This window comes from Elusimicrobiota bacterium (assembly GCA_026388095.1).
Classification (GTDB): Bacteria; Elusimicrobiota; Elusimicrobia; order UBA1565; family UBA9628; genus UBA9628.
The window spans coordinates 1-55,692 of sequence record JAPLKL010000044.1 but is presented as its reverse complement, the minus strand read 5'-3'; the positions used below and the strand labels follow the sequence as shown (position 1 = coordinate 55,692).

Here is a 55,692-nt window from a genome sequence, read left to right as displayed (position 1 = left end):
CGGAAGATAAAGGGAAAGACGACGGGCGCCCGTGGCGCATTGTCGGCCAGATCGACGCCCCTCCAAAAAAGTAGGCCGCTCATAAGCGCGGCTCCTCTTCCTGAGATAGCTGACGCTCGTCATGGTGCCGCGCAGCGACTATGTCGTACAGTGCCTCCTCGTTATTCTCGCGGGGAGGAGTGGACATGAGCAAGGTCATCAGAGGCATCGTCGGAGCCGTATTCTGCGCGGCTGTTCTCGTCCAGCCGGGGTTCGCCGGGCCAGGCAAGACCACGGGTGGGACTCTCAAGTACGACCCCGCGGTCCACTCCAAGCTCCAGGGGGAGGAGCGGGCCAAGGCCGCGGAGCAGATCATCGAGGTCACGAACATGTCGAAAGGGTACTACCCGCCCACCGACGACATGCTCGTCGCTCCGGGCGGCGCGCTCAAGAATATCGGCCTGGTCATCTTCGACACGAACATCATGCGGTCCGGCGGGGCGAAGACGCCGGGGTGCTGCGCCAATCTGTTCCCGATGGAGGCCGTACAGCAGACGATCTCGGAGCGGATGCTCGCGTCATGGAACAAGGCGCTCGAGAAATATGCGACGTCGGACGTCACCCTGGTCCCTATCGAGAAGATAACCCAGTCCGCCGCCTATCAGAAGGAAGGCAAGGCGGTGAAAGACTGGCCGAACAACACGGAGACCTCCATCTTCCAGAAGATGGACAAGATCCTGGGCTTCGAGGGGGTCAAGGCCGCCTTCATCGCGGCGCCCGGAGGCAGCAAGCCCCGCGACACCGTTTACGCGATCCCGAGAGGCCTGCGGGACTTCGGGACCTTCGGCGCCCCGGGCGGGGTCGCCCAGCAGAACTGGGGCGGGCCCCTCGACAAGATCGGCCCCGAGGCCGGGCTTGATGCGGGCATCATCACCCATTCGACGTTCCACTGGGAGACCGACCGCAAGCAGGCCATCAGCGAAAACTTGAAGGGGACGGCGAAGATGACGATCTCGGCAAGCGTGAACGTGCCGTTCCCGCGGTGGGAGGAGATCGTCAAGGCCGCGAACAAGAGGCGCATCGGCCCCAAGGTGAGCCCGATATACCGGATGTATAAGATGGAGTTCGAGGACAAGGTCGGCGTCCCCTACGACGTGGCCGCGCAGCATGATTACATGAAATGCTGCCGCAACGGCATGGGAACGGAGGCGGAGCGGGACCTGTTCGCCCCGATGCTGGCGGATTACGACCAAGCGGTAGACATGCTGGTCGGGAAGATGGTCGCCGACCTTCGCTTGACGCAGAAGGCGAGCGGCAAATAACGTTTCGGCGTCCGTTGGACGAGGGACCCTCGGCCTGCGTCGGCTCGGGGGTCCTTCGCTTTTCCGCCCGCGAGCCGCGGCTGGCTGGATCGCAGCGGGGCGATATCTCCTACGACCTCAGAGGTTCGTGTACTTGCGGATGCTCTCCAGCGCGAAGGCCGCGGGCCCCTGGTCGTCCTTGGGATGGCTGAAGACATAGAGATAGACCGGGACCCCGGGTTTCAGCCAGGAGAACCTGCCCTCCAGCTTCATGCCCGCCGAGGTTTCCACGCGCAGCATGCCGGGAGAGACGCTCAAAGTGACAGTCACGGGCGCGGCGGCCGGGCCTTTGACCGAGCCGTAGTTCTCCCCCCCGTTCTGGGTGTTGACGAGGTACGCGGAAGTCTCGGTCGGCGAGACCGTGATGAAGTGGAACCACGCGTTCTGCTGGCGCCACATGTCCGCGTCCTTGACCTCGGAGATGCCGATGACGTAGCCCGTGGTCTTGGCCGGGTCGAAGCCCAGGTCGATCTTGAGGGGGGACAACGCCATGTAGGGGGCCACGGTGAAGAAGGGCGCCTTGGACATGATCCCGGTCTTGGTCCAGTGGTTGCCCTCCGGCACGGCGACCTCCAGGCGGCCGGGGATCAGCTTGGCGAACCGGTCGAAGTCCCCGCCCACCACGGCGACTGGCTCCCAGGCGTCACCGAGCCCAGAGCGGAAGGACTCCTCAAAGAGGGTCTTACCGGCCGCCGCCCGCCGCGCGGAGGATTCGGAGAAGGTCACCGATTCAATGCGGGCCGTGTCGTAGCTCGTCGAGGTGCCGTCCTTGAGGCGGACGGTCATGGTCGAGGCCAGGGCCCAGGAGGCGGCTCCGAGCAGGGACAGGGCGAGGGCGGCGGTGCGGGTCGGGCGCGGGACTCTCATGTTCGTTCTCCTTCCATCATGTTTCCGGCTGCTGGACAGGCGCGCCCGACCGGCCGCTGCCTAGAGGCGCATCCCATCCGCCGCGCATGAATTCAACCGCAGTATATCAAGAAAAAGCCCTCCTTTCGGAGGGCTTCAGAGAATGGCTGTCCTACTTAGACGACTTTAGGACTTTCTTGGCGGAAACCGCTTAACTGCGGCTATCAATGAGATTGGCCCAGTCTTCGGGGGAAAGGTCGGGTCGACACAGCAACGGCCCAAGTGGACATACTCCCTGCGGATGGTTGACGCTCCCCCGGCGCAAGCGGTATAACTGAGGACAGGCAGACCCGCGTCGCCGGAGGGGTTACCGAAGCTGCTTCCCGTCCTCGGGCTTGAGGCAGACTTTCGGTGCCCCTTGGCGCTGGAGGAGAGTTGATGACGCTGCAAGAACTAGGCCGGATGCTGGGTGTCGAGGTCAAGGGGGAAGCGGATTATGCAATCCTCGGGATTCGGGATGTCGAGTGCCTATCTTCCGATCAACTCCCCGAAGAAAACCGCCTCTACTTCGTTGAGTCCAAGGCGGTATTGAAGCGCCATCCCCTCATGGCGGAGCACGGCGCGGTGTTGACGACCAAGCAGTTGTCCGGTCAATTCCGTCGGGCTCTCATCTCCGCAGAGGATGTCCGTCTGGTCTTCATTAAGGTTCTGAAAATCTTCGATAAGGCACCAGCATTCGAGCCGGGGATTTCGAGTGCGGCCAAAGTGGATTCATCGGCCCGTATCGCGGAGAGCTCCGCCATCCTTCCGGGCGCCGTCGTGATGGCGAACGCCGTCATCGAACCCGGGTGCGTCCTCTATCCGGGCTCGGTCGTCGAGCCGTATGCCGAGGTCGGGGAAGGCACCGTCCTCTATCCCCGCGCCGTCGTCGGCCATCACTGCGTCGTGGGCAAGCGCTGCATCATCTACGGAGGCGCCGTGATCGGAGCGGACGGGTTCGGATACTATGACCGGCCTGGCCAAAGGCACAAGATCCCCCAGATCGGCAACGTCGTCATCAGCGATCACGTCGAAATCGGCGCCGGATGCACCATCGACCGGGCGACCATCGAGAGCACCACGATAGGGACATACACGAAGATCGACGACCAGGTCCACATCGGGCACAACTGCCGGATCGGCCGATTCATCTACATCATAGGGAACACGGCTATCGGCGGCTCCGTGGTCATCGAGGACGGGGCGATGATATCCGGGATGGTCATCGTCAAGGACCATGTGCGGGTCGCCAAGGGGTCGGGCGTCATGGGCATGTCCGGGTTGGCACAGGATACGGAGCCCGGACAAGCCTATTTCGGGACTCCGGCCCTGCCTGCCCGGGAGGCTCACAAGATGCACGCCGCCTTGAGGAGGCTCCCCGACTTGATCGCCAAGGTCCGGAGATTGGAGGCACAGTTGCTTGCGGACCGCGCTGAAGGGCCGCGCCACTGATCAATGACGCGGCGCGAGCCCAGGTGCGCTTAGACTGCGAGCGCATCACGGACCTCGCCATACCAGACACCCCGTAGTTGTAAGCCGAAAAAAACGAGGCCCTCAGCTTCACGCCAAGGGCCTCGTTCGTCGGAGAGTTCTGCCCTGCTTAGACGACTTTCGAACTTTTCTCACCGAAAACGCATTCAATTGCATCTAATGCTCCGGGCTTGACTTGTTTGTCCCACAACGCCAGCGCTTTTTTCTACAATCATCACGGATGCCGGTGCATCTCTCTGATCAGTGGGCTCCGGAGATGTCCCCATGAAGAATCTCATCCTGACGACGGCAGGCGCCGCACTCTGTCTGTCCTTGGCCGCCTGCTTCACCATCCAGGTCCGGCCCATCCCTTTCCGCGGACCCACACCCGACCTCGGACTGACTCCGGAGCAGAAGCTTCCCTTGCACCTGGCCGTGGTCATCCCAGACCCCATGGGCTTCCGGTATTATCTCTCCTTGCAGGGAGGCCGCGGCCACAGCGTGCGGCAGGACCAGACCGAGCACTTCGGCGGGGAGAAGTACCTGCCCATCCCCGAGGAGCTGGCGCGCCAGGCGGCCGAGGCCTTCCCCGGCGCGTTCCAGAGCGTCTCGGTCCTGCGCCAACTACCGCCCCCCGGCGAATACGACGCCGTCGTGGTGCTGGCCGTGGCCGCCATCGAAGAGAATTTCCAATGGGGCGACCCCCTGTTCGGCGGCGGCGGCACCTTCGTCGAACTCTCCCTGGACTGGAAGCTCTCGGTGCTGGGCAAGGGCAATGTCGAGCTCCTGTCCATAGAGGACAGCACGGGCACCCGGCGGTTCCACACCACGAGCCACACCTTCACCGACGAGGTCATGGCCGCGGACGTGGGCCGGGAGGGCGGACTCCTCCTGTCGTCGATCACGCGCCGAGCGGTCCGCATGTCGCGCGACATGCTCGTCAAGGTGGCGCGATGAGGCGGCTGGCCCTCCTTGCCGTCATCGGCATGGCCGGCCTGTCCGGCTGCATGACGGTGGCTACGCCCCGCGTACTGCCCGTGGACGCCCTCATGCCGCAGCCGCGCCCCGCGCAGGCGCGCGAGCCCCTTTTCGCCGTCGTCGTCGAACGCTTCCACGACGAAAGGCGCGACCCCTCGCTCTTCGGCTACGGCGGATTCAGCGTGGCGGGGCAAACGGCCATCTCCGCCGGAGGAGACCTGGGCGCCAGCGTGGAGCGCAATGTCGCCGCAGCCCTGGAGCGCAAGGGCGTCCTGGGCGGCCCCTCACCCTTGGCCCTGCGCGGGACCATCCAGCGCGCGGAGGTGGGCGCCCTGCAGTTCACCAAGGACTACCGGGCCGACGCCGCCTTCGAACTGACCATCGTCGATAGCCGCCGGCGCGCCCGACTCTGGGCCCGCGGCTACGCCGGTAGCGGCCGGGCCAACGACCCGCAGACCGCCCTGACCATGGCCTTCGGAGAAGCCTTCGCGACGCTGGAGTCGGACGAGTCGATGCTCAACCTGAGCGAGGCGTTCCTGCAGGCTGGCGGCCAGCCTCCCGCCGCGCCCGCAGCGCCTTCCCCTGTCGCGCAGGCGCGCCGGTCCGACGTGGAGGAGCCTGGCGCCCAGACCGTTCCCCAGCCGGACGATTACGCCCTCATCATGGGCGTAGAGCGCTACCAGTCCATCCCCGAAGCCGAATTCGGCGAGCGCGACGCCGCAGCGTTCGGGCGCTACGCGGTGGAGCGCCTGGGCGTTCCAAAGGAGAATGCGATTGCGCTCTTGGGCTCGCGGGCCACGCGCGCCGGCCTCGCCCGCTACATCGAGGAGTGGCTGCCGAAGAATGTCACCGAGAAATCGCGCCTGTGGGTCTATTACTCCGGACATGGCGCCCCGGACCCGGTCAAAGGCAGCGCCTATCTGGTGCCCTGGGACGGCGACCCGGCCTTCCTGGAATCGAGCGCGTACCCGTTGTCCCGCCTCTACGAGCGCTTGGCGGCACTCAAAGCCCGCCAAATCGTCGTCATCATTGACGCCTGCTTTTCGGGCGCGGGCGGCCGCTCCGTCCTGGCCAAAGGCGCCCGCCCCCTCGTCACGGTCCGGCAAACCGACGCGCCGAGCGACCCGCGCTTCTCCATCCTGACAGCGTCGGCCGGCGACCAGATTGCCGGCGGCCTGCAGGATGAGGGGCACGGGGTGTTCACGTATTTCCTGCTCAAGGGACTCCAGGGAGCGGCGGACGCTAACAAGGACGGGCACGTGACCATGGCGGAACTCGGCGATTATCTCGCGCGCGAGGTGCCGCGCGCCGCGCGCCGTCAGAACCGAGAACAAACGCCCCGGCTGAGCGCCGCTGACCCGGCGCTCAAGTTCTACTAAGCCTTCGCTTAGTCAAACAGACACCGCCGGCGCGACTTCCCGAACCCCGCCGCCGCCCGGATGACGAGTTCCATCTCTTCATCCCGCAGTAACCGGTGCCCGCAGCGGTGTCCGCCCGCCTCGCAAGGCTCAAAATGAAGCGACCCGCAGGTTGCCCTACGGGTCGTCGGTCGTCGAGAAAGTTCTGCCCTACTTGGACGAGTTTAGAACTTTCTTGGCCGAAGGCGCGTTTAATTGCGCTTATTGATCCACTTGGCCTGGTTTTCGGGGGGAACGTCATCTGCACCATGCATCGACAGTCAACTGATATACTGTGAATATGGACGCGGCTAAAACCGTCTACCTAAAGCGAGCCATCCAGCTTTCCTGGTTCACGATTGGATACAACGTTCTGGAGGGCTTGGTCTCGGTCTACTTCGGCCTGGAGAAGGAATCGCTCGCGTTGGCTGGCTTTGGATTAGACAGCTTCATCGAAGTGGCGTCCGCCGTAGTAGTGCTTTGGCGATTCCAAAGCGAGATGGGCAAGCGGGAGGCAATCTCCCTCGACGCCGAGCGACGCGCCGTGTTCGTGATAGGACTCCTCTTTGTCGCCTTGGGCATCCTGACGACGGCTGGGTGTTTGGTCAAGCTCGCCCAGCGAGCGCAGCCGGAGACGGTTATACCCGGAATCCTGGTATCGGTCATCAGTCTGACTTTTATGTTCTATCTTTGGCGTTCCAAGAAGAACGTCGCCGCAGGTCTCGACAGCGCGACCATGATGAAGGACGCCGACTGCTCGCTGGTCTGCATCAAGCTCTCGACCGTGCTCCTGGGAGGAAGCCTGGTATTCTTCCTGCTGCCGTCTCTTTGGTGGGCTGACTCTGTTGCGGGACTCGTCCTAGCCATCCTGATCGGCAAGGAGGGCGTCGAAGCGGTCCAGGCATCCCGCCACGAGAATTTCAGCGGCGGGTGCGGCTGCTCCCACTGCGAGTAAGCCAGAAACACGGAAGCCCTCCTTTTCGGAGGGCTTCATTTTTTTTGCCGCTAAAGTTCTGCCGGACTAGGATTCGAACCTAGAATAAGTGGTTCAGAGCCACCCGTGATACCATTTCACCATCCGGCAATAAATCGGTGAACGGACATATTCTACCAAAATTTGCCGGGCCGGGGTGGCAGCCTACAGGCTCAGGGCCAGCACCGGCGACTTCTCGATGCCGTTGCGCAGCAGCGCCTGAGCCCGGCCCCTTTCGGACGGGGCCAGCGGCCGCTCGTTGACGATGTGCCGGACCGCGGCGGCCGGCGCCTGGATCCGGTAGGTTCCGTCCGCCTGGCGCATGAAGACCTGCATGTCCGTCTGGCCGAACACGATCACCTGCTCCAAAACAATCTGGTCCTTAGACCCCGCCTGCCAGGAGTCCAGGATGCCCTGGACCTCGGCCACCGGGACCCGCGACTGGCGCGTCAAATCCAAAGCCATAGCGCCGCGCCCCAAGCCGTGGCGCTGGCCGTGCTCCAAGATCTGCATGTTGGCCTTCGCGATGAGCGACTCCAAAGCCATAGCCTCCCCGAGGGAACTCTTGATCTCCACCAGCTTGTCGCCTATCACCAGGTCCGGGGTCTTTCCGTCCTCGCGCACCAGGACCCGGATGTCGCTGTTGACCAGCATCAGCTTCTTGATGAGCTTCACCTCGTGCTGCTGCAGCTCCGGGATCTGGTCGATCAAGCCGGGTCTGGCGGAAAGATCGATGCCCGCGAAGCGCCCGCCCTTCCGGTCGTAATAGGTATAGATCTGGTAAGGCGCCATCTGCGAGACCATGCGCTTGAGCTTGGCCTTGAGGCTCTTTGAGTTCCCGCTGTCCGGGATGAGGCGCTGCACGTCCGCGGCGCTGCGCACCGTGTCCACCGCCACCTTGGTTACGCCCTGAGGCAGCTTGGGCGCCGCGACGTCGGAGACCGAGGCCTCGGCCGGAACCGCGAGCGGCGGGCCCCGCGTGCCGGACTGGTCGAAGAAACGGTTGGAGAGCTCGTTGGAGATGTTCCGGCCCGAGACCCGGCTGGACTCCATCTGCGCCACGAAGCCGTGCAAAGTGTTCACCGCGGCCGCCGGCGCGCTCTTCTGCTCCGCGGACTGCTGCAGCAGCGAGGCGCCGCCCGTCGGAGCCAGCGCCGCGGGAGCGGAGAGCGGGATTGCGGAGACCGTCTGGGGGGCCGCGCTGGGAGCGGAGTAGGACTGGACTCCCGGCGCCACGGGGATCACCGTCGGGACCAAGGTCGGGACGGCCAGCTTCGAGGTCAAAGACAGCGCGCCCGCGCCCGACAGGGACGGGTTGGCCAGCGGGCCGATCTGGGAGCGCGCGCCCACGGCCGAGGCGCCCGTGATGAAGGAGTTGACCGGCGCGGCCACCTGCACGCGCGCCACCTCCACGCCGTGGACCGGCGCGGCGGCCAGCGCGAGCAAGGCGAGTGCCAGGGCCTTCATACACTCAGATTATAGACCCGGCCCGCCCGGCTAGGCTGGGCCATAGGGGAAAGGCGCCCCGCGCAGATGGCCCAGAGGCAGCTGGGCCGTCGGGCCTACTGCCAGCGGCCGAGCAAGGTCTGGAGCTCGCCGACCGGATGCAGCGGCAGCGGCGGCGGGCCGCCCGCGGGCACGAGCTGCACGTTCTTGCCCGTCATCTGGATCCAGCCCTGCCAGTTGGGAACCGGCTTGCCGTCCGGCCCGACGCGCTCCCCGGCCAGCGTGGCCGTAGCCACCACCGCCCGCTTGAGCTCCAGGCCGTCGTCGTGGCGGAACTTCATGAACAGCTCCACCAGCTGCTCCGGGTTGTCGGAGCGCTGCATGTCGCCGACCAGGTTGGCGTAGTCGCTCGCGTCGGTGTAGGCCCAGGCGTCGCCCATCAGATAGCGGCCCGGAGCCACGCTCCGGTAGCGGGCCTCCAGCGCGGCCAACTGGCCGCGGTTGCTCTTGTCGGCGCCCTGCAGGCGGCGGGCCTCGGAGGCGTGGTCGTGCAGGAAATCCAGAACGGGCTTGAGCGCCTCGGGGTCGATGGTCTCGGCCCAGGCCGGAGGCTTGGAGGACATGGCCCAGAAGTTCCGGCCCGGCTCCCAGCTCTCCTTCTCGTAGATCCAGTCCGCGTGCAGGTAGGCGGCGACGAGCTGCTCCCGGCTGGCGCCGCGCAGAGCCTGCACGCCCTCGTCCGACAGATAGAAGCTCCCCGTCTCCTCGCTGCGCCCGATGTTGCCCAGTCCAAAGAGTTGGAGGTACGGCTTGGGCTCGTCGTACTTGCCGCTGACCGGCACGCCCATGGCCTTCTGCGTGGCGATGACGTCGTTGACCTTCTCGCGCGTCGTGGTCATGAGCCGGTTCTGCGGACCCAGGGCAACCGTGACCGCGGTCTTCTTGGTGTCGAGGTCGTACCACAGCGCCATCTGCTCGGAGCGGTTGGTCTTGGTGACGTCGCCGTGGTAGTTGAAGTTCGTCAGGCCCACCACGTAGTGCTTGAGCGCGCCGTCCTGCCGCCAGCGCACCTCGTAGAAGGCGGTGCCGTCGGCCAGCGCGATCTTGAGCTTGGAGATGTGCGCCTGGAAAGCCGCGTTGGTCGTGATGTCGCGCACATCCGCCTTGAAGCGGCCGGCGTTGAGTTCCTGGGCGAAGGTCCCCTCCGCGGGCAGGCCCCGCAGGGCCTCAGGGCGGAATTTGAAGAAGGAATCGAGCGCCGCGCCGACCTTCGGATCGGAGAGCGGCACCGAGGCCCAGCCCTCGGCCTCCAGGTCGTCCTTGCCCTGGCTCCAGGAGCCGGAGAGCGAGGCGGAGGCCAGCTGCTCGATCTGGTGCATGATCCCCTTCTCTCCGCTGAGCACGGCTTTCCCCACCAGCCCCTGCTCCAAGGAGGTCGGCGTCACCTGCGGGATCAGCAGGTCGTTGTAGATCTGCAGGCCGGCCGAGGCGGCCACGTTGGTGCTGAAGGTCTCGCCGTCGGCCTTCTGCAGCAGGATGCGCACATGGTCGTCGTCGATCTTCTTGAGGTGCAGAGAGACCCACTGGTCCGCGGCCTTGCCCACGCTGGCGCCCGCGTTGACGCCCACGTGCGCGTACTTGGGCAGGCCCAGGCTCGAGCCGAAGCCCAAAGATTGGGCCGCGCCCTCGTCCAGGCGGCCCGTGATGGTCAGGTCCTCGCCAGGGCGCATGACCTCCTTGAGGTGCTTGGCCGTCAGCGGCCAGAGGAAGACCCGCTGCTCCGCGTGCAGCCAAGCGCCGGCCTTGTCCTCCGGGATGGCCCGGGTCTCCACGATCTCGATGATGCCGTTGATCCGCAGGCCCACGCCCAAGGACACCCCCGGCACGCCGGTCGGGTTCTCGATCGGGATGGAAGCGCTGGCTCCCATCTGCACCTTGGTGTCGGTGCGCACGAACACGATCTTCTCGCCCTTCTTGGCCGCTTCGTCGCGCACCGCCTGCTTGACCGGGTCGGCCCTCACCTCGTCGGGGTTGAGGATCTTCACCTTGAAGAACCCTCCGCCGTCTACGCCCACGCCCTGGGTGATGCCGAGGGCCTTGTCGAGCCCCGCCTGGCGCTCCGAATAGACCTGCTTGCGCGCCAGGTCCTGGAGCTTGTCCACGGACACGGCCACGACCTTGATGGTCCCCGGAGGCGTGGGCTTGGTGAGCAGATCGGGCAGGTTCTGGTAGGGGGAGAGCTCGGGGGGGTGCGTCCCGCCCGGGACCCCGGGCACGGGGATCGCCCCGCCCTCGGAGCGGGCCTTGTCCCCGTCGAAAGCCAGTCGCGAGCCGGCCGCGTCCCATGAAACCTTCCGAACAGAGTCCGCGGCCGCGGAGGCGAGGTTCCCGGGGACCTGGGCCGCCTTGGCATCGGGCGGGAGCGCCAGCGGGGCCGCGGCCAAAGATATGAGCTTGGACTTCGCGGCCGCCCCGTCCGGGCCCAGCGTATCCAGGAGCTCGCAGACCTGCTGGCGCGGCTCGGGGCTCTGGACGGCCTGCTTCACCCAATAGACGGCCGGAGACTTGTCGTCGCCCGGCTGAGCCGGGTCGAAGCGCTGGATCTCGGCGACCAGGGTCCTGGCGAAAGCCGGGTCCTTGGGCATAGACGAACTCGTCTGGCCCGAGGCCGAGGCGGCTAGCGCGGCGACGGCGAGGATGATGAAGGATGATTTCTTTATGGTTTCATCTCCAGAACGGCATAATGGAGCGACCCGACCAGTATAGCTCAGGAACGAAGCTTGCGCCAGAGGCTATAGTCCCACGGCTTCCTAGGACGTTGGTCCCCCGCAGGAGAAAGGGCTATAATGTGACCCCATGAAGGCCAGCGACACCAGCACCTGGCGAGACATCCACGAGATACCGGCGCTCTTGGCGGCCTTTTCGGAGAAGGCCCCGCAGCGGCTGCGCGGCTGCCTGCTCAAGGCCGCGGACCGCTCGGTCCACCTCGTGGGCCGCGGCTCCTCGGACAACGCCACGCTCTTCGCCAAGTACATCTGGGAGGCTTACGCCGGGGTGCGCGCCGACTTCGTCCACCCCCACTCCGTCTTCGAGGCCCGCCGGCCCCTCGATTTCCGGGGACGCGTGGTCTGGGCCTTCTCACAGTCCGGACGCAGCCCGGACGTGGTCGCCGCCCTCAAGAAGCTCATGGGCTGGGGCGCCCAGGGCGTGGCCGTGACCAACGAGCCGGACCCGGCCCGCAACCCTCTGGCCCGGCAGGCCGGGCGCCACATCCTGCTCTCCAGCTCCCCCGAGCTCTCCGTGGCCGCGACCAAGACCTTCTCTTTGCAGCTCTGGCTGGCCTTATGGACCTCGCGCCTCTGGTGCGGCTGGCCCGCCGAGGCTGAGCTCCGCGAGACCCAGGCGGCCTTGGCGCGCTACCTCTCCCGGCCCCGGGACTTCCCCCCCGCCGGCCGCTTCGCCGCGGCCTGGAAGCGCCTGCGCCGCGCCCCCGTCCTGAGCCTCGTGGCGCGCGGCCCCTTCTACGCCGTGGCCAAGGACGCGGCGCTCAAGTTCCGCGAACTGGCGGGCCTGCACGCCACCGCCCATTCCGCCGCCTCCTTCCTGCACGGCCCGGTGGGCGCCTGCGGACCGCGGGACCTGGTCCTGCTCCTCTCGCCCTCGGGCCGCAAGCTCCCGGACGACCTGGCCCGGGTGCGCAAGGCCCTGCGCGGCCGCGGCACGCCTCATGAGGTGCTCTGGCCCGCGGGCGGCCAGGCGCCCTTGAGCGCCCTGCTGCTCGACGTGGAGCTCAAGCTGGCCGCCCTGGACCTGGCCGCGTCCCGGGGCCTTGACCCGGACCGGCCCAAGGGCCTGCACAAGGTCACCCGCACGATATGAGACTCCTGCGCAAGATCATGCTGTTCGCCTGCGGCGTCCTCGCGCTGATCAACCTGGTCGGGTTGGTCCTGGACCTGGTGACGCTGCATTGGTTGGGGGCCGGCTGGGCCCTGCTGCGCGCGGCCGGCTGGGCCGCGGTCTGCGTCTACCTGATCCGGCTGGATCGCCGCGTCTCCGCGCCCCCACCCGAAGAGCCTTGAACGAGCGCCTGTTTTCCACGGGCCGGGTCGCCTGCGCCGGGATCTTCACCGCGGCGCTGCTGGGGACCGTCTCTTTGGTCCCCCTGCTCATACCCCGGGCGGAGCGCTTCACACCCAAAGTCCAACCGGTGCCCATCGCGGGAGCCCGCGCGCCTGTGGCGCCGCGCCTGATCTTCATCATGGTCGACGGGCTGGGCTCCGACATGGCCCTGTCCTCGGGCTTCATGCCGCGCCTGCAGGCCCAGTTGCGGCAAGCGGCCTGGGGGACCGCCCTGGCGTCTTTCCCGACCTTGACCCCCAACGGGCTGCGGGCCCTCTTGAGCGGCCGGACCGGAGTGCCGGAGCCCGTGTTCCTGGGCGGGATGCCGGCGCACTGGGAGCGCGACTCGGTGATGGCCCGGGCCAGCGCGGCCGGCCGCCGGGTGTTCACCATAGGCCAGCAGGATTGGCCCGCCCTGTTCAAGGACCACGCCGCCCACATGGAGCTCGTCGCCTACACGGGCCGCCCGGAAGACCCGGAGGTCTTGCGCCGGGCCATGCGCATCCTCCGGGGGGACGGCTGGGATTTCCTGGCCATCCACCTCTTCGACCTCGACGGCATCGGGCATCGCGAAGGCACCCGCTCGGCCGACTACCGCCGCAAGCTGCTTTGGCTGGACGGACGGATCATGGAGCTGGCCGCGGCCGCCGGCCCGCAGGCCGCCGTCCTGGTGACGGCGGATCACGGACAAGCCGCGGACGGCAGCCATGGCGGCATGGAGATGGTCGTCCGCCGGGTGCCCTACGTCCTCTGGGGGCGCGGCATCCATCCCGGCCGGCTGGGGACGTTCGCTCAGAACGATTCGGCTTCCACTTTGGCCGCGTTCATGGGCCTGCCGCCGCCGATCCAAGCCAGAGGGCTGCCGCACCTCGAAGCTTTTGAGATCTCCGCGCGCGACAAGGCCTCGGTCATGCTCGACCTGCTGGAGCAGCGCCGCAGGCGCTGGTTCGCGGCGCGCACCGATTGGCCCTGGCTGACGAGCGATCCGGATTCAGCGCTCCAGCAGGCCCGGACCCGCTGGCAGGCCGGCGCCTATAGCGGCAGCGCCGCAACCGCGGAGCGCGCCGTGGCGGCCGTGGACCATGAGCTCGATGCGCACTCGCCGAGCCAGTGGGTCGGGCGCTTGACTTGGCTGCTGTGGCTGATGGTGCTGGCCGCTTCCTTCAGCGCGGCTTGGCCCATGGCCCGGCCCAGGACCCGGATCGCTGCCGGGGTCCTGGTGGCCTTATGCCTGGGACTTCTGGTCCTCCCCCTGCGGATCGACGGTCTTTGGCCGCCGGCCATGGCTTGGGGGCTGGCCGCCTCGGCTGGACTGCTCCTATTGAGCATGTCCTCCGGGCTGGATGCCCCGGCCCTGAGCTGGCGGGGCTGGTTTCTGTGGTGGGCGGCGCTGGCTACCATCGCCTTCCCGAGCCTGGTGGACGTCTCCCTCTGGTCGTGGGCCGTCCTGGTCTTTCTGCTCGCGCTGCGGCTGGCCCGGTGGGAGCGGCCCGGACTGCCGCCCCTGGCTTGGGCCGCGGCGACTTTGGCGGCCTGCGCCGTCATGAGCGCCTGGGCCAGCGGGACGGAGATGTCCACGCTGCGCTATTGCCTGCCTCATTTCGACCTGCGCCGTTTCGGCGCCGCTCCTTGGCGCGCCGTAGAGCTCGGCGCCGCGCTGGCCCTGGCGGCCGTGCTCTACCGGCGCCTGGTCGCGGAGCTGGGCCGCAAGCCGGCCATGATCTCATGCGCCGTCGCGGTCGCTCCCGTGGTTTTAGCTCTTCTGCCCTGGCCGCAGGCCCTGCGTCATTGGACGTGGGGGCTCTGCCTGCTCTCGCTGGGCGCGGCCTGGCTCTCGCCCCTGCCGCCTCAGGCCAAGGCCTTCTGGGCCAGCCTGGCCGGCCTGGCCTTCTGCCGCACGCAATCCTCCGGCAGCGAAGCGTGCCTGCTCGCTTTGGCGACGCTGGCCGGCTGGCGCTGGGCCTTGCTGACCGTGGTGCCGGTGCCGCTCTGGGAAGGGCTGGGCTTGGTCGGGCTGTGCTTGTGGGCCTACGTCCTGCCCGGGGGACGGCTGGATTTCTCGCACATCTCCGTTGCTGCCGCCTACTCCGGCATGGGCAAGGTCTGGAATCCTCGTCTTCTGGCCGCGCTGGCGGCGCTCAAGCCCATAGGATTCCTCCTCACCCCCATCCTGGGACTGCTCGTGGACCTCCCCGCCGTGGCCCTGCCGTCAGGCATGACCGTGCTCGGCGCCTTGTCGGCCGGCAGCATGACCTTGCTATGGTTCGACAAGTTCTATTTCAAGCTGCCGATGTCGAGCCTAGTGGACACCTCGTGGTATGAGCGCCTGCTCTGGGGCGGGGTCACGGCGTGGCTCCTGATCCTGGCCTGGGCGGGGCTCCAGGCGTTCACGTACCGGAGACCTTGCGCCGAAAACGCACCCGCAGGCTCGCGATGAGCCCCACCGCTGCGTTGGCCAGGAAGTCGATGATCCGGGTCCGGGAGCGGTAGTAGCTCACGGGCTGGACGAGGGTGTTGTCCACTTTGAAGCCCAGCAGGACCGAGATGATCCCGATCTCCTGCGAGCAGCTGTAGCGCAAGCCCATGAAGTACTCCAACAGGCTCGGGATCATCCCGGCCTTCATGACCCGCATGCCGGCTTCGATGTCGTAGAAGCGCTGTCCGCACAAGAGGCCGGCCCAGAGGCTGAGCAGGCTGTTGCCCAAGCGCTTGTAGAAGGGGTAGAGGGAGAAATCGCGGCGCACCGAGGCCACGTCGCAGCCGCGGCTCTCCACATGGGCGCAGAGCCTCAGGGGGGCGGCGTCCTGGTACTGCCCGTCGGCGTCCACGAACACGACCAGGTCCTGGGGCCGCCAATGTCCGGCTTCGAGGCCGCGCGCGATATGGATGAAGCCCGCCTTGAGCGCCGCGCCCATACCCTGGTTCTCGGGCAAGGCGATGAAGGCGCCCTTGGCCCCGCGCTTGAGGCACCAATCGCGGGCGATGCGGGCGGAGCCGTCCAAGGAGCCGTCGTCGACCAGGACCAGGTAGTCCGCCCAGCGGCTGGCGGACTGCAGGACCCCGGAGAGCGTGGTCTCCTCGTTGTAGATGGGGATGAGCGCGATCCTCACGGCGTCCTCCAAGAATAGATCCAGACGCCGTTGATGTCGACGGGGGGTGCGGCGTAGCGCTGCAGCACGGTCCTCAGCAAGGCTTCGGCGCGCATGAAGCCCGGCACGCGCGTGCTGAAGGTCTCCAGATGGGGATCGACGAGAACCGCGGTCAGGCCGAGCTCGCGCAGCCGCCGGTAGAGCTCTTCGGGCGTGTCGCGCTCTTCATAGCGGATGAGCATCTCGTTCTGGGGGTCGCCGATGAGGACATAGCGGTCGAGGTAGAAGGGCCGGACCTCCCGGTAGAGGAGGATGCGGGCATCCGCCGGGAACGTTTGGTTGATATAGGCCATGGCCGGATAGGAATCGATGTTGCGGCTCAGATACGCGTCCTGCGGGCTTTGCCGGGGGTCTTGGGGCCTCAGTCCGAGCACCGGGAAAAGGGCGTTGTTGGCGGACAGGGCCGGGACCGCGATGAAACCGACTGCGAGCACGCAGGCCGCGCCCGCGCGCCAGCCTGCCTGCCGCCAGGTCCGCTCGGCCCAGCCGCAGGTGAGCAGGCAGAGCCACGGCATGAGCGGGATGAAGTAGCGCCAGTTCTGCACGGCTTGGAACCACAGGAGCGTGAAGAGGCCCAGATAGGCGAAAGACCACTTGGCGAAAGGGTCTTTGCAGGCGCTGCGCCAGTTGAGGGCGCCCAACGCGAGGAAGGGGATGAGCAGCTCCCGGCTGGAATGGTGGAAGGTGTCCGGGTCCTCGAAGATGAGGTGCAGGGGCAGCAGAAGCAGCTGGCGCCAGCCGGTGCCGAGGCCTTCCAAGGTGGCGTCCTTGAGCCGTGCGAATATGTAGAGATCCCTGGGACTGCCGCCGAAGAGCTGGGGCAAATAGGGCCAGATGGGATTGTGCATATAGATGAATGTCCGCAGGAACCAGGGCAAAGCGAAGAGGGCCGCGGCCGCGGCCCAGGCGAGCGTCCATTTGCGCAAAGCGCGCTCTTGGCGCAGCGCGACGAAGGCGAGCATGGCCGCCAGGGCCGCCGCCAGGAATACGCCGGTGGTCTTGGACACGGCGGCCAGACCGCTGAGCGCGCCGGAGAGGATGAGCCAGCGGCCTTGCCTGGTCTCGACGGCGCGCCAGGCGGTCCAGAAGGCGAGCATGGCGAACAGGCCGACGCCGAAGTCGGTTCCGGGCGTGCCGCTGACGCTGACGACGGCGGGCTGGCAAAGGAATAGGGCGACGGCTGCAAGAGCTGCGGGTCGGGAGCTTATGCGGCTGCCCAAGGCCCAGAGGGCGGCGGCCATGAGGCCTTCGAAAAGAAGAGCGACCAGCGCGGGCAGCTCGGCGGACTTGAAGACGAGGGCCGGGACGTAGAACATCTCGACGGCCATGGGGTCGAAGCCGTGGGAGAGCCAGCGCAGGGGCAGGAGGTGTCCGAGTTGGGCGTAGAGCTTGGGGAGCTCGAGGTGGACGGCCAAAGAGTCCCATTCCGTGGGCGGGGCATTGGCCGAGATGAGGCCGTAGAGGGCGGCCAGGAAGATGGGCGCGGCGAAGAGAGCTTGGGGCCAGGTCAGTCGTGTCGGGATGGAGAGCTTGTTCCACAGGGGCCGCGCGGCTGTCCATGCGGTCATGGTCATCAGGACGAATAGGACGGCCAAGGGCGCGGGCTTCCAGAGGTGCAGGAGTCCGAACATGAAGAGGGTGTGGCTGAGGAGGCCGAGGCCGAGGCCGGCTTCGAGGATGGAGCGCTCGGCTTGGTCCGCGTAGGGCAAAGCGAGGGGCTTTAGGAGGATGCGGCCGAGGCCCATGGAGGCGGCGAGCAGCCAGGCTATGACGGCCAGGCGGGCCAGGACTTTGAGGGTTTGGGTGAAGATCGAGAGACTGATCGAGGCAGGATGGAGGAAGATGTAGGCGAGGACGCCGTAATGGAGCGCGGCCCAGACTGCGGGTACGGCGAGGAAGAGAGCCAGCCGGGGCTTCATCGAATGGAGTGCATTATATCAATCTGACCGCGGCCGCAGCGGCGGGATCAGCCCCAGGTACGCTATAATCACTTCTCCAGCATCCGGGAGGCGGCTCATGATCCGTTGTCCAAAATGCGGCAAAGACAATAACGACGGCTGCCAGGTCTGCTATCACTGCCTAGAGTCCCTGAAAAAAGCCCCACGAGAGAGCCCTGCGCCGGAGCCGTCCCAGACGGTCAAGGCCCCAGCCTCAGCCTGCCCGGCCTGCGGCGCGGACAATGACGCGGACGCGGCCTTCTGCGATCAGTGCGGCCTGCCAATGTCCAACAGTCCCGAGCCCGCAGGCTGCCCCGAATGCGGCGGAAAAGTCGAGGAATCCGGAGACGGAAGAGGAGTCTGCACCGAATGCGGCGTGGAGCTCGCCGAACATCCAAGCCCGGCTGCGGCCGCTCAAGAAGAAACCCCTGCCGCCGAGAGCCCCACCGCCCCCGCCCCGCATGATCTGAGCCAGATCCTGAGCCGCAAGATCCTGGAGAAGCTGGAGGCCGGCATGCCCTTGGAGCTCGCCGTGGAGACCAGCTGCCAAGAATGCCTCCCCGACGCAGCCGGAGCCGCGCCCAAGGAAGACGCCCTCGCGGCCTGCCCGGTCTGCGGAACGGGGAACTCCCCGCAAGCCCCTCGCTGCCAAGACTGCGGAATCTCCTTCGAGCCCGCGCGCCGTCCCATCCCGTGTCCCCGCTGCGCCAAGCCCTGCTCCGAGGACACCTGTCCCTGCGGCGCCATCATGACCCTCTCCAAGCTCGCCGGATTCGTGGACCCATCCGTCATCCGAGTCTGCCCCCGCTGCAAGCAGCTTCTGACGGTCGACAGGAAGGAATGCCCCACTTGCGCCTGCGACGTCATCTCCGCCGACCGGCTTAAAGCCTATGTCTCCGCGCATACGGTTGTCGCGGAGGATGGGAAATGATAGGGTCTGCAAGAACAGCATAAGGAGAAAGCATGAACATCGTGACAGCCTTCGCCGGCATCCTCGGCCTTTCCGTGACGGGCCTGGGCGTGGCCGTGGCCATCATCCTCACCCTCTGGTTCGCCTACAACTCCATCGTCGTCGTCGGCGGAACCCAGGTGGCGGTGCTGGAGCGCCGCTGGCTCGGCCGCTCCATGCCGGACGGCCGCGTCGTGGCCATGGCCGATGAGGTGGGCATCCAGGCGCGCATCCTCGGCCCGGGCCTGCATTTCCTGATCCCCTTCCTCTACCGCACGGAGAAGCACCCCATGTTCGTGGTGGGCGAGAACGAGGTCGGCTTGATCGAGTCCATCGACGGCAGCCCCGTCCCGCCCGGCAGCATCTTCGCCCGGGTCGTCACGGGGCACAACCTCTTCCAGGACGCCCCCGCCTTCCTCACCAACGGCGGCGAGAAAGGCCCCCAACTCCAGGTCCTGCCTCCGGGCTTCTACCGGATCAACCCCTACCTCTTCCGCGTGGACAAGGTGCCGGCCGTCAACATCTCCAACAGCCATATCGGGGTGGTCGTGGCCGCGGACGGCCAGCCCATCGCGCCGGGCCGCCTGCTCGGCCGGAAGGTGGACGGGCACAACAACTTCCAGGACGGCCAGGCCTTCATCGAGAAAGGCGGGCAGAAGGGCCCCCAGATCGACATCCTCCTGCCCGGCACCTACCGCGTCAACACCAAACTCTTCAAGGTCGAGGTTCGGGAAGCCACGGTCGTGCCCACCAAGAAGGTGGGCCTCATCACCGCCCGGGACGGCGACCCCTTGCCCCCGACCGAGTACGTGGGCAAAATCGTGCCCGGACACCGGGACTACCAGGACGCGGCGGGCTTCCTGTCCAACGCCGGCCAGCGCGGCCCTCAGCTGGACTTCCTGCGGCCCGGGACCTATTACATCAACCCGCTGATGTTCGACGCCTCTCTCGACGACGTGGCCGTGGTCCAGCGCGGCGAGGTGGCGGTCATCGTCTCCAACATCGGCAAGGACCCGGCCACGGACGGCTCAGCCGCGAAAACGGACGCGAAGTCCGATGAGGCTCTCAAATACGGCATGGAGCGCTACGTGGTCGACGCGGGCTACCGCGGCATCCAGCGCGAGGTGGCGGGGCCGGGGACCTATTATCTCAACAAGCTGGCCTACACCCCGCACATCATCCCCACGACCAACATCACCATCGACTGGGCCTCGGGCAAGACCGAGGGCAAGGAAGGCCCGCGCGCCTTCGACCCTCTGGCCATCGTGTCCAAGGACGGCTTCGAGATGACGGTCGAGGTCAAGGTCATCATCCGGGTCCTGCCCCAGCAGGCGCCGCACATGGTGGCGCGCATCGGGACCATCGAGAACCTCATCGAGCACGTCATCCATCCGCTCATCGACAGCTCGTACCGCAACCAGGCCTCGGCCACCGAGGCGATGAAGTTCATGCAGGACCGCCACGAGCAGCAGCAGATGGCGGAGCAGCACGTGCAGGAGGAGCTGCGGCGCTACCACGTGGAGTGCGTGAGCGTGCTCATCTGCCAGATCATGCTGCCCGAGCGGCTGATGCAGACCTTGACCAACAAGGTGGTGGCCACCCAGCAGAAATCCATGTTCGACGCCCAGCAGGAGGCGGAGTCGCGCCGGCGCGAGATGGAGAAGACCAAGGCCCAGGCGGATTTGCAGCCGAGCCTGGTGAAGGCTGAGATCGACGTGCAGATCGCGACCCAGCAGAAGGCCGGGCTGATCATCGGGGCCGAGGGCCGCGGCGCGGCCACCAAGCTGGAGCAGGAGGGCGTGGCGGCGGGCATCGAGGCGGTGGGGCGGGCCGAGGGCGAGAAGATCCGGGCCATCGGCCACGCCACGGCCGAGGCCTACACCAAGCAGGCGCTGGCGCTGGGGCAGGCGCCGCTGGCCATGATCGAGGTGATGAAGCAGGTCTCCAGCGGCAAGGTGAAGATCACGCCGGACATCGTGGTGTCGGGGGCGCAGGGAGACGGGGCCAACATGCTCTCGGCGTTCATGGCCAGCCTCATGGCCAGCGGGATGCGGTTGGCGCCGCAGGATTCGGGGAAGATCCCGCCGAAGGCGACGTAGTCTTTCGGCCGCCTGGCCCGTATCCGGGAAAGCCCCGGAGAGCTTCGCTCTCCGGGGCTTTCCACGTCTTGGCCGCCGCCGCTGCCCCGAGCATGGTATATTATCCCCGACGATGCCCATGATCGCCCTCATCAATCCCCCCATCCCCGGCAAGAGCGCCTCTCTTGTCATCCCCAGCCTCGGCCTAGGCTACCTCGCCGCATCCCTGCGCCAAGCCGGCCTGGGAACACAGATCATCGACGCCGTCGCCCTCGGCCTCGATCATGACGCCGTCGCACAAGAAGTCGCAAGACTCAGACCCGAGCTCGTAGGCATCACAGCCACAACCCCCCTCTCCGGCGCCGCCTATCGGCTGGCCAAGAGCCTGCGCCCCCACGCCCGCTGGCTCGCGCTCGGCGGAGCCCACCCCAGCGCCGTCAGCCGCAAGATCTTCGAACAATGCCCGGAGCTCGACTTCGGCTTCCGCGGCGAAGCCGAAGAGAGCTTCCCCCGGTTCGCAAAGGCGCTCTTGGCCGGAGACACCGGCACCGGTTTCCCAGGCGTGATCACCAAAAGCCACGACTCGGCACCCGCCTCGATCAAGGACCCGGACCAGCTCCCCTTCCCAGCCTGGGACCTCATGCCCATGGAGCGCTACCGCCATCCCTTGTTCCCGGGCGAACGTCTCGCCACCATATTCTCCAGCCGCGGCTGCCCCTACCAATGCATCTTCTGCGACAAGACCGTGTGCGGCAGCAAATACCGCCCCCGCAGCCCTGAAAACGTTATAAAGGAAATTGAGGCCCTTCATTCAAAGCACGACGTCACAGCCTTCATGTTCTACGACGACCTCTTCTCCTTGGACCGCGAGCGCGTCATCCGACTCTGCCGCCTCATCATCGACAGCGGCCTCAAGATACGCTGGAAGTGCGAATGCCGCGCCAACACCGTGGACGACGAGCTGCTCTCCTGGATGAAGAAAGCCGGCTGCGTCCAGATCGCCTTCGGCATCGAGACCGCGCACCAGAAAGGACTCGACTGGCTGCGCAAAGGGATCAAGGTCGAGCAAGTCAAGGACGCCGTGGCCAAGACCAAGAAGGCCGGCATCAAGGTCCTCGGCTACTTCATCCTCGGCATCCCCGTCGAGACCCATGAAGAGGAACTCCAGACCGTGGAGTTCGCTGTCGAACTGGGCATAGACTACGCCCAGTTCGGCAGCCTCAGCCCCTTGCCCGGCACAGACCTCTACGACCTGGCGGTAAAAAACGGCTGGTACCGGGAAGGCCCCGGGCCGGCGCCCGAGGAATACGGGCAGACCAGGCCCCTGCTCATCACGGGCCATTGGACCGAGGCGCGGCTCAAACGCATCATGAGCCAGGCCTACCGCAGGTTCTACTTCCGGCCCGGCTATCTCTTGAAAACAGCGCTCAGGCCCCGCGGGTTCCTGGACCTCGCCCGCAGCGGACTGCGGCTATTGCGCTGGCTCTTCGCTCAGACCGGCTTCGACGCGACGAACAAGTGATTCAGCGCCCATTGCGTCGGAAAATATTTTTTCCTGACGCCGCAGAACCCCGCCCGGGCCAGACGTGAGACGATCTCGGCATCCCGCAAGAAGTACTCCTCTCCTTCCGCCATGCCCCGCTCGGTATCCATGTCGAAGTCGGTCCTGAAGACCTTGTCGTAAAGCCAGACCACCTGATGCACCAGGATCTCGGCGACCGGGTTGCCCATGGTCACCACGATGTCGCCGCCCGGCTTTAGACATCGCCACGCCTCCGCCAACTCGATGTCTCTTTTCGAGCGCGGCACGTGGTTCAGATTCGCGATGAACGTGACGGAATCGAAGGAGGCATCCGGGAAGGGGAAGCGACAGAGGTCCGCGACGACTTCGTCCCGAGCCAGTCCTTCATACCTGAAAACGTCGATGCCCTTGCCGTGGCCGCCCAGGAACTCCTGCACGAACCGGTTGCTCCGGCCGCAGCCCACGTCCAGACAGCGACCTCTCACCTCCCGCCCGACATACTCGAACCGCTCGGAGGAAAGCGCGGACAGGCCCCACCGGTCATTGTGGAACAGGGTCAGCGCGCGCAGGGGAAAGGTGACGAAATCCTTCAGGAGTTGGACGCGGCCCCGGGGCTTTCGTCTCAAAACCGGCCTCGCCAGCCTGGCTCGTCTTTCAGCTCAGAGCTTCAGCTTCCCGCCGCCGGGAAGCCCGCCCGGAGGCAAGCCCCCGCCGCCCAGGCCTTCCAGACCCGCGGCGCCGGCCCCCGGGAGGACCAAGCCGGAGCTGGCGCGGCGGCGCAGCTCCTGGAACTCCTCCAGGGCGTCCTCATAGGCCTGCTTGACGCCCTCGCCGTATTTCTGGGCGGCGTCGCCGAGGGACTGCGCCTCGATCTCGAAGCTCAAGGGCAGGGCCCCCGCCGAGGTCAGCAGTTGGGCTTCCCCGATGTATATGGTCCTGCGCACCGCGTCCGCAGCACCGTCGGACTTCACCGGCGAGAGGCGGCGGATGGTGCCCGCCTGGTGGTCGGTGAAGACCTCCTCCCGATAAAGGGCATTCGGGTCCATCTTCGGCTCGGCCTTCTTGGGTTCAGGTGTCATGGGCATCTCACTTGGGCAGCTTGGCGAGGACCGCCTCCACTTCGTTGTAGTCGCGCTCCTTGGTGATGTCCGCCTCGACCTTGACCCAGGCCACCTTGCCGTCACGACCGATGATCACGGTCGCGCGCTGGTTGATGTTGGCCTTGGGGAAGTACAGTCCGTAGGACTTGGACACCGCGCGGTGCATGTCCGAGAGCAGGCGGTGCTTGAGGCCCAACTTGTCCGCCCAGGCCCGGTGGGAATACACCGAATCGCTGGAGATGGCCGCCACCTCGCCGTACTCCTGAAAACGCGCCAGGCTGTGCGTGAAGCACGCGTTCTCCTTCGAGCAGGTCGGACTCCAGTCCAGCGGATAGAAGAAGAGCATGACCGTCTTCTGGCCCAGATGGTCGCCCAGATGGAACTCCTTGCCGTCCTGGTCCTGCAGCCGGAAATCCGGCGCCGCGGTGCCCGCGGCCAGGGGCGTCGTCTCTGGGGTCGCTGTCTGCGTGCTCATATCAGCCTCCTTGCCTCTTCGCTATCGGTATGGCCAGCCGGGCCGCGACGGCGCGCGCCAGGCCGCGCAGGGCCTTGGCCGGGGCGCTCTCCGGATGCGCCACGCACAAGGGCCTCCCATCCTCCCCGGCCGAACACACGGCCGGGTCCAGCGGGATCTCCCCCAAGAGGGGCACCCCGTACATCTGCGAGAACTTCTTGCCCGCGCCGTGCGAGAAGACGCGGCTGGTCTTGCGGCAGTGCGGACAGACGAAATCGCCCATGTTCTCCACCACGCCGAAGATCGGGACCTCCAGCTTGCGGAACATGGCCGCCGCCTTCATCACGTCGCAGAGCGCGATGCTCTGCGGCGTGGTCACGATGACCGCGCCGGCCAGAGGCACGGTCTGGGCCACGGAGAGCTGCACGTCGCCCGTGCCCGGGGGCAGGTCCACCACCAGGACGTCGAGCCCGCCCCAGCGCACGTCGCGCAGGAATTGGTTCATGGCCCCGTGCAGCAGAGGCCCGCGCCAGATGACCGGCGAGTCCGCCTCCAGCAGGAAGCCCATGGACATGAGCTTCACCCCGTGGGCCTCGGCCGGCTCGATCTTGCCGTCCTCGCCCAGCCGGGGCACGTGGTTCAAGACCCCCATCATCTGCGGCAGGTTGGGGCCGTAGACGTCGGCGTCCAGGAGCCCGACCTTGAGCCCTTCCGCGGCCAGGGCCACGGCCAGGTTGACCGCGACCGTGGACTTGCCCACCCCGCCCTTTCCCGCGCCTACTGCCACGATATGCCGGACGCCCTCCGGCAGGGACTTCTCGGGCTGCGGCTCGGGTCCGGGCGCGTGCTTGTTCATCTAAAGGAGGAAGAGCATCTCCCGGTACTTGGGAAGGGGCCAGAGTTCCGCGTCCACCAGGCCCTCGAGCCCATCCACCGCCTCCCGGATGGGGGTGAAGAGCGGCTTGACCTTGTGGCAGTAGAAGCGCGCCCGGGGTGCGCCGTCCTCCTCATCCACGGCCCGCGCCACGGCCAGGCGCAGTTCGGTCACGCCCTTGCTGGCGCGGTCGATGTGGTCCGCGACGTTGCGCAGGAGTCCGATCTGGGTATCCAGAGCCGCTTCGGAGGGCAGCAGTTCGCGCAGTCCGCGCACCGCCTCAGCGACCCGGTTCTGGTACTGCAGGCCGGCCGGCACGATCTGGGTCTCCACCATCTCCATGAGCAGCCGGGCCTCGATCTCGATGTCCTTGGCGTACTTCTCGAGCTTGACGTGCTCGCGGGAGAGGCTCTCCTCCGCGCTCATGATGCCCAGGCGCTCCAGCAGGGCCCCGTTCTCCCGACGGCTGAAACCCTCCAGGGCGTCAGGAGTCGTTTGCACATTGGGCAAGCCGCGCTTGGCCGCTTCCTTCACCCAGGCGGCGGAGTAATTGTTGCCCTCGAAGCAGATGGCCTTGGACTGCTTGATGTAGCCGCGCAGCACCTCCAGGACCGCGTCCTTGAAGGGCTTCTTCTTGAGCTTGGCCTCGATGTCTGTCTTGGCCTGCCGCAGCTGCGCCGCCACGATGGCGTGCAGGATGGTGATGGGCAGGGCGGTGTTGAAGGACGAGCCCACGGCCCGGAACTCGAACTTGTCGCCGGTGAAGGCGAAGGGCGAGGTGCGGTTGCGGTCCGTGTTGTCGCGCAGGATGGGCGGGATGCGGGAGAGGCCGAAGGACATCCACTCCTTGTCCTGGCCCTTGGGGTGCACGCCTTTCTCGATGTCCGCGAAGACCTTGGTCAGGTGCCCGCCCAAAAACACCGACATGATGGCCGGCGGCGCCTCGTTGGCGCCCAGGCGGTGGTCGTTGCCGGCCGAGGCCACGGTGGCGCGCAGGAACAGCGGGTTGTCGTGCACGGCCTTGACGATGCAGGCCAGGAAGACCACGAACTGCAGGTTCTCGTTCGGCGTGTCGCCCGGGGTCAGGAGGTTCTTGCCCGTGTCGGTCGCCAGGGACCAGTTGCAGTGCTTGCCGCTGCCGTTGATGCCCGCGAAGGGCTTCTCGTGCAGGAGCACGGCCAGGCCGTGGCGGATGGCGATGCGGTCCAGGACGTCCATGACCAGCTGGTTGTGGTCCACCGCCACGTTGACTTCCTCGAAGACCGGGGCGCTCTCGAACTGGTTGGGAGCCACCTCGTTGTGCCGGGTCTTGACCGGCACGCCCAGCTTATAAAGCTCGCTCTCCGCCTCGTTCATGAAGGCGAAGACCCGCTCCTTGATGCTGCCGAAGTAGTGGTCCTCGAGCTGCTGGCCCTTGGGCGACGGCGCGCCCACGAGGGTGCGCCCGGCCATGAGCAGGTCGGGCCGGCTCTCATAATAGGAACGGTCGACCAGGAAGTACTCCTGCTCGGCGCCCAAGGTCGCGTGGACCTTGGCCGCGTCGCTCTTGAACAGCTTGAGGATGTCCAGGGCCGCCTTGCTGATGACGTCGCAGGAGCGCAGCAGCGGCGTCTTGTCGTCCAAGGACTGGCCGTTGTAGGAGACGAAGATGGTGGGGATGCACAGGGTGGCGCCGCCCTTCATCTCCATGATGAAGGCCGGGGAAGTGGGGTCCCAGGCCGTGTAGCCGCGGGCCTCGAAGGTGACGCGCAGGCCGCCCGAGGGGAAGGAGGACGCGTCGGGCTCGGCCTGCACCAGGTGGCGGCCGGAGAACTTCTCTATGGCCCGCCCGTCGCCCGTGGGCTCCACGAAGCTGTCGTGCTTCTCCGCGGTGTAGCCGGTCATGGGCTGGAACCAATGGCAGTAGTGGGTGGCGCCCTTGGAGAGGGCCCAGGTCTTCATGGCCGCGGCCACGGCGTTGGCGACCTCCGGCTCGATGCGCTTGCCGAGGTCCACGGCCTCGCGCAGCCGCCGGTAGGTGTCCTTGGGCAGGAGCAGGCGCATGGTCTCCGGGCCGAACACGTTGCAGCCGAAATAGTCCGAAACCTTCTGGGTTTGGGATCCGCGGCGGGGGGTCATCTGGGCGAGGCTCTCCGGGGCGTGGCTGCGATGGGGCATGTTTCCTCCTTCAGGGATATGTGCACGGGACGCATGGGACGTTACGGCTATGATACCAATTTGGAACCGGGGTGCCGAGATGCCGGCGCGGCGGCGGATGCTGGTTTGATATACTTCCGGACGGCAGGAGGACCATGAGAACCTTCATCGCGCTGTCGATCCTGGCCCTGGCCGCCCCGGCCCGGGCCACGCCCTCAGGCCAGATCCTGATCCCTTCCACGGACATCCAGGCCTACAAGGTGCTGCACCTCAACTTCGACGCCTTCCTGCGCACCCAGGACGAGAACAACGGGACGCGCAAGGGGCCGATGTACATGACCGGACCGACCATCGGAGTCATGCCCTACCAGGATATCCGGGCCGAGGCCGGCTTCGATCTGATGTACCAGGGCGACAAGGCCCTCGACAACAACCCGCTCTATTTTCACGGCAAGGTCGGCACGCCGGAGAAGTCGTTGCACGAATGGTCGCCGGCCCTGGCCATCGGCGGCTACAACATCGGGACCAAGAACGGATTCACCAACCAGGACGTCGTCTACGGCCTGGCCGCCAGGACCCTGCCGAAGGTAGGCCGTCTCTCCGCCGGCTACTACGGCGGCAACGGCGCCGTTCTGCGCGACGAGCAGGGGCATACGGCCAACCACGGCGTCCTGGTCTCCTGGGACCGCGCCATGGCCGAGATCTCCAAGAAGCTCTGGTGCGCGGTGGAGTACCAGGGCGGCCAGAATCTGCTGGGCGCGACCAACCTGGGCTTCTCCTGGGCCTTCTCCGAGAAGACCAGCGTGCTCTTCGCCTACGACATCTGGAACGACCGCGCCGTGGCCGGCAAGAACACCTTCACCCTGCAGGTCGACATCAACCTCTAGGCGCGGCCGCGGTCCCCGAAGACGACCGCGGCCAGCTCGCGCGCGGTCTTGCGCATATTCTCGGCATGGGCGTCGAGCTCGTCGCAGGTGATGCGCATCGAGGTGAGGTCCTGCGCCCCCTTATCGGTGAAATCGGCCAGCTTCTGCACGCTGCCGTCGAGCAGGTCGGCGCCCGGGGTCAGCGTGCGGGATATCCGGTTGAGGGGATGGATCAGGCTGGCCGCTATCCGGTAAGCCAACAGGCAGGCCAGCAGCAGGGCCAGGCCGGAGAGCAGCAAAGCCACGACCTTGCGCTTGGTGTAGTAGTCGATGCGGGCCTGGAGCAGCCGGTCCAACTCGGGGACGGCCGCGTCCCAGAGGCGGAAGCTCGCCTCGCGCGCGCTCCGGCCGGCCGCGACGTAGTCCTGCGCCGGCACGACCGGGCGGCCGCCGTCGGCGGCCCGCTTGGCCAGGGCGATGAACCGGTTCACCGCGGACTCGTACTCCTCGTAGGCGATCGGGACGTTCTTTTGGAACGAGTCCAAGGCGCCGTGGAACTCGTTGGAATTCTCGCTGAGTGCGGTGTCCAGATGGGACTTGATCTGTCCGCGCTCCGATTCCAGGAAGGAGGCCTGGACGGCCAGAGCCATCCGGTCCGTATGATCCAGGCGCCCGGCACCCGTGGCCCGCGCCAGGCGCGCCTGCGTCTTGGGCAGCAGCACCAGCGTGTCGGTGATGAGATGGAAGGTGTCGAGCTCCGGGTCCAGGATCAGGTTGGACATGTCGCCCACGTGCGTGATCATGGTCTGGATGATGGCGGTCAGCTTGTCGTACTGGGCGTCGAGCTCGGGAGACCTCCCCCGGGAGCTGAGAGCCTCCAGCCGCTCCCAGCCGCGCTGGAGATTGCCCGCGGTGGCGAGCTGCCGGCCGCGCCTGGCCAGGCCCTCGCCCGTGAACTGCAGCAGGACCCCGTAGCGGCGGTCCACGGCCTGCAGGGCCGCCAGCTCCTGGCGGATGGTGCCTGTCAAGGCCGCGGCCTGCCCGGACAGTTGGTGATCCTGGATGTCCCAGAGCAGGGCCTCCAAGGGGCGCTGGTAGGCGGTCCCGGCCAGCTCGCAGCGCGCGAAGGTGATGTGCTCGTTGATGCTGCGCACCACCAAGAAGGCCAGCACGATGATGGGCAAGGCGAAGCTGGCGGCCACGAAGAACACCTTCCGGGCGATGCTCATAACGAGACGAGCCCCTCCTGGATCGCGTACTTGGTCAGGCCGGCGATGCTGTGGATGTCGAGCTTCCGCATGGTCTGCATGCGGTGGGTCTCGACGGTCTTGACGCTGAGGCGCAGGTGCAGGGCGATCTGCTTGGTCGACCGGCCCTCGGCCAGGAGCTGCAGGACCTCGCGCTCGCGGGCGGAGAGCACGGAGAACGCCGCCCCGTCATCCCGGGAACCGCGGCCCACGCATTCCGCGACCACGATATGGGCGATGGCGGGACTCAGGTAAGTCTTGCCTTCCGCTACAGCGGCGACCGCTGCGCAGAGCTCGTCGCAAGCCGAGTCCTTGAGCAGGTAGGCCGACGCGCCGGCCTTCAAGGCCTCCTTGACGAAGCGGCGGTCCGAGTGCATGGATAAGACGATGACCCGGCAATCCGGGCGCAGTTCCAGGATCTTGCGGGTCGCCTCGATGCCGTTGAGCCTGGGCATGGAGATGTCCATGATGACGACGTCCGGACGGGACTCCAGGCTGGCGGCCACCGCGCCCGGGCCGTCGGCCGCCTCGGCGACGACCCGCAGGCCCGGCCTCTTCTCCAGCAGGGTCTTCAGGCCTTCCCGGAAGAGCTTATGGTCGTCGCAGAGCAGCAGCCGCGTCTCCAAGTCAATGCCCCCGGTCCGCGGCCCGGAGCGGAGCCCTGAGAGTGGCTTCGGTCCCCCGCCCTGCCCGGGGCCGGATCGCGAACTCTCCGCCGCAGTGGCGCAGCCCTTCCCGGATGCTGAAAAGCCCGAAGCCCCCCGACCCGGCCGAAGCCGCGGCCTGTTCGGCGGAGCAGCCCACCCCGTCGTCCGCCACGGAGATCTCGACGGCCCGGTCGACCTTGCGCAGGGCGACCGTGGCCCGGCCGGCGCGGGCGTGCTTGACCACGTTCATGAGCAGCTCCCGCACCGCCTTGAACAGCACGACCCGGACCTCGTCGTCCATGGGCTTGGCGGCCCCGTCATCATGGACCTCGATGCCGAGGCCGTGCTTCTCCTGCATCCGCTCGGCCAGTTGCTCCAGGGCGGGCGCCAAGCCCAACTCGTAAAGGACCGGGGAGCTCAGCTCGAAGGTCAGCGAGCGGGTGTACTGGATGGCCTCATCCAACAGGGCCCGGACCGCCTCGGTCTCGCGAGTCCCGGCCAGGGCGCTCAGCTTGAGCCGGGCCGCGGCCAGAGTCTGGCCGATGTGGTCGTGCAGGTCGGCCGCGAGGGCGCGGCGTTCCCGCTCCTCGGTCAGCGAAAGCTGCGCGGCCAGACAACGGAGCTGCTCCTGGTAGGAGTCGCGGGAAGCCACCAGAGCCTGCCGGGCGATCTTCCTATCCATGAAGCCGCGGAACATCTCGGCCAGGAAATCGATGAGCTTCCTTTCCTCGGCCAAGAAGGGGCCCTCGGCCGCCTGGGGGAACTCCTTGAGATAGACCACCTCGATGAGGCCTCGGCGTCCGTCGCTCGTGACGAAGGCCGCGCTCTGCCGCCATGGGGTGGCCTCGAAATCCGGGGCGCGGAACTCCTGCTGGTCCAGCCGGATCCGGGCCGAGGCCGACGCCGGGTACTGCCAAGCCGAAGGCAGCATGGCGACCACCTCGCGCAGGAGCGCGGCGATGTCCTGCGCGTCATCCTGGAGCATGGTCGCGGCCAGTTCCTTGACCCTCTCCTGGAACAGGTGGAGTATCCGGATGCGCCTCTGCTGGCGCTGCTCGAGACCGCGCGCGGGGCCGCCCACGGCCTTGGGGGATGTCTGCATGCTGGTCTTCGTGATTATAACACATGCGCCGTCTCAGGGATTTGGCGGGCCGTTCTCAGGAAAACCCTGATTCGGCGCCCGCGCCCAGTTAGCTAGTGTTTCCTGGCATGGGGGCCTTCCCGGCCCTAGGGCCGTCATTTCAATAAGGAAGGAGAGAGAACATGTTCGACACCGGCAATACCGGATTCATGCTCGTGGCCACCAGCCTGGTCATGCTCATGACTCCCGGCCTGGCGTTCTTCTACGGCGGACTCGTCGGCCGCAAGAACGTCCTGGCCATCATGATCCAGAGCTTCGTCTCCATGGGCGTCACCACCGTGCTCTGGTACGTCTGCGGCTATTCCCTCTGCTTCAGCGGCGGGGAAGGAGCCATCATCGGCAACCTCGACAACGCCTTCATGCGCGGCATGAGCCTCAACCAGGCCTTCTCCGGCGTGAGCAGCATCCCGGTGTTCGTGTTCTTCGCCTACCAGATGATGTTCGCCCAGATCACCCCGGCGCTCATCACCGGGGCCTTCACGAACCGGGTCAACTTCAAGGCCTACCTGATCTTCCTGGTGGCCTGGCTGCTGTTCGTGTACTTCCCGCTGGCGCACATGGTCTGGGGCAACGGCCTGCTGGCCAAGCACGGCGTGCTCGACTTCGCGGGCGGCATCGTGGTCCACGCCTCCGCCGGCATGGCGGCGCTGGCCTCGGTCTTCTTCGTGGGCAAGCGCAAGGTCTCGGACGCCGCCGCGCACAGCATCCCGCTGGTCGCCCTGGGCACGGGCCTCTTGTGGTTCGGCTGGTACGGCTTCAACGCGGGCAGCGAGCTCAAGGTCGACGCCGTGACCGCGCAGGCCTTCGTCAACACCGACGTGGCCGCCTCCTTCGCGGCCACCACCTGGCTCATCCTGGCCTGGGTCATCGAGAAGAAGCCCAAGTTCGTGGGGCTGCTGACCGGCTCCATCGCGGGGCTGGCCACCATCACGCCCGCGGCCGGCTACGTCACGGTCAAGAGCGCGGTCCTCATCGGCATCGCCTCCAGCGTGGTCTGCTACATCGCGGTCAACATCAAGAACAAGATGAACTGGGACGACGCGCTCGACGTCTGGGGCGTGCACGGCGTGGGCGGGGTTCTGGGAGTGTTCTGCCTGGGGATATTCGCCACCAAGTTCGTCAACCCCAACGGCGCCGACGGCCTCATCCACGGCAACGTGAACTTCTTCCTGAAGGAAGGCATCGCCGTGGTGGGCGCCGCCATCTACGCCTTCATCTTCACCTACGTCATGCTGTTCCTCATCAACATGATCACCCCGGTACGCACCTCGGCTGAGGAACAGGAAATGGGCCTCGACGAGAGCGTGCATGGAGAGACGGCTTACCTGCAGACCTGACGTCCGCGCAACGGCCCAGACAGGCTACGCCGCCTGTCTGGGCCCCGTCGGTCCCTCGCGAACTGATAGGATGAACGCCATGAAGATCTTCATCGCGCTGTTGGCCCTGGGCTTTCCCGCCGCGGCGGGAGCCACGCCCTCGACGCAGATCTGGATCCCTTCCACGGATATCCAGCCCTACAAGGTCCTGCACCTCAACATCGACGCCTACCTGCGCAGCCAGGACGAGAACACCGGGACCAGGAAGGGCCCGGTCTCCATGATCGGCCCCACCATCGGTATATTGCCCACAAAACAGATACAGGCCGAGACCGGATTCGACCTGATGTATCAGGGCGACAAGGTCCTCGACAACAACCCCCTCTATTTCCACGGGAAGTTGGGCACGCCGGAGAACTCCCTGGCCGAGTGGTCCCCCGCCCTGGCGATCGGCGGCTACAACATCGGGACCAAGAACGGGTTCACCAACCAGGACATCGTCTACGGCCTGGCCGCCGGGACCCTGCCGAAGGTGGGCCGTCTCTCCGCCGGCTACTACGGCGGCAACGGCGCCGTTCTGCGCGATGAGCAGGGGCATGTGGCCAACAACGGGGTCCTGCTCTCCTGGGACCGGACCATGAAGGAGATATCGGACAAGCTCTGGCTCGCCGTGGACTATCAGGGCGGGCAGTCGCTGGCGGGCGCCACCAACCTGGGCTTCTCCTGGGCCTTTTCCGAGAAGACCAGCGTGATCCTCGGCTACGACATCTACAACAACCGCGCCGTGGCCGGCAAGAACACCTTCACCCTGCAGGTCGACATCAACCTCTGAGCGGTCCGGAAGCCTGGGAGTACCCCCGGCATCAAGGGATTACTCGTCGATTTGGTATCATCCCCCCTATGATGGGGCGATACGCGCGGCGCCTTTGGGAGCAATGCCTCCGGCGGGATGCTCACCCGCTGGTCCAGTTCGCCAAATACGCCGTTTGCGGCGTCCTCGCCACCGCGGTGGACGTCCTGGTCTTCTACCTCGCCGCCGTCCTGCTTCTGCCCGCCCTCAATCCCGGCGACCCCGCCGCGCGCCTGCTCGGCCTGCACACGGCGGCCATCCCTGAGGGCGTCCGCTCGGCCCATTACGTCTGGGACAAGGTCATCGCCTTCATGTTCTCCAACCTGACGGCCTATGTCGCCAACGTCCTGTGGGTCTTCACCAGAGGCCGGCACAGCAAGGCCATGGAGTTCGCGCTCTTCTACGCGGTCTCCGCGGCCAGCTTCGCCATCGGGACCGCCCTGGGCTGGGCCCTGATCCAATGGACCGGCTTGCCCACCACGTACGCCTACGCCGCCAACGCCGCCGCGTCCCTGGCCATCAACTTCGCCGCGCGCAAATTCATCGTCTTCAAGGGCTAGCAGGCTGCTGATAAAGTCCGTTCTGCGAGCGCCCGGCGGCCGTCTGCCGGGCGCAACCGACCCGCGAAGCGGGGCGGCAGAACCCAGCCGATAGGTTGCACGAAGGATGGCGCCTTCGGCGCGACTGGCGAGCCTTCGGCTCGCCAATTCGGGGACGGACTGTTGCCCGCTACCGAAAGGACTGTGTCCGGACACCGTCCTTTCCGCTGGAGGGTTTATCAGCAGCCTGCTAGTCGACCAGCAAGGTCGCGATCGAGTGCGCAGGGCTGGTGAGCGCCGCGGCCTGGCCCTCGATCCACAGGCGATAAGCGATATCCTTGTCGCCCCGGTTCATCACCACCACGGCCAGCTTGCCGTCGCCGTTGCGGAAGGCCGTGGTCAGCAGCGGGTCCCGGCTGCTCAGGCTGGCCACCCGGCGCGCGCCCGGCCGGATGAACTTGGAGAAATGCCCGATGTAGTAGTAGGCGCTGGTGTAGTGCAGGTCCCCGGTCCTGGTGTCGGCGTGGACCGGAGCGAAGCAGAAGTTTCCCACGTGGTTGGGACCGCCCCGCTCATCGAGGAGCACGTTCCAGTCCGTCCAGGCCACCGCGCCGTTGTTGAAGTCGTTGATCATGGACCGGCCGTAGCTCTCGCCCCAGCCCCAGTCGTCGATGCGCTTCGTGTCGAAAGGTCCGTTGCAGCCCTCGGTGTGGAAGAGGTTGACGCCCGGGAAGGCCTCGGCTACGCGCCGGACGTTCTCGAACTGAGGCTCTCCCCCGGACCAGTTCTCGTACCAATGGAAGGCCAGGCCCCAGGCGTACTTGGCCGCCTCCGGATCGCCGAAGATCGTCTGCGCCCGCTGGTACATCAAGTCCCGGTTGTGGTCCCAGACCAGGACCTTCCGGTCGCCCAGCCCCGCCTTGGCCAAGGTCGGACCCAGGTGGTTCTTGAGGAAGTCCCGCTCCTCCGGCGCCGTGAAGACGCAGGACTCCCAGGTCTGCTTGGCCATGGGCTCGTTCTGGATGGTCATGCCCCAGACCGGGATGCCCTCGGCCTCGTAGGCGCGGATGAAGCGCACGTAGTAGTCGGCCCAGGTCTGGAAGAACTCGGGCTTGAGATGTCCGCCCTGCAGCATGCTGCCGTTGTCCTTCATCCAGGCCGGCGGGCTCCAGGGGCTGGCGAAGAGGGTCAGCGCGCCGCCCGCCGCGGCTATGGCCCTCTTGATCAGCGGGATGCGGAACTTCCGGTCGTGGGCCACGCTGAAGGTCTTGAGGGCGCGGTCGCCGTCCGCGACGTAGGTGTAGCTCTCGCTGGAGAAGTCGCAGCTGTGGATGTTGGTGCGGGCCAAGGTGTAGCCGATGCCGTCCTTGACGTCATAATAGGAGCGCAGGAGCTCGCGCTGCCTGTCCTTGGGCAGCTTCGCGAAGGTCTCGGCCGCCGCGTCGGTCAGGGCTCCGCCGATGCCGAGCACGGTCTGGAAGGCTTTGGAGGGGTCCACGAACACGCAGGGCTGGGACTCCAGCGGCTGGCCGAAGTCGGCGAAGGGCGAAGTCTCCGTCAGGGCCAGGCGCTGGCCGCCGGCCGAGGCCGTAAGGTAGACCCGCACGGTCCTGGGCTTGCTGAAAAACCATTTTTCCGCGCCGGCCCGCGCCAGCGCGGGCCAGGCGCACAGGCCCAGCAGGAAGAATAGCTTCACTTCGCCGCGCTGAAGAACCTCTGGGTCAGGCCCAAGAGGTTATCCATGGAGATCGGCTTGTACATGAAGGCCGCAGCCCCATTCTCCAGAGCCCGCTTCTGCGTCTCAGCGTCGGTGAGGCAGGAGTTGACGATCACCGGGGGGAACTTGCCTGTGTTCATCGCCTTGAACCTATCCAGGACCGAGAAGCCGGACATGCCCAACAGGTCGAGATCCAGGAAGATGAGATCGAAGGTCGCGCCGGCCTCGAGCCAGGCTATGGCGTCCTCTCCGCTGGTGCAGAATTTCACTATATGGGCCGACAGGACCTGGGTGTAGAACTCCTGCAGGGTTATGTCGTCGTCGATCACGAGGACCTTCTTCTGCTCTGGCATACGCGCTCCTTTACCTGCCTGCTTGCGCCGCGGGCTCGGGCTCGGCGGGGAGAGTGAAAGAGAACACGCTGCCGTCCCCGTTGCCGCTCTCCGCCCAGATCTTTCCGCCGTGGCTCTGCACGATCTCCCTGGCGATGGCCAGCCCCAGGCCGGTCCCTACGGTGCGCGCCTTCTTGCGGGTATCGGCGACCTGGAAGAACTGATCGAAGATGCTCTCCAACAGAGCCTTGGGGATGCCCACCCCGCTGTCCCGGACCTGCACCAGCACTTGGGACGCGGCGTCCCGACGGGCGAAGATCTCGACCTTGCCGCCGCTCGGAGTGAATTTGAAGGCATTGAAGACCAGGTTCGTGACCACCCGGGCGATCTGCCCCTTGTCCACGCAGACCTGCGGCAAGGGTTCCTGCGCCTGCATGATGAACTGGATCCCGAATTTCTCGGCGTTGACCTTATGCAGATCGTGCACGGACTGCAGGATCTCCCGCACGCGGACCGGGGCCTTGTGGAACTGCATGAGTCCCGCCCGGATCTTGGCGAAATCCAGGATCTCATCGATGAGGTAGGCCATCTCCTCCGTGCTGGAGCAGATGATGCCCAATTGCCGCTGCTGCGTCTGGGAAAGCGGCCCGGAGGTGCCGCTGCGCATGAGCTGCGCATAGGCCTGCACCGCGTTCAAGGGCGCCTTGAGGTCGTGGGTGACGCTGCGCGCGAACCGGTCCTTGAGTGCGTCGAACTCCTTGAGCGCTACGATCTGCCGGCCCAGGCCCTTGCCATGCTCGATCTCGCTGACCAGCTGCTTCTTCATGTAGTCTACCAGGATGGCCGCAAGGAGAAGGAAGGCCCCCCAAGTGAGCAGGCTGAAATAGAGCTCCACGCCGCCCCCAGGACCCAGGAACCGCTGCGGCGCCAGCGCCACATTCAACAAGGTCAGCAGGATGCAGGCGAGACCTCCCAGAATGGTCTTGCGGGTGTCCAAATAGTAGGCCGCCATCAGGACCGGGATGGCGTAGAGGTTCAGGAAGGCCAGCTTGTAGCGGACCAGATAATGGATGCACCCGGCCGACAAGATGATCGCCAAGACGAACACGAACTCGAATCTCAGCCTCAGCTTCTCCAGGATCGTTTTCATTTGATGCTTCCGGACGTTATCATTATAGGAAATGAAGCCCCCCCCAAGCGAGGGGGTCTCTGGGTCTTGACAGAGCGGGCCCTTGCCCCCAATAATGATATTACCGAGGCCGCGACATGCGCCTGCAGAGCTTCGCCTTCTCTCTCGTCCTCCTGGCTCCCGCGCTGGCAGCCGCGCAGACGCAGCCTGCGGACCAGCAGCCCGCGGCCGCGGCGACGAGCCTCATCCAGCCTGGCGCGATCCAGGGCCTCTCGGCCCGGTTCTTCGGCAACAGCTCCGCCCTGGACCGCGCCGCGGTCCCTCCGGCCGGCGCGGCCGCCCCGGTGAAGCCCGCCTCGCAAGCTCCCCTGACGGTCCTCGGCGGCACGGCACCGCGGGTCGCCCCGGATTGGTCCTTCACTCCCGGGAAGCTCTGCAGTACCAGCGACCCGGATTTCAAGGAGTTCCGCTACGCCGAGCAGATCCCTTACTGCAAGCGCCACGTCACCCAGCAGATGAAGCAGGAGGTGGCGGCGCACTATGGCGTCGCGCAGAGCGAATGGCACGACTACGAGTTCGACCACCTCATCCCCCTGTCCATCGGCGGCAACAGCCACGTTGAGAACCTCTGGCCCCAGCCCCATGGCTTCCCGGACGGCAGCAACGGCAAGGACAGACTCGAGATGAAGCTCTACCTGCAGATGAAGGGCGGAAGCATCCGGCAGGCCGCGGCGCTCGGACAGATCCAGCTCTGGTTCCAGGGCCAGAGCGAGGTCGACGGCGGGGCGCCCACCGGCCCTCCCCCTCCCGGCGACAATCCGGCGGACTGACGCGCGGAAACCCGACGCGCTGCCGACGTCCCTTTGACCGGAGCGGCCCGATGAGCTATCATTGACCCAGGATCGGAGGCCATGCCATGCCCAAGACACCTGTGCCGCAGAACATCCGCCCCAAGGACCTCGACTGGCTGGCCCAATCCCTGAAGCTCTCCGAGGCGCTCTCCGAGTCGCCGGCCCTGGAAAGCCTGCTGGAGAGCCTCCCCGCCATCTCTCTGGAGGTCTGGCCCGCCTATCAAGACGTGCTCCGGGAAGGCGAGCGCGGCGAGGATTTCTTCGTGGTCTACAAGGGCGAGCTGTCGGTCTGGCGCAAAGCCGCCAAGGCCGCGGCGCGCGAGGTGGGCCGGCTCGGCCCCGGCGACTTCTTCGGAGAGATCGGATTCTTGATGAAGTCCGCCCGCTCGGCCACGGTGCGCACGGAATCAGCCTGCCGGCTCTTCCGCTTCCCGGCCCGGGATCTCACCGGTCTGCTCAAGAAGCACAAAGCCCTGGACGCCTGGATCAAGCAAGTGGCCTGCACGCGCGTCCAGACGATGTTCCAGACCTAAGGCTCATAAGCCAGCGCCTTGGCGAGCTCCACGAACATGAGGCCCTTGGCCTTCGGTATGCCGAAGCGGGGGTCGTGCTCCGGGAAAGGCTCCGACTTTGTGAGGGTCAGACCCTCACAAAGTCAGAATCGGGCCCAGAGCTTCTTGGAGAGCTCCAGGGACTTGGCCGCGACTTCCGCCTCGTCCAAGCCGATCTTGAGCTTCTTGCCTTCCATGAGCACCTTGCCGCCGCAGATGGTGGTGTCCACGAAGGACTGGGAGATCCCGAAGCCCAGGTGCCCCAGGAAGGTGCTCTCGTCGAAGGGCGTGGGCGGCCAGTAGTCCATCAGGATCACGTCCGCCGCGTAGCCTTCCTTCAGCACGCCCACCTTTGGGTCCCAGTAGCGGTTGGCGATCTTGGCGTTGTTGAACATGAGGCTGCCCAGCGCCTCCATGAAGCCCACGCTCGGGTTGTTGTGGGACAGGTGCTGGGCCCAAAGGGCGACGCGCACCTCCTCGAGCATGTTCACGGTCATGGCGTCGGTGCCCAGGCCCACCAAAATGCCTTTCTGGGACATCTTGATGATGTCGGCCACGCCGACCGCGTTGTTCATGTTGGACTGCGGGTTGTGCGCCACGGCCGTGCCCGTGTCGCGCAGCAGGCTCATCTCGTCCTCGTCGACGTGCACGCAGTGCGCCGCGATGGTCTTGGGCCCCAGGATGCCGAACTTCTGCAGGCGCGCCACCACGCGCATGTTGAAGTTGTTGATGTTGTAGTCCTGGTCGGACTTGGCCTCGGCCGTGTGCACGTGGAAGCCCGCGCCCAGCTCGCGGCCGGCCGCGGAGGCCTTCTCCAGAGTCGCGTCCTTGATGGTGAAGGAGGCGTGCAGGCCGAAGAGGGCCTTGAGCTGCGGGTCCTTGTCCTTGGCGCACGTCTTGATGAAAGCCAGGTTCTCGTCGATGCCGTCCTGCGCCACCTTGGGCCCGTCGCGGTCCGAGAGCTCATAGCACAAAGACGCGCGCAGGCCGACGTCCTTGACGGCCTGGGCGATCTTGCTGAGCGAGCCGCGCGCGGCGAAGGGGCTGGCGTGGTGGTCGATGAGCGTCGTGGTGCCCCGCTTGACCGCGTCGATGAGGGGCAGGACCGCGCTGTAGTAGGAGTCTTCCACGGTCAGCTTCTTGTCGAGGCGCCACCACAGGTTCTCGAGGACCTCCTGAAAGTCCTTGGACGGGGCGGCTTTGCCCAGCCCGCGCACCATCGTGCTGTAGAAGTGCATGTGCGCGTTGATGAAGCCGGGCAGGACCACCTTGCCCTTGGCGTCGATGACCTTGGCGTACTTGCCCCGGAAGGTCCCTTGCGGCGCGATGGTCTTGATGAGCCCGTCCTGGATGAGCAGGGCGTGGCCATAGAGGACCTTGTTCTCATCGCCCAAGGTGGCGATGATGCCGTTCTTGATCAGGATGTTGCGGGGCATGGTTTCAGACCTCCGGTTGCGGCTGTCCGCTCATCATAGAAAAATTCCGGGCGCTGCGGCGCTGCAAAATGGCCCCGGTCACGAGCCAATGCCCCAATCCCACCAGGCAGCCCAGGACCATGCAGCCGACCCAGAGCGCCGGCCCGCCGAAGCTCCCCATCGCGAATCCGCCCAGCATCGGCGCCAGGAACGCTCCTCCGCCCCAGGCGGTCTGCAGGGCGCCCTGGTAGGTCCCGCGCAAAGACGCCGGGGACAGGGACGCCACGACGGTGGAGGCCATGGGCGCGCCTATGATCTCGCCGAGCGTCCAGACCACGATGGCCGCGACGTAGATGGGAGCGCCTCCGGCCAGGGCCTGGATGCCGAAGCCCACGCCGGTGAGCAGGCCGTTGAGCGCCAGCACCCGCGCGGGCGGCAGGCGCCCGAGCCGCTGGCCGACCCAGGGCTGCAGGATGGCGATCATGACCCCGTTGATGGCGATGATGTAGCCGAAGCCGGCGGCGGAGATGCCGTGGCGCTGCATGTCCACGGGCAAGGTGCAGTGCGCCTGGCTGTAGATGATCGCGATGCCCAGCATGAGCAGGAAGAAAGCGACGAAGCCGCCGTCCCGGAACGGCGCGGCGATGTGGAGCGGATGGGCCGTCCCCCCCTCGGGCCTGGTCTCCGGCACGAACAGGGCCACGAGCACGGCGAAGGCGAGCGAGGTGGCCGCGTCGGCCGTGAAGAGCACCAGGAAGCCGAAACGCATCAGGGCTCCCGCGACGATCATGGCGCCGGAAAAGCCAAGGTTGATGGCCCAATAGACCAGGCCGAAGGCGCGCTGGCGCTGGTCCGGGATGAGGTCCGCCACCATGGCCGAGCAGGCCGGCCGGTACATGTCCCCCAGGAAGGAGACGCAGAACACGGCCAGGGCCACGGCCGGCCCGCGCTGGACCGCGGCCAAGGACAGCACCGAGCACGCGCCCAGGCACAAGGAGGTCACCATCACGGCCTTGCGGCCCAAGCGGTCGGAGAGCCAGCCCCCCAAGGGCCCGGCCAGAACCGAGCCCGCGCCGTAGAGCGAGAGGATCAGGCCCACGCGCTCGACGCTGAACCCCCTCTGGGAGGTCAGGTAGATGGCCAGGAAGGGCACCACGAAACCGCCGAGGCGGTTGACGAGCATGCCCCACCAGAGGACCACGAAGGCCCGCGGCAGGCCGCGGAAAGGACTGCGCACCGGCAACCGGCCTTAGGCTTCCTTCAGGGCGGCCAGTTCCTTATGGGTCCGTTGGCGCATGTAGAGCGCGCCGGAGAAGCACTTCTGGGTGCAGATGGAGCAGCCCACGCACCGCTCCGGGTCGGTCTCCGGGACCTTCTCGTCGCTGAGGCTGACGGCCAGGTACGGGCAGCGGGTGCAGTTGCCGCAGTGCATGCAGAGCTCGTCCTTGACCGCGGAGATCTTTTTGACCGGAGAGAGCTCCATGAAGCCCCGGATGGGGTCCGGCAGCGCCCGGCCGATGAGCTGGTCCATCGAAGAGATCCCCCGCGCCTCCATCAGGTGCGAGACGCCCGAGTGCAGCTCGTCGATGATGCCGTAGCCCTGCTTCATCACGATGGTGCAGAACTGCACGGTCTTGGCGCCCAGAGCCAGGAAGTCCGCGGCTGACTTATAGTCCATGGGGCCGCCGTTGCCGGAGACCGCCACGCCCATGCGCGAGACGTTGGCCAAGGTCAGGTTCGAGATCGGGATGACCCCCTCGCCGCTCATGCCCACCACCACGCCCTCTTCCCAGGTGGATTTCTCGCCCTTGCGGAAGCCCAAAGTCGGGAAGGTGTTGGCCAAGGTCACTCCGGCCTTGGCGTTGCGGTACCGCGCCAGGACCTTCTTGATCTCGGCCATGATGGGGTAGATCGCGGTCACTGCGGCCGTGAGCTTGAAGAGCTTCGGGATGTCCGGGTCGCCGCTGGAGAGCACCCAGCCGATGATCTTGGCCGTGAGCTCCGCATCCTGGCTGACGATGTCGCCCTTGGTGCCGTCGCCGCCCTGCGGGCAGGAGAGGCTGTACTCGATGCCCATCACGCCGCAGTCCTCGAGCTTCTTGGTGTTGGACTGCCAGCCCTTCTTATCGCTCTCGTCGTTGCCCGTCACCGGGCCGCCCGTGGAGGCCATGGTGAGGCGGTCCGGGTATTCCTTGACCAGGCGCTCGATCTCGCGGCGCACGCGCTCGAGGTGATGGCCCGAAACGTTGTCGCAGTTGGCGTAGGTCGACTGCGTGAATGCGAACATGTATTCGGACGGGATATGGATCGGCACGCCGTCGAAGGCGGTCTTCATCACGCCGCCCGGCCAGCCGGCCTCGTAGGCCTTCCTCATCTGGTCGTAGCCGTCCGAAGGCGGCGCGGCCGAAAGCAGGAAGGGCGAGATGATCTTGCGGCCGAAGAAGTCGGCCTCCAGCGGCACGGGCATGAGGTTGCGGCCCGGCAGCAGGGCGTGGCTCTTGACCTTCCTGTCGATGGCGGGCTTGGGGCCCTTGGAGAGATACGCGTCTAGCTCCAAGGCCGCGTTCTTGCCCGCGGCCACGGCTTCCACCACCGTGGTGGGGCCGTTCTGCATGTCGCCGGCGAAGAACACGCCCTTGCGCTCCTCGGCCTTGACCGTGGGCCGCGAGCCGATGGCGATGATGACGCAGTCGATGTCCTGGCGGCGAGCTTGCGAGCCCGCCAGGGCCTTGACCTCGCGCGGATGGAACTTCCTGCCCTTGGGCAGAGCGACCTTGACGGTCTCCAGGCCCACGGCCTTGCCGGCCTTGGCCAGGATGGCGGTGACGCTGATGCGGCCGGTGATCTGGGCGCCGGTGTCGAGCAGGCCCTTCATCTCCTTGGCGGTCAGCGGCATCTCGCCGAGCTTCTCCAGGCAGAAGAGCTCGACTGAGGCCGCGCCCTGCTCGGCCGCGGTCTCGGCGCAGTCGGCGGCCACGGCGCCGCCGCCGATGACGGCCACGCGCCGGCCCTTGAGCGGGTGCTTGGCCGGGTCCTTGAGGCAGGCGAACCAGTTGAGGGAGGCTTCCTCGCCCGGGATGCCCAGGCGGATGGGGTTGTCCAGGCCGGAGGCCACCACCACGGCGTGGTACTTGGCGGCCAAGGTCGCCGGCGTCGGGACCTTCTTGCCCAGCTTGAAGGTGATGTGGCCCAGCGAGCGCAGGAAGTCGATGTCCGTGTCGAGCACGCGCTTGTCCAGGCGGAAGTCCGGGATGAGGTTGCACATGCCGCCCACGCGGCGGTCCGCGTCGAAGACGTCCACGGCGTAGCCCTTCTGGGCCAGCAGCGCGGCCGCGCCCAGCCCTGCGGGGCCGGCGCCCACCACGGAGACCTTCTTGCCGTTGGGCTTGGCCAGCTCGAAGCGGGGCATGACGCCCAGGTCCTTGGCCTTCTGCACGATGGTGGCCTGCATGGCCGGGATGTCGAGGGGAGCGTCGAACTCCTTATGCGAGCACTTCGCCATGCAGTGCTTGTCCGGGCAGACCGCGCCGCACACTCCGCCGAGCGGGTTGTGGCCCATGATCAAGGCCGCGGAGCGCTTGTAGTCCGAGGCTTCGCCCTTCATCGCGGCCATGATGAAATCGGCCGGGGAGCAGTCCGCGGGGCAGCCCGCTTGGCAGGGCTTTTCCGCGCAGTATTCGCACTTCTCCATCTCGTTTTGGAGCTGGGCGTCGGTCAGGAAAAGGGGCTTCTGGTCGTTCATGTCATCCCTCGGTCGGAATGCGCCTGATGGAGGCCCGCGCGGGTCCTCGTGGCTGCATTATAATATTTTTGGCTTATATCCCGGCGCGGCGAGAGCCGGGAAGGTGTTGGCGCCGGTCTGAAAGTGTCCAGCTGGAGCAATAAGCACTACAATCCTTCGGCTCCAAGGACTTGGGGGATTAATCGTTAGCAAACCCGTTGCATGCTTGCCCACGGATCAGGGGCAGTGCTTGATAGAGTTTCTCGATAGCTCTAATGTGCCGACTCCTTTCATTGTGTCTGGCGCAGGCTTTCCGCCTGATTCACTTTGCTTTCTTTACCACACCAGGGCAACCGAGGTAGCAGTTTTCTCGCTTATCGTGACAACCGTCGTTACACGGGTCCCAAAGAAGCAGATCCAGGGGGCTGCTTTGAACCTTGCACCCTGTAGAGCACGATTCATAAGTATTCTCGCACATCCGCATGCAGTTTCCCTCTGCCGAAACAACTTGTGATCCTGAGTGCCAGGTGCTGCTGATAATGAGACCACATCCACTAAGCGCAACAGCGGCGACAATCGCCACCACCAAGACCGAAAGACCCCGTGCTAGTTTTTTCATTGTTTTTCCCTCCTCGTGGTTGTAGGCTAAACAGCCCCATTTTGGCCAAGTCGCCTCGCCACCCCCCCCTTCCAAAGTTGCAAAACGGGGATGGGAACCATATTACTCGGACAGGTCTCTGAGCTGTGCTTTGCCCGAAATGGTGAGGTCTACCGCCCCTGCTGTCTTTTGATCGCCAGCCCATTGACGAGCGTGCAATGCTGAGCAAAGAAAGGATAAACATAGAGCACCTTGTAGTCCGAAGTCACTTCAATCAGAGCATCGCCTCCGGATTTCTTGAGCGCCGCGTCAATAGCAGCTTGCAGGCGGTTACTGCCTCCCACGGGTATTATGGTGAGCAATAGAGAACGACAGGATTCTCCGGCTGCCGGCCCTACTACCTCGTAGCTGGGCGGGTTGATCGGTACGTTGGACGCGGCCATCTGGTGAGGAAGGTAGTATGTGCAGCCAGCCAGCCCCAGAGCCAACGCTGCCATTAGCAATGCGGTTTTTTTCATTTTATTTTGCTCCTTGATCGTCATTTCCCGCCGAAGCGGGCCGAAAGCGCGAAAACAAGTTCGTTGGCGACACCCAGCCTGCTCTGGGCTCGCGGTTCCAATTCAAAAAGCCGGGCTCCATAGCGGACGTCACATCGCAGAGGCTTTACCGGCGAATACCATAGCCCTGCGCCGATCATGGCCATGGGATACTCGCCCGCTTCGCGGAAGTCGACACTGCCCCTGCCTTTTATTGTGGTATGGTTGCCGCCCAAGCCAAATCTGACTCCATAGCCGAAACGCTCTTCCACGAAGGACGAACCGAGTTCCCCGATCAACAAATATGAGAGAGCCTGGAAATGGTATTTTCCTGCTCCAAATGATGCATTCTTGAAGTCGAAGTCGAGGCTGTCCAACTCAACGCCTATGGCAAAGTGGCGAGAAAGCTGCGCCAGATAAGCTCCTCCGAACATCGTCCCCTGGTCAGCTGAAATCCCGCTATCGGCTGAAATTGGATACATAGGACCCGCATGAATTTCCAACTGGTGAACCGTTTTCCATCGTGCGGCGTCGGCAGCCGGATTTTCCAGGCTGGCACGTTGCACCGGGAAGGCGGCTCCTGTTTCCGCCGCTGCGGACAGAGGCAAACAAAAGCCCGCGACGTATGCCATTATCAGCGTTAGGAACATTTGATGCGCCGCACCTTCTCTTTGCATAGTCTCCCCCATGCGCTGCCCGCGAGTTGCGGAATGTAGGTTAAAGACGCCATCTTTCCTTTTTGTATGGTGCATACGCCTCCTGCTGTCCCGCATAACAACACTCCCCCAGAGCCTAGCAGCCTGATTCCGTGCGGCCCGCATGAAATAGCGGCAACGATGTGGCATCCCTGGTGCTGGATTGAATATATCTAATCAGTTGTTTGTATGTCAATTATATGAATTGCTATTCACGCCATTATCATAACGCCATCTACTCGCGTAAAATTGATAGATGCCGACTCCATCAATGGCCGAGGTCTATACCCTGCTGGGGCGCCGAATCCAAGAGGAACGAAAGGCCCGCCATTTCACGCAGCAGGAGCTGGCCGAAGCCGCGGCCATGGACACTGGCCACCTCAGCCGCATCGAACACGGGAAGGCAATCCCCAGCATCAGCGTGGTCAAGAGGCTGGCCGACGTCCTGGGGGTCCCCATCGCCCGGCTTTTCTCCGACATCCCGCCCCACAAGTCTCCCGATGACGGCTGGGCCGGCAAGCTGGGCGCCATGGTCAAGGAGATGCCCCCCAAACGCCGCGACCAAGTGTTGCGCGTCCTGAAAGCGCTGGCCAAAGACGACTGATTTAAGAAGCGCCACAACAGCCGGCGCAATCAAGAAAATAACATGGTGGCATCACGTCATTCTCGTAGTCCAAAAACGCCCACCTTGACGACCTCTTGACCCGCGAATAATTTCAGTGTACACTATAAATATGACGTTCGAATGGCACAATGAAAAGGCGCAGCAGAACGCTCTCAAACATGGAATTGATTTTAGGACGGCGACGTTCGCGTTCGATGACCCTTGCGCCTTCATCCTGGACGATGCGAGACATTCTCACGACGAAAAAAGGCAATGGCTGATTGGAGATTCCGGCTCAGGCATCCTGGTTGTCGTGTTCACCGTTCGCTCCCCAGGCCGCAGGATACGAATCATCAGCGCGCGGCGAGCAAATCAAAAAGAGAGGAGGAACTATGCGCAACTCAAAGGGGTTTGACTTCTCTAAGGCGCGCCGGGTTACTTCCAAAGAAACTGCGACTTTTCGGAAGGCGATTGAAAACACGTTCCAGATCAAGCGGCCCGCCCGCGGCCGACCTCTCAAGGGCCCGGACAAGTACCAAGACGTTCACATCCGGCTTCACCCGAAAGTGCTCCAATGGGCTCGGGCTCGGGCCAGGCATCTTGGCATCGGGTATCAAACCTTCATCAACGCCACGCTTCTGCGCGACGCGGCATAAGGCCTTCCTCGCCGAGATACTCTGACGGACCTTAGGCCCGAGTCCAGTCCAGGATGACCTTGCCGGACTTGCCGGAAATCATGGCCGCGAAGCCCTTCTCGTAATCCTGGAAGGGAAAGCGGTGCGTGATGACCGGCTTGATATCCAAGCCGCTCTGCAGCATGGCGCACATCTTGTACCAGGTCTCGAACATCTCCCGGCCGTAGATGCCCTTGAGAGTGAACGCCTTGAAGATGACCTGGTTCCAGGGGATGGTGGTGCTCTGGGGCAGGAGGCCCAGCAGGGCCACGTTGGCCCCCATCTTGAGGACCTCGATCATGCTGTTGAAGGCGGCCGGGCTGCCGGACATCTCCAGGCCCACGTCGAAGCCCTCGGTCATGCGCAGCTTCTTCATGACGTCCGACAGCTTCTGGGTGCGCACGTCCACGGCGTTCTCCACGCCAACCTTGCGGGCCAGCTCCAGCCGGTACTCGTTGATATCCGTGATGACCACGTGGCGCGCGCCCACGTGCTTGGCGATGGCCGCGGCCATGATGCCGATGGGGCCGGCGCCCGTGATGAGCACGTCCTCGCCGACCAGGTCGAAGGCCAAAGCCGTGTGCACCGCGTTGCCCAGGGGATCGAGGATGGAGGCTTCGTCGTCGGTCACGCCGTGCGGGATGGGGAACACGTTCTCGGCGGGCAAGGCCAGGTATTCGGCGAAGCAGCCCGGTCGGTTGACGCCGATGCCCTTGGTGTTGATGCAGAGGTGCCGGTGGCCGGCGCGGCAGTTGCGGCAGTGGCCGCAGACCAGATGCCCCTCGCCGGAGACCTTCTCGCCGACGCTCAACCCCTGCACCGCCGGGCCCAGCTTGGCGATCTCGCCCACGAACTCGTGGCCCACGTGCATAGGCACGGGGATGGTCTTCTGCGCCCACTCGTCCCATTGGTGGATATGCACGTCAGTGCCGCAGATGGCGGTCTGCCGGATCTTGATGAGGACGTCGTGGTCTCCGATGGACGGCTCGGGCACGTCCTCCAGCCAAAGGCCCTTCTCCTTCTTCTTCTTGACCAAAGCTCTCATGCTTTCGCTCCTTTGGGGGTGAGGGACCTATACTACCATCCGGCCAGCACCCCGTCAATTCCTCATAAAATTTTGCTAGGCTCATTCCATGAAGACAGCCACCATCGTGACCAGCCGCGGAACCATCAAACTCAAGCTCTTCGACGCCGAGTGCCCCGGCACCGTCTTGAACTTCGAGAATCTCGCCAACTCCAAGTACTATGACGGGCAGAAGTGGCACCGGGTCATCAAGGACTTCATGATCCAGGGCGGCGACCCCTTGAGCCGCGACGGGGGGCCGGCCGTGGGCACGGGCGGGCCGGGCTACAAGATCGAGTGCGAGATCCGGCCCAAGCTCAAGCACGGCAAGGGCACCCTCTCCATGGCCCACGCCGGCTCCTGCGAGCACGACCCCGCTTCGGGCCGGAAGCTCTCGGGGATATGCTCCAACGGCTCCCAGTTCTTCATCACCCACTGCCCCACGCCGCACCTCGATGGCATCCACACGGTCTTCGGCCAGGTGACCGCGGGCCAGGACGTCGTCGACGCCATCAGGCAGAACGACGCCATCGTCAGCATCCGCGTCGAATGATGAGCGCGCCGCGCCGCTAAGCCTGCTGGGGGCTCGGCGGGCTCACGATCAGCCGCCCCATAGGCCGCAGCGGGACCGCCGCCCGCAGGCGCAGCGTCGGCTCGGGAGAACACGTCCCGCCGCCCGCCGCCGCGAGCAGCCGGTTGGCGATGCCGGCAAGCACCTGGGCCTGCTGGGAAACGGCCCCCAGCTCCTCCACCAGGCCCCAGGCCTCCACCTTGTGCTCGGCCTCGAGCAGGTGCCGATGCGCCAGCACGGCCTGGTCCAGGAGCGCGGCCAGGCTCCGGTGCAGCCGGTGGGTCAGGCGCCTGACGGCCTGGACGCGGGCCGAAGACGGCTCGCCGCGGCCGGCTGGAGGCTCGATGCCTGCGAGCGCGGCGGAGAGGCCCGCGGAATCCCGGCCGAAGACGTGCACGTCGCCGCGCAGGGCCTGCAGGTCGCGGCCGAACGTGGAGTCCGCGGCATCGGCCCCGGCGTCGTCCTTCAAGGCCCGGGACATGCGCTGGGCGCGGAACAGAAGGTCTTCGAGCATCCGGGATAGGACGACGACGCGGACGCTGACCGCCGACAGCCTGATCTCAGCCTGCTGGAGCGCCAGGAGCTGGCCCATGAGAGGTCCTCAGGCCTGCTTGACCAGGATGGTCTCGATGGTGTTGGCGATGTCCTCGCATTTGTCCAGGGCGGACTCGACCAACTCGTAGATCTCCTTCCATTTCATCACATCGATGGGATCGGGCTGGCCCTCGAAGAGCTTGCTCAGGGCCATGTCGCGAGCATGGTCCCCGGTGTTCTCCAGGCGGTTGATCTCGATGCAGTAGTCCAGCACGCGGCGGGTCTTGTCCTTGTCCTGGAGATCTCCGATGGCCTTGCGGATGGCGTCGACCGATTGATCCAGTATGTCGATGAGCTGCACGAGGTCGGGGGTGGAGTTGTGGATATGGTAGAGGTGCATGCGGTTGCACAGGGACTGCACCATGTCCACGATGTCGTCCATCTCGCCGGCCAACTGGCGGATGTCCTCCCGGTCGAAGGGCGTGATGAAGGTCCGGTTGAGCTTGTCGTAGATCTCGTGGGTGGTGATGTCGGCCTCGTGCTCGATCTCCCGGATGGACTCGAAGGCGGGAGAATCCTCATCCCAGTTCTTCACCAGCTCCTTGAACGCCTTGACGGCCTTGCAGTTGTAGGCGGCCTGAGCCTCGAAGAGCTTGAAGAACTTCTCTTCCTTGGGCAGAAAGCTGAAAGCCATTGGTTTCTCCTGTGGGCCTTTAGTCTATCAATTTTTCGAGGGGGTCATTTCCCGGTCAGGCGCCGGCGGACCAAAGAGGCCCGCAGTGCGGCTTGGTCTTCTTCGACGAGGGGCTTGCCCGCCAGCATCGCGAGGTGCGCGGGCTGGGTCAGGATCATGAGTTCGTTGACGGTCGCGAAGTCGCCTGGGACCGCCCAGCCCAACGAGAGTCCCAGACGCAGAGCCGAAAGATGGCGGCAGGATTCCTCAAAAGACAGCAGGCGCGCCCCGGTCAGGACGCCGATGGCCCGGTATACGGTGTCCTCGATGCGGGCGCGGTCGGGCCCCGCAGCCAGCTTCTGCCGAGCGTCCTTCTCGCGCCGCACCAGGGCCTCCGCCGCGCTCTCCACCGCGGCCGCCAGCTCGGCCTCGGTGCGGCCCAAAGCCGTGGCGTTGGATATCTGGAAGAAGTCTCCCATCACCTTGGTGCCCTCCCCGTAGAGTCCGCGCGCGATGAGGCCCGCGCGGGGCAGGGTCTCGAGCAGCGTGTTGATGAGGCCGGCCAGGCCCAGGCCGGCCAGGTGCATCAAGGCCGAGGCGCGCATGCCCGTGCCCAGATTGGTCGGGCAGGCGGTCAAGTAGCCCCAGTCCCGCCGGAAGGCGAAGTCGAGGCTTTGGGACAGCTCGTCGTCCAGGCCGCCCGCCGTGCGCGCGGCCCGGCGCAGGTCCAGCCCCGGCGCCAGGGCGAAGAGGCGCAGGTGGTCCTCCTCGTTGATCATGAGGTTGAGGCACTCGCGCGGGTCGACGACCGCCCCGCCTTGGCCGGCCCGGCCGGCCAGGGCGGGGCTGATGAGGTGGCGTTCGGCCAGGAACCTCAAGTCCACGTCGTCGAGCCCGTCGAGCTCGAGATAAGCCGCGCCCTTGAGAGTGGTCCGCCGCGCCGCGGCGAAGACCTGCTCGCGCGCGGCCTTGAGGGCCGCGGCCTTGGCCCGGCCCGGGAACTGCACCGCGGCGAGGTTGCGCGCCAGGCGCACGCGGCTGGCGAGCACCACGTCGGCGCTGGGCCCCTCGGCCTGGACCCACCCCATGCGGCAGGGCAGCATCCCTTGGAGGTTCATGGGCCGGGCGGGGTAGGCGGGGCCTTGCCGCGATGGACGGTGGCGCCCGCGTGGACCCGGGGGAGGAGGGGCCGCAGGAGGGCCGCGAAATGGTCGTAGCAGCGCGCGCAGCCCAAGCGGCCGGTCTCGCGGAAATCCGTCCAGGTCGCGCCGCAGCCGGAGCAGGGCGCCGGGGCCGGGACCCTGGCGCGGGGCGCCCCGGCCTTGGCCGCGAGCTGCAGGAGGGCGGCCATGGGGTTGACGGGGTTGAGAGGGACAGGGGCCTCGGCCGCGCAGGCGGCGCAGAGCGCGGCCTGGGAGACCTGGCTGTTGATGATGTGCTTGATGAAGACCACGGCCTCGGTCTTCTTGCAGGACGTGCAGATCATCGCGGTGGCACCATTCTAACATTTCCCGGATTTGTTAAGATGTCCGCGCATGAGCGTCAAGCAGCACGCCGCCTTCGCCTTGGTCAAGCGGTTCATCGACGTGGACCCTCAGCAGGCGGCCCTGGCCCTGGAAGGCCTGCCCGAGGCCGAGGCGGCCATACTCCTCTGCAGCTTGCCGCTGCGCGCCTGCGCGTCCTGCCTGGACCACGCCCGGCCGGATTTCGCAGCCGCCGTCATCCAGAAGCTGGTGCCGGGGCCCGCGACTTCCATCCTCGCGCACATGGAGCCGGACCACGCCGCGGACATCATCCGGGCCCTGCCCGAGCCGGCGCGCCACGGGGTCCTGGAAGGCCTGCCCCCGGAGCTCTCGCGCCGGGTCGGCGAGATGCTGATCTATCCGGAGGGCAGCGCCGGGCGGCTCATGAAGACCTCGGTCCTCTCCTTTCACAAGGACCTGACCGTGCGCGAGGTCATCGGGCGCCTGCGCGCCAAGTCCACCAAGCGGGCGCACAGCTATGCCTACGTGGTGGGGCCGGAGAACGTCCTCCTGGGCGTCTTGAACATGCGCGACCTTATCATGGCGGCGCCGGACCAGCCCCTGGAGAAGATCATGCGCGAGGTCTTCTCGGTCCCCGCCTTCACGGACCGCGCCGAGCTGGTGCGCTTGGCCCGGGAGCGCAACTACCTATTCATCCCGGCGGTGGATGCCCGCCAACGACTCATGGGCGCGGTGCGCGCCAAGGACATCCTGGAGTCGAGCGAGTCGCAGGCCACGAAGGGCATCCAGATGCTGTTCGGCGCGGGCGGCGAGGAGCGGGCCCTCTCCCCGGTGCGCCTGAAGATAGCCCGCCGCCTGCCCTGGCTCTTCGTCAACCTGGCCATGACCTTCCTGGCCGCAGGCGTGGTGTCCTTATTCGAGGACCTCATCGCGCGCATGGCCGTGCTCGCGGTGTTCCTGACCGTGGTCTCGGGGCAAGGCCGCGACGCCGGCATACAGTCCCTCTCCGTCGCCCTGCGCGGCCTGGTCATGCGCGAGGTGCGCCTCCAGGACTCCATGCGCTTCATCCGGGGCGAAGTCGCGGCCGGGCTCGTCAACGGCCTCCTCGTGGCCGTGGTGACGGCCCTGGCCGCCTGGCTCTGGAGCGGCCATCCCTACCTGGGCCTGGTCGCCGGGCTCGCCATGGTGGTCAACATGGTCGCGGCCGCCCTGGCCGGGGCCGGCCTGCCCATCGCCATGCAGCGGCTGGGGTTCGACCCCGCGCAGTCTTCGGGGATATTCCTGACCACGGTCACGGACGTGGTGGGCTTCTTCGCCTTCCTGGGCTTCGCCGCGCTCTTCGAAGGGCTCCTGCGCTGAAAGCTCTGGCACATGCCGGTCTTGGTATACTAGAATCCGGATAGGGAGATAATCATGACCACGGCCCATAATATCGACAAGATCATCGCGGAGCAGGTCAAGCGCTGGGAAGCCTCGCGCCCCGGACCCGCGGCCGAGCGCCGGCGCGAGCCGGTCATCTCCATCTCCCGCCTGCCGGGCTGCAACGGCCGCGCTTTGGCCGAGGAGCTGGCCCGGAAGCTCAAGTTCGACTTCTTCGGCAGGGAGCTGCTGCATCAGGTGGCGGAGAGCGCGCACTTGAGCGAAACCATCCTGAACACCGTGGACGAGAAGGACCTTCCCATGATCACGGAATGGATCCAGTCGCTGTTCCTGGAACGCTATCTGACGGGGGATTATTTCCGCCACCTCTCCAAGGTCCTCATGGCCATCGCCGAGCACGGCCGGGCCGTCATCCTGGGACGGGGGGCCGGGTTCATCCTCAAGCCGGAGCTCTGCCTGCGGGTGCTGCTGGTGGCGCCGCTGGAGGAACGCGTGGCGGTCGTGGCGCGCCGGGACAAAGTCTCGCGCGACGAGGCCATGCGCCAGGTGGTCCACAGGGAATCGGAACGGCGCGCCTTCATCCAGCGGCACTTCCACGCCCAACTGCTGGACCCGGTCCACTACGACATGGTCCTCAACACCGCCGGCCTCGGCCAGGAAGGGGCGCTGGCCGCCATCCACGCGGCCTGGGAGAACAAGAGGAAGCAGGCGCCGGCCGGGGCCCAGTAAGCGCCAGAAATGAAGATCCTGCGCCGATGGGCGTGCCTCGCGGTCGTGTCCGGCCTCCTCTTTTCGGTCCAGCCGGTCCGCGCGGCCCCTCCCCAGACCCGGAGGACCATCGGCTTCCTGTCGGACTTCGACCTCAAAGACGATGCGGTCGGCATCTGCAAGGCGGTGATGGAGGGAGTCGCCCCGGGCGTCAAGGTCATCGACATCACCCACCAGGTCACCCCCTTCGCCATCGCCGAGGGCGCGCGCTTTTTGGCCGGAGCCGCGCCTTATTTCCCCCGGGACGCGGTGTTCGTAGCCGTGGTCGACCCGGGCGTGGGCGGCTCGCGCAAGGCCGTCATCGCCCGGTCAAAGGCGGGCCAGTTCTTCGTCCTGCCGGACAACGGCCTGCTGACGCTCATCCAGGACCGCGACGGGATAGCCGCCGCGCGCGAGATCGCCAACCCGGACTGGATGGCAGGCGCCAAGCGCTCTTCGACCTTCCACGGCCGAGACATATTCTCTCCGGCCGCGGCGCATCTGGCCAGAGGCGACGACTGGGCCTTGGCCGGCCCGGAGTTGGATGTCGCCAGGCTCGCGCGCCTCCAGATCGAACCGGCGCGCGCGGACGCCAAGGGCCTGCACGGCCGGGTCATCGGCACGGACGGGCCTTACGGCAACCTCGTGCTCGACGTGCCGGCCGAGACCTTTGCGCAGCTGGACTACCGTCTGGGAGACACCGTCCCGGTCACGCTGGCCGAAAAGTCCTACCGGTTCCCCTTCGTCAAGACCTTCGGCGACGTCCCGGAGGGCCAAGGGCTCTTCTACATCGATTCACACGGCCGGCTCGGACTGGGCCTCAACAAGAAAGATTTCGCCAAGACCTATTCGGTCGGCCCGGGCGCCGGACTCTTCATCCCGCGGCGGCAGTAGCCCGCCCGGAGATTGCTACAATGGCTCCGTGATGGCGCGGCTGCGCGAGCGGCTCTCCTCGGACGTCTTCCTCATCTGGGCCGTGATCCTGCTGGGGCTGGTCCTCTACGCGGGCTCCTTGGGGCATCCCCTCATCGGAGACGACCACACCTTCGTCCTGGGCCAGCCCTTCACCCAGGACTGCTCCAACCTGCTCAAGCTCGCCGACCCCCGGTACTACCTCAACCGCGTCCTGCCGGTGACCGGCGCGGCGCGCCCCGTCTGGCTCGGCTCAGTCATCGCCGACTCCTGCATCTACGGCGGCGCGGCCGCCGGCTACCACCTCAGCAGCCTGCTCTGGCATGTCTGCGCCTCGGTCCTGCTCATGGCCTTGGCCTGGACCCTGTGCCGGGACGACTGGACGGCCCTGGGAGCGGGGGTGCTCTTCGTCGCCAACCCCCTGCACACGGAGAACGTCAACATCATCACTTTCCGCACGGACATCCTGGCGCTGGCGTTCATGACCTTGGCCTTCACGCTCTACCTGCTCAGGCGCTCCCAAGCCGGCTGGCGGCGGCTCGGCCTCCTGGGCCTGTCCTTGGCCTGCTATGGGTTGGCCGTGCTGGCCAAGGAGATGGCCGTCACCTTGCCGCTGCTGGTGGTGCTGGGAGACTGGCTGTTCCCGGAGTCCCGGACGCCGAAAGCGGAGCCGCCGCGGGCGGCGCGCCGGCTCCCCTGGCGGGCCGCGGCGGCCTTCGCTTTGGTCCTGCTCTGCTATCTGTGGTTCCGGATGCCGCGCGCGGGCAACGTGGTGCTGGGACATCAGGACTTCTTCAGCAGCGTGCGCGACACCTTGAGCGGGGCAGCGGCCAAGACTCCCGAGGGACCGACCCCCGCCCACCCGGCCATCGTGGTGCCCTGGCAGCAGGTCTACGAGAGCCCCAAGGCGCGCCTCCTGACCATGGCCCGGATCATGGGAGAGGACCTGAGCCTCCTGCTCTGGCCGCATCCCCTCCAGGGGGACTATTCCCCCCGCCCCGCGGTGTCTTGGCGCGAGCCCGGTCCCATGCTGGCCGTCCTCGCCTGGCTGGGTGTCTTGGTCCTGGCCTGGGCTCTGAGGCGGCGCCTGCCCATGGCCGCCTTCGGCCTGCTCTGGCTGCCGGTCACGCTCCTGCCGGTCAGCGGGCTGTGGCTGCTGCACAACCTGCAGGCGGACCGCTACCTCTACGTCCCCTCGGCTGGCATCGCCTTGGCCGCGGCAGCCGCGCTCTCCTGGCTGACGCGCCGCGCGGGGCGCAGCGGGCGTCTGGCCGCGCCCGTTTTGGCCGCGGCCATCGTCGCCTCCTACGCGCTCATGACCGCGAGCCGCAACCTGGACTACCAGGACGACGCCTCCTTGCAGGCCGCCACCGTGGCCGCGGACCCGGGCGTGGCCCGGGCCCACTTCAACCTGGCCCAGATCCTGCGCGGCCAGGGCCGGCTCGCCGCGGCCGAGGCCGAGTACCGGGCGGCCCTGGAGCTTTGGCCGGACTTCGCCGCGTGGAGGACGGCCTTCGCCATCGCCCTGCTCCAGCGAGGACGGGTGGCGGAGGCCGCGGACCAGCTGCAGGCCTCCCTGAAGCAGGACCCGGGCGACCCGGCCGCGCACTATTTCCTGGGCGTCGCTCATTGGCGCGCCGGCCGCAGGGCCAAGGCCGCGGCCGAGTTCGACGCCGCTTTGCGCCTCGATCCTGCGGACCGCGCCGCGGCCCAGGCCAAAGCCTACGTGGCCGCGGCCCGCAAGCGCGCCGGCCGCAAGGCCGCGGCTCCGGCCGCCTACCTGGACTCGGCGCGGGCCTGCTCGGCCGCCGCCTGGGAGCAGGCCCGCCTCATGCTCTCCATGCCCTGTTCCGCCGGGCCGGGACGCTAGCCGGCCGCAGTCCTTCCCGAACAGCCGCTGCCTCTGGCTCGTCCTGGAGGTTCCGGACGCGGCGCAGGCGCGGCCGGAACCCCGGCGGTGTGCCCAGCATGAGCATGACTGGGAGGTGCAAGTCCTCTGGAGAACCTGGTCGCAGGGACTCCAAGCGAAACGCAAGGCGATGGTCCGCGAGGGTCACGCTGAAAGAAGCGGATAGCGAAGCCGCGAGTCGAC

General features: G+C 66.2%; 52 protein-coding genes and 1 tRNA gene (1 of these 53 only partly in view). 26 read left to right on the top strand and 27 right to left on the bottom strand.

What is annotated here, in order from left to right; all coding sequences use genetic code 11:
* Both NTY77_10625 and NTY77_10620 read left to right on the top strand, forming a co-directional pair.
* Positions 1–74, top strand: partial view of a response regulator gene (locus NTY77_10625; protein MCX5795938.1) — the final stretch only. It extends 361 nt beyond the left edge of the window; 74 of the gene's 435 nt are visible here — the last part of the coding sequence; the start codon falls outside the window, past its left edge; it ends in the stop codon at positions 72–74.
* Between the two features lie 111 nt (positions 75–185).
* On the top strand, positions 186–1,301 hold the full coding sequence (locus tag NTY77_10620; protein ID MCX5795937.1) for a hypothetical protein: 1,116 nt from the start codon (positions 186–188) through the stop codon (positions 1,299–1,301).
* 117 nt (positions 1,302–1,418) lie between these two features.
* Here the strand turns inward: NTY77_10620 and NTY77_10615 are convergent, their stop codons facing one another.
* Entirely contained in the window at positions 1,419–2,207 is a 789-nt protein-coding gene (locus NTY77_10615; protein ID MCX5795936.1) for a hypothetical protein, read from the bottom strand.
* A 417-nt stretch (positions 2,208–2,624) separates the two neighbouring features.
* On the opposite strand from NTY77_10615, the gene lpxD reads away from it, so the two are divergent.
* The 4 genes from lpxD to NTY77_10595 all read left to right on the top strand — a co-directional run bounded on the left by lpxD (position 2,625) and on the right by NTY77_10595 (position 7,025).
* A complete protein-coding gene (gene lpxD, locus NTY77_10610; protein MCX5795935.1) occupies positions 2,625–3,677 on the top strand; it encodes a UDP-3-O-(3-hydroxymyristoyl)glucosamine N-acyltransferase in 1,053 nt (350 codons plus the stop codon).
* A 303-nt stretch (positions 3,678–3,980) separates the two neighbouring features.
* Entirely contained in the window at positions 3,981–4,652 is a 672-nt protein-coding gene (locus NTY77_10605; GenBank protein MCX5795934.1) for a hypothetical protein, read from the top strand.
* Positions 4,649–6,052 carry a caspase family protein gene (locus NTY77_10600; protein MCX5795933.1) on the top strand — a complete coding sequence of 468 codons (1,404 nt, stop codon included), beginning with the start codon at positions 4,649–4,651 and terminating at the stop codon, positions 6,050–6,052. Before NTY77_10605 ends, NTY77_10600 begins: the two co-directional genes overlap by 4 nt.
* A 319-nt stretch (positions 6,053–6,371) precedes the next feature.
* The gene (locus NTY77_10595; GenBank protein ID MCX5795932.1) at positions 6,372–7,025 is read left to right on the top strand and encodes a heavy metal transporter; all 654 of its coding nucleotides are present in this window, start codon (positions 6,372–6,374) and stop codon (positions 7,023–7,025) included.
* 58 nt (positions 7,026–7,083) lie between these two features.
* Here NTY77_10595 and NTY77_10590 read toward each other — a convergent pair.
* The 3 genes from NTY77_10590 to NTY77_10580 form a co-directional block, all read right to left on the bottom strand.
* A tRNA-Gln gene (locus NTY77_10590) sits at positions 7,084–7,154 on the bottom strand.
* 54 nt (positions 7,155–7,208) lie between these two features.
* Positions 7,209–8,510: a hypothetical protein gene (locus NTY77_10585; protein ID MCX5795931.1), complete on the bottom strand. Its 1,302-nt coding sequence runs from the start codon at positions 8,508–8,510 to the stop codon at positions 7,209–7,211.
* A gap of 95 nt (positions 8,511–8,605) precedes the next feature.
* A complete protein-coding gene (locus NTY77_10580; GenBank protein ID MCX5795930.1) occupies positions 8,606–11,134 on the bottom strand; it encodes a hypothetical protein in 2,529 nt (842 codons plus the stop codon).
* A 211-nt stretch (positions 11,135–11,345) separates the two neighbouring features.
* Here NTY77_10580 and NTY77_10575 point away from each other — a divergent pair, with 211 nt between their 5' ends.
* The 3 genes from NTY77_10575 to NTY77_10565 are packed head-to-tail and all read left to right on the top strand — an operon-like array spanning position 11,346 to position 15,045.
* Positions 11,346–12,368 (top strand): SIS domain-containing protein, encoded by a 1,023-nt coding sequence (locus NTY77_10575; protein ID MCX5795929.1) that lies wholly within the window; start codon positions 11,346–11,348, stop codon positions 12,366–12,368.
* The gene (locus tag NTY77_10570; protein ID MCX5795928.1) at positions 12,365–12,568 is read left to right on the top strand and encodes a hypothetical protein; all 204 of its coding nucleotides are present in this window, start codon (positions 12,365–12,367) and stop codon (positions 12,566–12,568) included. The genes NTY77_10575 and NTY77_10570 overlap by 4 nt, the downstream gene beginning before the upstream one ends.
* Entirely contained in the window at positions 12,565–15,045 is a 2,481-nt protein-coding gene (locus NTY77_10565; GenBank protein ID MCX5795927.1) for an alkaline phosphatase family protein, read from the top strand. Before NTY77_10570 ends, NTY77_10565 begins: the two co-directional genes overlap by 4 nt.
* Here the strand turns inward: NTY77_10565 and NTY77_10560 are convergent.
* Positions 14,996–15,718 carry a glycosyltransferase family 2 protein gene (locus NTY77_10560; GenBank protein ID MCX5795926.1) on the bottom strand — a complete coding sequence of 241 codons (723 nt, stop codon included), beginning with the start codon at positions 15,716–15,718 and terminating at the stop codon, positions 14,996–14,998. The two genes, NTY77_10565 and NTY77_10560, sit on opposite strands and share 50 nt — an antisense overlap.
* Positions 15,715–17,676 carry a glycosyltransferase family 39 protein gene (locus NTY77_10555; GenBank protein MCX5795925.1) on the bottom strand — a complete coding sequence of 654 codons (1,962 nt, stop codon included), beginning with the start codon at positions 17,674–17,676 and terminating at the stop codon, positions 15,715–15,717. The genes NTY77_10560 and NTY77_10555 overlap by 4 nt, the downstream gene beginning before the upstream one ends.
* Positions 17,677–17,773: 97 nt before the next feature.
* Here NTY77_10555 and NTY77_10550 point away from each other — a divergent pair, with 97 nt between their 5' ends.
* The 3 genes from NTY77_10550 to NTY77_10540 all read left to right on the top strand — a co-directional run bounded on the left by NTY77_10550 (position 17,774) and on the right by NTY77_10540 (position 22,243).
* Complete coding sequence (locus tag NTY77_10550; GenBank protein ID MCX5795924.1) at positions 17,774–18,625, top strand: zinc ribbon domain-containing protein; 852 nt, start codon at positions 17,774–17,776, stop codon at positions 18,623–18,625.
* 32 nt (positions 18,626–18,657) lie between these two features.
* Positions 18,658–20,742, top strand: a complete 2,085-nt coding sequence (locus tag NTY77_10545; GenBank protein MCX5795923.1) for an SPFH domain-containing protein — start codon at positions 18,658–18,660, stop codon at positions 20,740–20,742.
* A gap of 118 nt (positions 20,743–20,860) precedes the next feature.
* A complete protein-coding gene (locus tag NTY77_10540; GenBank protein MCX5795922.1) occupies positions 20,861–22,243 on the top strand; it encodes a radical SAM protein in 1,383 nt (460 codons plus the stop codon).
* On the opposite strand, the gene NTY77_10535 is transcribed toward NTY77_10540, so the two are convergent.
* Genes NTY77_10535 through NTY77_10515 form a run of 5 tightly spaced genes read right to left on the bottom strand, consistent with a single transcriptional unit; the run spans position 22,213 to position 26,828 of the window.
* Positions 22,213–22,869: a class I SAM-dependent methyltransferase gene (locus NTY77_10535; protein ID MCX5795921.1), complete on the bottom strand. Its 657-nt coding sequence runs from the start codon at positions 22,867–22,869 to the stop codon at positions 22,213–22,215. The genes NTY77_10540 and NTY77_10535 overlap by 31 nt on opposite strands.
* 33 nt (positions 22,870–22,902) lie before the next feature.
* Positions 22,903–23,322 (bottom strand): hypothetical protein, encoded by a 420-nt coding sequence (locus NTY77_10530; GenBank protein MCX5795920.1) that lies wholly within the window; start codon positions 23,320–23,322, stop codon positions 22,903–22,905.
* 7 nt (positions 23,323–23,329) lie between these two features.
* Positions 23,330–23,818 carry a redoxin domain-containing protein gene (locus tag NTY77_10525; GenBank protein ID MCX5795919.1) on the bottom strand — a complete coding sequence of 163 codons (489 nt, stop codon included), beginning with the start codon at positions 23,816–23,818 and terminating at the stop codon, positions 23,330–23,332.
* 1 nt (position 23,819) lies between these two features.
* Positions 23,820–24,653, bottom strand: a complete 834-nt coding sequence (locus tag NTY77_10520; GenBank protein MCX5795918.1) for an Mrp/NBP35 family ATP-binding protein — start codon at positions 24,651–24,653, stop codon at positions 23,820–23,822.
* Positions 24,654–26,828 (bottom strand): glutamine synthetase III, encoded by a 2,175-nt coding sequence (locus NTY77_10515; protein MCX5795917.1) that lies wholly within the window; start codon positions 26,826–26,828, stop codon positions 24,654–24,656.
* Positions 26,829–26,962: 134 nt separating this feature from the next.
* Here NTY77_10515 and NTY77_10510 point away from each other — a divergent pair, with 134 nt between their 5' ends.
* The gene (locus tag NTY77_10510; GenBank protein ID MCX5795916.1) at positions 26,963–27,694 is read left to right on the top strand and encodes a hypothetical protein; all 732 of its coding nucleotides are present in this window, start codon (positions 26,963–26,965) and stop codon (positions 27,692–27,694) included.
* Here NTY77_10510 and NTY77_10505 read toward each other — a convergent pair.
* Genes NTY77_10505 through NTY77_10495 form a run of 3 tightly spaced genes read right to left on the bottom strand, consistent with a single transcriptional unit; the run spans position 27,691 to position 30,669 of the window.
* Positions 27,691–28,902: a hypothetical protein gene (locus NTY77_10505; protein MCX5795915.1), complete on the bottom strand. Its 1,212-nt coding sequence runs from the start codon at positions 28,900–28,902 to the stop codon at positions 27,691–27,693. The genes NTY77_10510 and NTY77_10505 overlap by 4 nt on opposite strands.
* Positions 28,899–29,546 carry a response regulator transcription factor gene (locus NTY77_10500; GenBank protein MCX5795914.1) on the bottom strand — a complete coding sequence of 216 codons (648 nt, stop codon included), beginning with the start codon at positions 29,544–29,546 and terminating at the stop codon, positions 28,899–28,901. The genes NTY77_10505 and NTY77_10500 overlap by 4 nt, the downstream gene beginning before the upstream one ends.
* Before the next feature lies 1 nt (position 29,547).
* Positions 29,548–30,669, bottom strand: a complete 1,122-nt coding sequence (locus tag NTY77_10495; protein ID MCX5795913.1) for a sensor histidine kinase — start codon at positions 30,667–30,669, stop codon at positions 29,548–29,550.
* A 161-nt stretch (positions 30,670–30,830) separates the two neighbouring features.
* On the opposite strand from NTY77_10495, the gene NTY77_10490 reads away from it, so the two are divergent.
* From NTY77_10490 to NTY77_10480, 3 genes are all read left to right on the top strand, one after another.
* Positions 30,831–32,045, top strand: a complete 1,215-nt coding sequence (locus tag NTY77_10490; GenBank protein MCX5795912.1) for an ammonium transporter — start codon at positions 30,831–30,833, stop codon at positions 32,043–32,045.
* 79 nt (positions 32,046–32,124) lie between these two features.
* A complete protein-coding gene (locus NTY77_10485) occupies positions 32,125–32,856 on the top strand; it encodes a hypothetical protein (protein MCX5795911.1) in 732 nt (243 codons plus the stop codon).
* A gap of 68 nt (positions 32,857–32,924) precedes the next feature.
* Complete coding sequence (locus NTY77_10480) at positions 32,925–33,434, top strand: GtrA family protein (GenBank protein MCX5795910.1); 510 nt, start codon at positions 32,925–32,927, stop codon at positions 33,432–33,434.
* Between the two features lie 229 nt (positions 33,435–33,663).
* On the opposite strand, the gene NTY77_10475 is transcribed toward NTY77_10480, so the two are convergent.
* Genes NTY77_10475 through NTY77_10465 form a run of 3 tightly spaced genes read right to left on the bottom strand, consistent with a single transcriptional unit; the run spans position 33,664 to position 36,612 of the window.
* Positions 33,664–35,109: a glycoside hydrolase family 30 protein gene (locus NTY77_10475; protein ID MCX5795909.1), complete on the bottom strand. Its 1,446-nt coding sequence runs from the start codon at positions 35,107–35,109 to the stop codon at positions 33,664–33,666.
* Positions 35,106–35,483, bottom strand: a complete 378-nt coding sequence (locus NTY77_10470) for a response regulator (GenBank protein MCX5795908.1) — start codon at positions 35,481–35,483, stop codon at positions 35,106–35,108. The genes NTY77_10475 and NTY77_10470 overlap by 4 nt, the downstream gene beginning before the upstream one ends.
* Before the next feature lie 10 nt (positions 35,484–35,493).
* The gene (locus NTY77_10465; GenBank protein MCX5795907.1) at positions 35,494–36,612 is read right to left on the bottom strand and encodes a HAMP domain-containing sensor histidine kinase; all 1,119 of its coding nucleotides are present in this window, start codon (positions 36,610–36,612) and stop codon (positions 35,494–35,496) included.
* Positions 36,613–36,728: 116 nt separating this feature from the next.
* Between NTY77_10465 and NTY77_10460 the strand changes: the two genes are divergently transcribed.
* Both NTY77_10460 and NTY77_10455 read left to right on the top strand, forming a co-directional pair.
* The gene (locus tag NTY77_10460) at positions 36,729–37,421 is read left to right on the top strand and encodes a hypothetical protein (GenBank protein ID MCX5795906.1); all 693 of its coding nucleotides are present in this window, start codon (positions 36,729–36,731) and stop codon (positions 37,419–37,421) included.
* An 86-nt stretch (positions 37,422–37,507) separates the two neighbouring features.
* Positions 37,508–37,975 (top strand): cyclic nucleotide-binding domain-containing protein, encoded by a 468-nt coding sequence (locus NTY77_10455; GenBank protein MCX5795905.1) that lies wholly within the window; start codon positions 37,508–37,510, stop codon positions 37,973–37,975.
* A gap of 122 nt (positions 37,976–38,097) precedes the next feature.
* On the opposite strand, the gene ssnA is transcribed toward NTY77_10455, so the two are convergent.
* The 5 genes from ssnA to NTY77_10430 all read right to left on the bottom strand — a co-directional run bounded on the left by ssnA (position 38,098) and on the right by NTY77_10430 (position 44,895).
* Entirely contained in the window at positions 38,098–39,429 is a 1,332-nt protein-coding gene (gene ssnA / locus NTY77_10450; protein MCX5795904.1) for a putative aminohydrolase SsnA, read from the bottom strand.
* 4 nt (positions 39,430–39,433) lie between these two features.
* Entirely contained in the window at positions 39,434–40,645 is a 1,212-nt protein-coding gene (locus tag NTY77_10445; protein ID MCX5795903.1) for an MFS transporter, read from the bottom strand.
* A gap of 12 nt (positions 40,646–40,657) precedes the next feature.
* A complete protein-coding gene (locus NTY77_10440) occupies positions 40,658–43,150 on the bottom strand; it encodes an FAD-dependent oxidoreductase (protein ID MCX5795902.1) in 2,493 nt (830 codons plus the stop codon).
* A 747-nt stretch (positions 43,151–43,897) separates the two neighbouring features.
* Positions 43,898–44,269, bottom strand: coding sequence for a hypothetical protein (locus NTY77_10435; GenBank protein ID MCX5795901.1), 372 nt, complete (start codon positions 44,267–44,269; stop codon positions 43,898–43,900).
* Positions 44,266–44,895, bottom strand: coding sequence for a hypothetical protein (locus NTY77_10430; protein ID MCX5795900.1), 630 nt, complete (start codon positions 44,893–44,895; stop codon positions 44,266–44,268). The genes NTY77_10435 and NTY77_10430 overlap by 4 nt, the downstream gene beginning before the upstream one ends.
* Positions 44,896–45,229: 334 nt before the next feature.
* Here NTY77_10430 and NTY77_10425 point away from each other — a divergent pair, with 334 nt between their 5' ends.
* The 3 genes from NTY77_10425 (at position 45,230) to NTY77_10415 (ending at position 46,218) form a co-directional block, all read left to right on the top strand.
* A complete protein-coding gene (locus NTY77_10425) occupies positions 45,230–45,562 on the top strand; it encodes a helix-turn-helix transcriptional regulator (GenBank protein ID MCX5795899.1) in 333 nt (110 codons plus the stop codon).
* A 130-nt stretch (positions 45,563–45,692) separates the two neighbouring features.
* Positions 45,693–45,977, top strand: coding sequence for a BrnT family toxin (locus NTY77_10420; protein ID MCX5795898.1), 285 nt, complete (start codon positions 45,693–45,695; stop codon positions 45,975–45,977).
* The gene (locus NTY77_10415; protein ID MCX5795897.1) at positions 45,955–46,218 is read left to right on the top strand and encodes a BrnA antitoxin family protein; all 264 of its coding nucleotides are present in this window, start codon (positions 45,955–45,957) and stop codon (positions 46,216–46,218) included. Before NTY77_10420 ends, NTY77_10415 begins: the two co-directional genes overlap by 23 nt.
* Before the next feature lie 31 nt (positions 46,219–46,249).
* On the opposite strand, the gene tdh is transcribed toward NTY77_10415, so the two are convergent.
* Positions 46,250–47,281: an L-threonine 3-dehydrogenase gene (tdh, locus tag NTY77_10410; protein MCX5795896.1), complete on the bottom strand. Its 1,032-nt coding sequence runs from the start codon at positions 47,279–47,281 to the stop codon at positions 46,250–46,252.
* A gap of 88 nt (positions 47,282–47,369) precedes the next feature.
* Between tdh and NTY77_10405 the strand changes: the two genes are divergently transcribed.
* Positions 47,370–47,852 carry a peptidylprolyl isomerase gene (locus NTY77_10405; GenBank protein ID MCX5795895.1) on the top strand — a complete coding sequence of 161 codons (483 nt, stop codon included), beginning with the start codon at positions 47,370–47,372 and terminating at the stop codon, positions 47,850–47,852.
* Between the two features lie 16 nt (positions 47,853–47,868).
* On the opposite strand, the gene NTY77_10400 is transcribed toward NTY77_10405, so the two are convergent.
* Genes NTY77_10400 through NTY77_10385 form a run of 4 tightly spaced genes read right to left on the bottom strand, consistent with a single transcriptional unit; the run spans position 47,869 to position 50,563 of the window.
* A complete protein-coding gene (locus NTY77_10400) occupies positions 47,869–48,462 on the bottom strand; it encodes a hypothetical protein (protein ID MCX5795894.1) in 594 nt (197 codons plus the stop codon).
* 9 nt (positions 48,463–48,471) lie between these two features.
* Positions 48,472–49,098: a DUF47 family protein gene (locus NTY77_10395; GenBank protein ID MCX5795893.1), complete on the bottom strand. Its 627-nt coding sequence runs from the start codon at positions 49,096–49,098 to the stop codon at positions 48,472–48,474.
* 44 nt (positions 49,099–49,142) lie between these two features.
* A complete protein-coding gene (locus NTY77_10390; protein MCX5795892.1) occupies positions 49,143–50,195 on the bottom strand; it encodes an ATP--guanido phosphotransferase in 1,053 nt (350 codons plus the stop codon).
* A complete protein-coding gene (locus NTY77_10385) occupies positions 50,192–50,563 on the bottom strand; it encodes a hypothetical protein (protein ID MCX5795891.1) in 372 nt (123 codons plus the stop codon). Before NTY77_10385 ends, NTY77_10390 begins: the two co-directional genes overlap by 4 nt.
* A 49-nt stretch (positions 50,564–50,612) precedes the next feature.
* Between NTY77_10385 and mgtE the strand changes: the two genes are divergently transcribed.
* Genes mgtE through NTY77_10365 form a run of 4 tightly spaced genes read left to right on the top strand, consistent with a single transcriptional unit; the run spans position 50,613 to position 55,470 of the window.
* Positions 50,613–51,920 (top strand): magnesium transporter, encoded by a 1,308-nt coding sequence (gene mgtE / locus NTY77_10380; GenBank protein ID MCX5795890.1) that lies wholly within the window; start codon positions 50,613–50,615, stop codon positions 51,918–51,920.
* A 54-nt stretch (positions 51,921–51,974) separates the two neighbouring features.
* Entirely contained in the window at positions 51,975–52,670 is a 696-nt protein-coding gene (locus tag NTY77_10375; GenBank protein ID MCX5795889.1) for a cytidylate kinase-like family protein, read from the top strand.
* Positions 52,671–52,679: 9 nt separating this feature from the next.
* Entirely contained in the window at positions 52,680–53,582 is a 903-nt protein-coding gene (locus tag NTY77_10370; GenBank protein MCX5795888.1) for an SAM-dependent chlorinase/fluorinase, read from the top strand.
* Between the two features lie 31 nt (positions 53,583–53,613).
* Entirely contained in the window at positions 53,614–55,470 is a 1,857-nt protein-coding gene (locus NTY77_10365; GenBank protein ID MCX5795887.1) for a tetratricopeptide repeat protein, read from the top strand.
* Positions 55,471–55,692 lie beyond the last annotated feature (222 nt).

What these genes read in the sequence shown, in the direction of transcription:
- NTY77_10620 (MCX5795937.1), top strand. Translation starts at nt 186, where the DNA reads ATGAGCAAGGTCATCAGAGGCATCGTCGGAGCCGTATTCTGCGCGGCT.
- NTY77_10615 (MCX5795936.1), bottom strand. Translation starts at nt 2,207, where the DNA reads ATGAGAGTCCCGCGCCCGACCCGCACCGCCGCCCTCGCCCTGTCCCTG.
- lpxD (MCX5795935.1), top strand. Translation starts at nt 2,625, where the DNA reads ATGACGCTGCAAGAACTAGGCCGGATGCTGGGTGTCGAGGTCAAGGGG.
- NTY77_10605 (MCX5795934.1), top strand. Translation starts at nt 3,981, where the DNA reads ATGAAGAATCTCATCCTGACGACGGCAGGCGCCGCACTCTGTCTGTCC.
- NTY77_10600 (MCX5795933.1), top strand. Translation starts at nt 4,649, where the DNA reads ATGAGGCGGCTGGCCCTCCTTGCCGTCATCGGCATGGCCGGCCTGTCC.
- NTY77_10595 (MCX5795932.1), top strand. Translation starts at nt 6,372, where the DNA reads ATGGACGCGGCTAAAACCGTCTACCTAAAGCGAGCCATCCAGCTTTCC.
- NTY77_10585 (MCX5795931.1), bottom strand. Translation starts at nt 8,510, where the DNA reads ATGAAGGCCCTGGCACTCGCCTTGCTCGCGCTGGCCGCCGCGCCGGTC.
- NTY77_10580 (MCX5795930.1), bottom strand. Translation starts at nt 11,134, where the DNA reads ATGCCCAAGGACCCGGCTTTCGCCAGGACCCTGGTCGCCGAGATCCAG.
- NTY77_10575 (MCX5795929.1), top strand. Translation starts at nt 11,346, where the DNA reads ATGAAGGCCAGCGACACCAGCACCTGGCGAGACATCCACGAGATACCG.
- NTY77_10570 (MCX5795928.1), top strand. Translation starts at nt 12,365, where the DNA reads ATGAGACTCCTGCGCAAGATCATGCTGTTCGCCTGCGGCGTCCTCGCG.
- NTY77_10555 (MCX5795925.1), bottom strand. Translation starts at nt 17,676, where the DNA reads ATGAAGCCCCGGCTGGCTCTCTTCCTCGCCGTACCCGCAGTCTGGGCC.
- NTY77_10550 (MCX5795924.1), top strand. Translation starts at nt 17,774, where the DNA reads ATGATCCGTTGTCCAAAATGCGGCAAAGACAATAACGACGGCTGCCAG.
- NTY77_10545 (MCX5795923.1), top strand. Translation starts at nt 18,658, where the DNA reads ATGAACATCGTGACAGCCTTCGCCGGCATCCTCGGCCTTTCCGTGACG.
- NTY77_10540 (MCX5795922.1), top strand. Translation starts at nt 20,861, where the DNA reads ATGATCGCCCTCATCAATCCCCCCATCCCCGGCAAGAGCGCCTCTCTT.
- NTY77_10530 (MCX5795920.1), bottom strand. Translation starts at nt 23,322, where the DNA reads ATGACACCTGAACCCAAGAAGGCCGAGCCGAAGATGGACCCGAATGCC.
- NTY77_10525 (MCX5795919.1), bottom strand. Translation starts at nt 23,818, where the DNA reads ATGAGCACGCAGACAGCGACCCCAGAGACGACGCCCCTGGCCGCGGGC.
- NTY77_10520 (MCX5795918.1), bottom strand. Translation starts at nt 24,653, where the DNA reads ATGAACAAGCACGCGCCCGGACCCGAGCCGCAGCCCGAGAAGTCCCTG.
- NTY77_10515 (MCX5795917.1), bottom strand. Translation starts at nt 26,828, where the DNA reads ATGCCCCATCGCAGCCACGCCCCGGAGAGCCTCGCCCAGATGACCCCC.
- NTY77_10510 (MCX5795916.1), top strand. Translation starts at nt 26,963, where the DNA reads ATGAGAACCTTCATCGCGCTGTCGATCCTGGCCCTGGCCGCCCCGGCC.
- NTY77_10505 (MCX5795915.1), bottom strand. Translation starts at nt 28,902, where the DNA reads ATGAGCATCGCCCGGAAGGTGTTCTTCGTGGCCGCCAGCTTCGCCTTG.
- NTY77_10495 (MCX5795913.1), bottom strand. Translation starts at nt 30,669, where the DNA reads ATGCAGACATCCCCCAAGGCCGTGGGCGGCCCCGCGCGCGGTCTCGAG.
- NTY77_10490 (MCX5795912.1), top strand. Translation starts at nt 30,831, where the DNA reads ATGTTCGACACCGGCAATACCGGATTCATGCTCGTGGCCACCAGCCTG.
- NTY77_10485 (MCX5795911.1), top strand. Translation starts at nt 32,125, where the DNA reads ATGAAGATCTTCATCGCGCTGTTGGCCCTGGGCTTTCCCGCCGCGGCG.
- NTY77_10480 (MCX5795910.1), top strand. Translation starts at nt 32,925, where the DNA reads ATGATGGGGCGATACGCGCGGCGCCTTTGGGAGCAATGCCTCCGGCGG.
- NTY77_10470 (MCX5795908.1), bottom strand. Translation starts at nt 35,483, where the DNA reads ATGCCAGAGCAGAAGAAGGTCCTCGTGATCGACGACGACATAACCCTG.
- NTY77_10465 (MCX5795907.1), bottom strand. Translation starts at nt 36,612, where the DNA reads ATGAAAACGATCCTGGAGAAGCTGAGGCTGAGATTCGAGTTCGTGTTC.
- NTY77_10460 (MCX5795906.1), top strand. Translation starts at nt 36,729, where the DNA reads ATGCGCCTGCAGAGCTTCGCCTTCTCTCTCGTCCTCCTGGCTCCCGCG.
- NTY77_10455 (MCX5795905.1), top strand. Translation starts at nt 37,508, where the DNA reads ATGCCCAAGACACCTGTGCCGCAGAACATCCGCCCCAAGGACCTCGAC.
- ssnA (MCX5795904.1), bottom strand. Translation starts at nt 39,429, where the DNA reads ATGCCCCGCAACATCCTGATCAAGAACGGCATCATCGCCACCTTGGGC.
- NTY77_10440 (MCX5795902.1), bottom strand. Translation starts at nt 43,150, where the DNA reads ATGAACGACCAGAAGCCCCTTTTCCTGACCGACGCCCAGCTCCAAAAC.
- NTY77_10435 (MCX5795901.1), bottom strand. Translation starts at nt 44,269, where the DNA reads ATGACGATCAAGGAGCAAAATAAAATGAAAAAAACCGCATTGCTAATG.
- NTY77_10430 (MCX5795900.1), bottom strand. Translation starts at nt 44,895, where the DNA reads ATGGCATACGTCGCGGGCTTTTGTTTGCCTCTGTCCGCAGCGGCGGAA.
- NTY77_10425 (MCX5795899.1), top strand. Translation starts at nt 45,230, where the DNA reads ATGGCCGAGGTCTATACCCTGCTGGGGCGCCGAATCCAAGAGGAACGA.
- NTY77_10420 (MCX5795898.1), top strand. Translation starts at nt 45,693, where the DNA reads ATGACGTTCGAATGGCACAATGAAAAGGCGCAGCAGAACGCTCTCAAA.
- NTY77_10415 (MCX5795897.1), top strand. Translation starts at nt 45,955, where the DNA reads ATGCGCAACTCAAAGGGGTTTGACTTCTCTAAGGCGCGCCGGGTTACT.
- tdh (MCX5795896.1), bottom strand. Translation starts at nt 47,281, where the DNA reads ATGAGAGCTTTGGTCAAGAAGAAGAAGGAGAAGGGCCTTTGGCTGGAG.
- NTY77_10405 (MCX5795895.1), top strand. Translation starts at nt 47,370, where the DNA reads ATGAAGACAGCCACCATCGTGACCAGCCGCGGAACCATCAAACTCAAG.
- NTY77_10400 (MCX5795894.1), bottom strand. Translation starts at nt 48,462, where the DNA reads ATGGGCCAGCTCCTGGCGCTCCAGCAGGCTGAGATCAGGCTGTCGGCG.
- NTY77_10395 (MCX5795893.1), bottom strand. Translation starts at nt 49,098, where the DNA reads ATGGCTTTCAGCTTTCTGCCCAAGGAAGAGAAGTTCTTCAAGCTCTTC.
- NTY77_10390 (MCX5795892.1), bottom strand. Translation starts at nt 50,195, where the DNA reads ATGAACCTCCAAGGGATGCTGCCCTGCCGCATGGGGTGGGTCCAGGCC.
- NTY77_10385 (MCX5795891.1), bottom strand. Translation starts at nt 50,563, where the DNA reads ATGATCTGCACGTCCTGCAAGAAGACCGAGGCCGTGGTCTTCATCAAG.
- mgtE (MCX5795890.1), top strand. Translation starts at nt 50,613, where the DNA reads ATGAGCGTCAAGCAGCACGCCGCCTTCGCCTTGGTCAAGCGGTTCATC.
- NTY77_10375 (MCX5795889.1), top strand. Translation starts at nt 51,975, where the DNA reads ATGACCACGGCCCATAATATCGACAAGATCATCGCGGAGCAGGTCAAG.
- NTY77_10370 (MCX5795888.1), top strand. Translation starts at nt 52,680, where the DNA reads ATGAAGATCCTGCGCCGATGGGCGTGCCTCGCGGTCGTGTCCGGCCTC.
- NTY77_10365 (MCX5795887.1), top strand. Translation starts at nt 53,614, where the DNA reads ATGGCGCGGCTGCGCGAGCGGCTCTCCTCGGACGTCTTCCTCATCTGG.